General features: G+C 64.2%; 47 protein-coding genes. 25 read left to right on the forward strand and 22 right to left on the reverse strand.

What is annotated here, in order from left to right:
• The first annotated feature begins 305 nt into the window (after nucleotides 1–305).
• From LLH00_07585 to LLH00_07615, 7 genes are all read left to right on the forward strand, one after another.
• Nucleotides 306–839, forward strand: a complete 534-nt coding sequence (locus LLH00_07585) for a macro domain-containing protein (GenBank protein MCE5271129.1) — start codon at nucleotides 306–308, stop codon at nucleotides 837–839.
• 130 nt (nucleotides 840–969) lie between these two features.
• On the forward strand, nucleotides 970–1,641 hold the full coding sequence (locus LLH00_07590) for a response regulator transcription factor (GenBank protein MCE5271130.1): 672 nt from the start codon (nucleotides 970–972) through the stop codon (nucleotides 1,639–1,641).
• A 180-nt stretch (nucleotides 1,642–1,821) separates the two neighbouring features.
• Nucleotides 1,822–3,234 carry a type I glutamate--ammonia ligase gene (gene glnA, locus LLH00_07595; GenBank protein MCE5271131.1) on the forward strand — a complete coding sequence of 471 codons (1,413 nt, stop codon included), beginning with the start codon at nucleotides 1,822–1,824 and terminating at the stop codon, nucleotides 3,232–3,234.
• Nucleotides 3,235–3,411: 177 nt separating this feature from the next.
• Nucleotides 3,412–5,754 (forward strand): hypothetical protein, encoded by a 2,343-nt coding sequence (locus tag LLH00_07600; protein ID MCE5271132.1) that lies wholly within the window; start codon nucleotides 3,412–3,414, stop codon nucleotides 5,752–5,754.
• Nucleotides 5,755–5,757: 3 nt separating this feature from the next.
• Nucleotides 5,758–6,705 (forward strand): sugar phosphate isomerase/epimerase, encoded by a 948-nt coding sequence (locus LLH00_07605; protein MCE5271133.1) that lies wholly within the window; start codon nucleotides 5,758–5,760, stop codon nucleotides 6,703–6,705.
• Nucleotides 6,698–8,035 carry a glutamine synthetase family protein gene (locus tag LLH00_07610; GenBank protein MCE5271134.1) on the forward strand — a complete coding sequence of 446 codons (1,338 nt, stop codon included), beginning with the start codon at nucleotides 6,698–6,700 and terminating at the stop codon, nucleotides 8,033–8,035. The genes LLH00_07605 and LLH00_07610 overlap by 8 nt, the downstream gene beginning before the upstream one ends.
• 29 nt (nucleotides 8,036–8,064) lie before the next feature.
• On the forward strand, nucleotides 8,065–9,540 hold the full coding sequence (locus LLH00_07615) for a hypothetical protein (protein MCE5271135.1): 1,476 nt from the start codon (nucleotides 8,065–8,067) through the stop codon (nucleotides 9,538–9,540).
• Between the two features lie 55 nt (nucleotides 9,541–9,595).
• Here the strand turns inward: LLH00_07615 and LLH00_07620 are convergent, their stop codons facing one another.
• Together LLH00_07620 and LLH00_07625 are read right to left on the reverse strand one after the other, a co-directional pair.
• A complete protein-coding gene (locus LLH00_07620; GenBank protein ID MCE5271136.1) occupies nucleotides 9,596–10,804 on the reverse strand; it encodes an acetate kinase in 1,209 nt (402 codons plus the stop codon).
• A 74-nt stretch (nucleotides 10,805–10,878) separates the two neighbouring features.
• Nucleotides 10,879–11,760 (reverse strand): 3-hydroxybutyryl-CoA dehydrogenase, encoded by an 882-nt coding sequence (locus LLH00_07625; protein ID MCE5271137.1) that lies wholly within the window; start codon nucleotides 11,758–11,760, stop codon nucleotides 10,879–10,881.
• A 348-nt stretch (nucleotides 11,761–12,108) separates the two neighbouring features.
• Here LLH00_07625 and LLH00_07630 point away from each other — a divergent pair, with 348 nt between their 5' ends.
• Both LLH00_07630 and LLH00_07635 read left to right on the forward strand, forming a co-directional pair.
• Nucleotides 12,109–12,774, forward strand: coding sequence for a protein-L-isoaspartate(D-aspartate) O-methyltransferase (locus LLH00_07630; GenBank protein ID MCE5271138.1), 666 nt, complete (start codon nucleotides 12,109–12,111; stop codon nucleotides 12,772–12,774).
• Nucleotides 12,771–13,535 (forward strand): tetratricopeptide repeat protein, encoded by a 765-nt coding sequence (locus LLH00_07635; protein ID MCE5271139.1) that lies wholly within the window; start codon nucleotides 12,771–12,773, stop codon nucleotides 13,533–13,535. The genes LLH00_07630 and LLH00_07635 overlap by 4 nt, the downstream gene beginning before the upstream one ends.
• 11 nt (nucleotides 13,536–13,546) lie before the next feature.
• Here LLH00_07635 and LLH00_07640 read toward each other — a convergent pair whose 3' ends face one another.
• Together LLH00_07640 and LLH00_07645 are read right to left on the reverse strand one after the other, a co-directional pair.
• Nucleotides 13,547–13,834, reverse strand: coding sequence for a hypothetical protein (locus LLH00_07640; GenBank protein ID MCE5271140.1), 288 nt, complete (start codon nucleotides 13,832–13,834; stop codon nucleotides 13,547–13,549).
• Between the two features lie 24 nt (nucleotides 13,835–13,858).
• On the reverse strand, nucleotides 13,859–14,398 hold the full coding sequence (locus LLH00_07645) for an SPOR domain-containing protein (GenBank protein ID MCE5271141.1): 540 nt from the start codon (nucleotides 14,396–14,398) through the stop codon (nucleotides 13,859–13,861).
• Nucleotides 14,399–14,550: 152 nt separating this feature from the next.
• Between LLH00_07645 and uvrB the strand changes: the two genes are divergently transcribed.
• Both uvrB and LLH00_07655 read left to right on the forward strand, forming a co-directional pair.
• Nucleotides 14,551–16,599 carry an excinuclease ABC subunit UvrB gene (gene uvrB / locus LLH00_07650; GenBank protein ID MCE5271142.1) on the forward strand — a complete coding sequence of 683 codons (2,049 nt, stop codon included), beginning with the start codon at nucleotides 14,551–14,553 and terminating at the stop codon, nucleotides 16,597–16,599.
• Nucleotides 16,600–16,642: 43 nt separating this feature from the next.
• Complete coding sequence (locus LLH00_07655; GenBank protein ID MCE5271143.1) at nucleotides 16,643–17,383, forward strand: hypothetical protein; 741 nt, start codon at nucleotides 16,643–16,645, stop codon at nucleotides 17,381–17,383.
• A 628-nt stretch (nucleotides 17,384–18,011) separates the two neighbouring features.
• On the opposite strand, the gene LLH00_07660 is transcribed toward LLH00_07655, so the two are convergent.
• The 4 genes from LLH00_07660 to LLH00_07675 form a co-directional block, all read right to left on the reverse strand.
• Entirely contained in the window at nucleotides 18,012–18,320 is a 309-nt protein-coding gene (locus LLH00_07660; protein MCE5271144.1) for a 4Fe-4S dicluster domain-containing protein, read from the reverse strand.
• Nucleotides 18,317–19,630: an FAD-binding protein gene (locus LLH00_07665; protein ID MCE5271145.1), complete on the reverse strand. Its 1,314-nt coding sequence runs from the start codon at nucleotides 19,628–19,630 to the stop codon at nucleotides 18,317–18,319. The genes LLH00_07660 and LLH00_07665 overlap by 4 nt, the downstream gene beginning before the upstream one ends.
• 43 nt (nucleotides 19,631–19,673) lie before the next feature.
• On the reverse strand, nucleotides 19,674–20,660 hold the full coding sequence (locus tag LLH00_07670; protein MCE5271146.1) for an electron transfer flavoprotein subunit alpha/FixB family protein: 987 nt from the start codon (nucleotides 20,658–20,660) through the stop codon (nucleotides 19,674–19,676).
• A 65-nt stretch (nucleotides 20,661–20,725) separates the two neighbouring features.
• The gene (locus LLH00_07675) at nucleotides 20,726–21,475 is read right to left on the reverse strand and encodes an electron transfer flavoprotein subunit beta/FixA family protein (GenBank protein MCE5271147.1); all 750 of its coding nucleotides are present in this window, start codon (nucleotides 21,473–21,475) and stop codon (nucleotides 20,726–20,728) included.
• A 294-nt stretch (nucleotides 21,476–21,769) separates the two neighbouring features.
• Here LLH00_07675 and LLH00_07680 point away from each other — a divergent pair, with 294 nt between their 5' ends.
• Nucleotides 21,770–22,390 (forward strand): hypothetical protein, encoded by a 621-nt coding sequence (locus tag LLH00_07680; protein MCE5271148.1) that lies wholly within the window; start codon nucleotides 21,770–21,772, stop codon nucleotides 22,388–22,390.
• Between the two features lie 23 nt (nucleotides 22,391–22,413).
• Here LLH00_07680 and LLH00_07685 read toward each other — a convergent pair whose 3' ends face one another.
• Together LLH00_07685 and LLH00_07690 are read right to left on the reverse strand one after the other, a co-directional pair.
• A complete protein-coding gene (locus LLH00_07685) occupies nucleotides 22,414–23,427 on the reverse strand; it encodes an SIS domain-containing protein (protein ID MCE5271149.1) in 1,014 nt (337 codons plus the stop codon).
• A 5-nt stretch (nucleotides 23,428–23,432) separates the two neighbouring features.
• Nucleotides 23,433–24,836 carry a glycosyltransferase family 39 protein gene (locus LLH00_07690; GenBank protein MCE5271150.1) on the reverse strand — a complete coding sequence of 468 codons (1,404 nt, stop codon included), beginning with the start codon at nucleotides 24,834–24,836 and terminating at the stop codon, nucleotides 23,433–23,435.
• Between the two features lie 202 nt (nucleotides 24,837–25,038).
• On the opposite strand from LLH00_07690, the gene LLH00_07695 reads away from it, so the two are divergent.
• Complete coding sequence (locus tag LLH00_07695) at nucleotides 25,039–26,172, forward strand: hypothetical protein (protein MCE5271151.1); 1,134 nt, start codon at nucleotides 25,039–25,041, stop codon at nucleotides 26,170–26,172.
• Here LLH00_07695 and LLH00_07700 read toward each other — a convergent pair.
• Nucleotides 26,150–27,715, reverse strand: a complete 1,566-nt coding sequence (locus LLH00_07700) for a hypothetical protein (GenBank protein ID MCE5271152.1) — start codon at nucleotides 27,713–27,715, stop codon at nucleotides 26,150–26,152. The genes LLH00_07695 and LLH00_07700 overlap by 23 nt on opposite strands.
• Before the next feature lie 193 nt (nucleotides 27,716–27,908).
• Here LLH00_07700 and LLH00_07705 point away from each other — a divergent pair, with 193 nt between their 5' ends.
• The 8 genes from LLH00_07705 (at nucleotide 27,909) to LLH00_07740 (ending at nucleotide 40,378) form a co-directional block, all read left to right on the forward strand.
• Nucleotides 27,909–28,781 (forward strand): NAD(P)-dependent oxidoreductase, encoded by an 873-nt coding sequence (locus LLH00_07705; protein MCE5271153.1) that lies wholly within the window; start codon nucleotides 27,909–27,911, stop codon nucleotides 28,779–28,781.
• 109 nt (nucleotides 28,782–28,890) lie between these two features.
• The gene (locus LLH00_07710) at nucleotides 28,891–33,159 is read left to right on the forward strand and encodes a beta-galactosidase (protein MCE5271154.1); all 4,269 of its coding nucleotides are present in this window, start codon (nucleotides 28,891–28,893) and stop codon (nucleotides 33,157–33,159) included.
• A 109-nt stretch (nucleotides 33,160–33,268) separates the two neighbouring features.
• Entirely contained in the window at nucleotides 33,269–34,027 is a 759-nt protein-coding gene (locus LLH00_07715) for a class I SAM-dependent methyltransferase (protein ID MCE5271155.1), read from the forward strand.
• Nucleotides 34,028–34,165: 138 nt separating this feature from the next.
• Entirely contained in the window at nucleotides 34,166–35,281 is a 1,116-nt protein-coding gene (locus LLH00_07720) for an IMP cyclohydrolase (GenBank protein MCE5271156.1), read from the forward strand.
• A gap of 215 nt (nucleotides 35,282–35,496) precedes the next feature.
• The gene (locus tag LLH00_07725) at nucleotides 35,497–36,444 is read left to right on the forward strand and encodes a hypothetical protein (GenBank protein ID MCE5271157.1); all 948 of its coding nucleotides are present in this window, start codon (nucleotides 35,497–35,499) and stop codon (nucleotides 36,442–36,444) included.
• 2 nt (nucleotides 36,445–36,446) lie between these two features.
• Nucleotides 36,447–38,528 carry a PBP1A family penicillin-binding protein gene (locus tag LLH00_07730; protein ID MCE5271158.1) on the forward strand — a complete coding sequence of 694 codons (2,082 nt, stop codon included), beginning with the start codon at nucleotides 36,447–36,449 and terminating at the stop codon, nucleotides 38,526–38,528.
• A gap of 53 nt (nucleotides 38,529–38,581) precedes the next feature.
• On the forward strand, nucleotides 38,582–38,926 hold the full coding sequence (locus LLH00_07735) for a cupin domain-containing protein (GenBank protein ID MCE5271159.1): 345 nt from the start codon (nucleotides 38,582–38,584) through the stop codon (nucleotides 38,924–38,926).
• The gene (locus tag LLH00_07740) at nucleotides 38,927–40,378 is read left to right on the forward strand and encodes an SPOR domain-containing protein (GenBank protein MCE5271160.1); all 1,452 of its coding nucleotides are present in this window, start codon (nucleotides 38,927–38,929) and stop codon (nucleotides 40,376–40,378) included.
• A gap of 274 nt (nucleotides 40,379–40,652) precedes the next feature.
• Here the strand turns inward: LLH00_07740 and LLH00_07745 are convergent, their stop codons facing one another.
• The 4 genes from LLH00_07745 to galK form a co-directional block, all read right to left on the reverse strand.
• A complete protein-coding gene (locus tag LLH00_07745; GenBank protein ID MCE5271161.1) occupies nucleotides 40,653–40,877 on the reverse strand; it encodes a hypothetical protein in 225 nt (74 codons plus the stop codon).
• Between the two features lie 18 nt (nucleotides 40,878–40,895).
• The gene (locus tag LLH00_07750; protein ID MCE5271162.1) at nucleotides 40,896–42,584 is read right to left on the reverse strand and encodes a sodium:solute symporter family protein; all 1,689 of its coding nucleotides are present in this window, start codon (nucleotides 42,582–42,584) and stop codon (nucleotides 40,896–40,898) included.
• 87 nt (nucleotides 42,585–42,671) lie between these two features.
• Nucleotides 42,672–43,169, reverse strand: a complete 498-nt coding sequence (locus LLH00_07755) for a nitroreductase family protein (GenBank protein ID MCE5271163.1) — start codon at nucleotides 43,167–43,169, stop codon at nucleotides 42,672–42,674.
• A gap of 72 nt (nucleotides 43,170–43,241) precedes the next feature.
• Nucleotides 43,242–44,687 carry a galactokinase gene (gene galK, locus LLH00_07760; protein MCE5271164.1) on the reverse strand — a complete coding sequence of 482 codons (1,446 nt, stop codon included), beginning with the start codon at nucleotides 44,685–44,687 and terminating at the stop codon, nucleotides 43,242–43,244.
• Nucleotides 44,688–45,031: 344 nt separating this feature from the next.
• Here galK and LLH00_07765 point away from each other — a divergent pair, with 344 nt between their 5' ends.
• Nucleotides 45,032–45,523: an Rrf2 family transcriptional regulator gene (locus LLH00_07765; GenBank protein MCE5271165.1), complete on the forward strand. Its 492-nt coding sequence runs from the start codon at nucleotides 45,032–45,034 to the stop codon at nucleotides 45,521–45,523.
• 87 nt (nucleotides 45,524–45,610) lie between these two features.
• On the opposite strand, the gene LLH00_07770 is transcribed toward LLH00_07765, so the two are convergent.
• The 4 genes from LLH00_07770 to secD all read right to left on the reverse strand — a co-directional run bounded on the left by LLH00_07770 (nucleotide 45,611) and on the right by secD (nucleotide 51,707).
• The gene (locus LLH00_07770; protein MCE5271166.1) at nucleotides 45,611–47,830 is read right to left on the reverse strand and encodes an acetylxylan esterase; all 2,220 of its coding nucleotides are present in this window, start codon (nucleotides 47,828–47,830) and stop codon (nucleotides 45,611–45,613) included.
• Between the two features lie 110 nt (nucleotides 47,831–47,940).
• Nucleotides 47,941–48,540, reverse strand: coding sequence for a hypothetical protein (locus tag LLH00_07775; protein ID MCE5271167.1), 600 nt, complete (start codon nucleotides 48,538–48,540; stop codon nucleotides 47,941–47,943).
• 143 nt (nucleotides 48,541–48,683) lie between these two features.
• Nucleotides 48,684–49,769 (reverse strand): protein translocase subunit SecF, encoded by a 1,086-nt coding sequence (gene secF, locus LLH00_07780; protein ID MCE5271168.1) that lies wholly within the window; start codon nucleotides 49,767–49,769, stop codon nucleotides 48,684–48,686.
• Between the two features lie 54 nt (nucleotides 49,770–49,823).
• Complete coding sequence (gene secD, locus LLH00_07785) at nucleotides 49,824–51,707, reverse strand: protein translocase subunit SecD (GenBank protein ID MCE5271169.1); 1,884 nt, start codon at nucleotides 51,705–51,707, stop codon at nucleotides 49,824–49,826.
• A gap of 255 nt (nucleotides 51,708–51,962) precedes the next feature.
• Here secD and LLH00_07790 point away from each other — a divergent pair, with 255 nt between their 5' ends.
• From LLH00_07790 to LLH00_07800, 3 genes are all read left to right on the forward strand, one after another.
• A complete protein-coding gene (locus LLH00_07790) occupies nucleotides 51,963–52,964 on the forward strand; it encodes a hypothetical protein (protein ID MCE5271170.1) in 1,002 nt (333 codons plus the stop codon).
• Entirely contained in the window at nucleotides 52,964–54,067 is a 1,104-nt protein-coding gene (locus LLH00_07795) for a radical SAM protein (GenBank protein ID MCE5271171.1), read from the forward strand. Before LLH00_07790 ends, LLH00_07795 begins: the two co-directional genes overlap by 1 nt.
• 117 nt (nucleotides 54,068–54,184) lie before the next feature.
• Nucleotides 54,185–55,483 (forward strand): acetylxylan esterase, encoded by a 1,299-nt coding sequence (locus LLH00_07800; protein ID MCE5271172.1) that lies wholly within the window; start codon nucleotides 54,185–54,187, stop codon nucleotides 55,481–55,483.
• A gap of 110 nt (nucleotides 55,484–55,593) precedes the next feature.
• Here LLH00_07800 and LLH00_07805 read toward each other — a convergent pair whose 3' ends face one another.
• From LLH00_07805 to LLH00_07815, 3 genes are read right to left on the reverse strand one after another with little or no spacing between them, the layout of a single operon-like run.
• Complete coding sequence (locus LLH00_07805; protein ID MCE5271173.1) at nucleotides 55,594–56,367, reverse strand: DUF1828 domain-containing protein; 774 nt, start codon at nucleotides 56,365–56,367, stop codon at nucleotides 55,594–55,596.
• A complete protein-coding gene (locus LLH00_07810) occupies nucleotides 56,368–56,850 on the reverse strand; it encodes a hypothetical protein (protein MCE5271174.1) in 483 nt (160 codons plus the stop codon). It lies immediately after the preceding gene.
• A 56-nt stretch (nucleotides 56,851–56,906) separates the two neighbouring features.
• Complete coding sequence (locus LLH00_07815; GenBank protein ID MCE5271175.1) at nucleotides 56,907–57,248, reverse strand: PAS domain-containing protein; 342 nt, start codon at nucleotides 57,246–57,248, stop codon at nucleotides 56,907–56,909.
• Between the last annotated feature and the right edge of the window lie 4 nt (nucleotides 57,249–57,252).

The following is a 57,252-nucleotide window of genomic DNA, read 5'->3' on the forward strand; positions in this document are numbered from 1 at the left end:
ATTAAGACTCCGTAAACACTTAAGATTGACGCAGAGTCGCGGTTTGGACGAGTTCGCGGCCCCCGCTGGCTTTGCTGCTTTGGCCGAAACCAAAGCAGAAATGAGACGGTCAGCTTCAAACTGCAAGTTCCTAACCGGACAATGCTGGGCATGACCGAAAGGACGAAACAAATGCCGGGCGAGGATGTACCGACCCAGCGACATGTAACAAGCAAACATATTTTTGGACCCGGATTCTTTCGGTATATTATAGATATTCCAGAAGAAAAACTCACGCCACCCGAAAGCGGACAAAGGAGGTTGTCATGGAGCGCATCTTCGGTTCGACCGGGGTGAACCTTCTGCAGGCGGATATCACCACCCTGGAGGTGGACGCGATCGTGAACCCGGCCAACAGCGCGCTCGTGCTGGGCGGCGGCGTGGCCGGGGCGATCCGCCGCGCCGGGGGAGACAGCATCCAGCGCGAGTGCGACGCCCTGGGCGGAACGCCCGTGGGCACCGCGGTGATTACCGGCGGGGGGAATCTCAAGGCCCGCTACGTGATCCACGCCGTGGGTCCGCGCTGGGGCGAGGGCGAGGAGGACCGCAAGCTGGCCGCGGCCACCCGCAGCGCCCTGGAGCTCGCCGACAGCCGGGGCTTGGTCTCCATTGCCCTGCCCGCCATCTCAACCGGCATCTTCGGCTTTCCGCTGGAGCGGGCGGCGCGCCTGATGCTCCGCACCACTGCGGACTACCTGTCCACGCAGGGGGGGCATTCGCTGAGGGCGGTCACGTTCTGCCTTTTCGACAGCGCGGCGCTGGAAACCTTTGCCACGGCGCTGGATGAGCTGACAGTTTGAGCCGGGTTTGAAATATTTGTTTCGTGATCGGCGCCCGGGTGTTAGATTGGCAGTTTATGCATTGAGATTCCGAACCGGCCCGCCGGGACTGACAGCCGGTCCCGCCCATGCGCCCTTTACGGAGAGCTGAATGCACAGACTGATGCTGCTGGCCCCAGCCGGCGAGGATGAGCTGGCCGGCCGTCTGGCCGCCGAGCTGACAGAGCTGGACAACGAGGTCACCCGGCCCGAGGCCGGGGGCGGCCCCGGCCTGGACGGCATCGAGCTGGTGGATCTGTTCGTGCTGGCCGGACGCAAGCCCGAGGCGCTCGAAAAGCTGGCGCGCATGCTGGATGCCGACCGGGTGCTGACCGAGGTGCCGGTGCTGCTGGTCACGGATGAGCGCACGCTGGAGCGCCTGGACTACTGCCGCCTGGTGGATGAAATACTCCTGGTTCCCTACCGCAGCCCCGAGCTTGCCGCCCGCCTGCGCCTTCTGATGTGGCGTTTCCACAAGGTCGATCCCACCCAGGAGGTGCGCGCCGGGGCCCTGGTGCTGAACCTCTCCACCTACGAGGTCACCGAGAGCGGCCAGCCCGTGGACCTCACTTTCAAGGAATACGAGCTGTTGCGCTACCTGGCCACGCACAAGGGCCGGGTCTGCACCCGCCGTCACCTTCTGGCCCGGGTCTGGGGCGAGGACTATTACGGCGGCCCGCGCACGGTGGATGTCCACATCAGACGTATCCGCTCGAAGATAGAAGCCACGGGCAAATCCTACATCCAGACCGTCCGCTCGGTGGGCTACCGTTTTGTCGGCTGAGCGCAGCCCGGACCGGCAGTTAATAGTGATTTAATCGCTGCGAAACATTCCTGTAACAATTCAGCCTTATATTATTCGGACATAATCTTCAGAAGCCCGAGCGCGGGCTGTGGGGTGTTCCACCGGGAAAAAGCCCGGTGGTGGTCAAAAGGAACAACGATTCCAGAACGGGAGGACCCTGTGGGACCGAAAGAGGTTCTTGAGCTCATCAAGAAAGAGAACGTCAAGGTCGTCGATCTGCGCTTCATGGATTTCCCCGGAATGTGGCAGCATTTCTCGGTTCCGGTGAGCGAGCTGGATGAGAAGGTGTTCGAGGAGGGGCTGGGTTTCGACGGGTCCTCGATCCGCGGCTGGCAGGCGATCAACGAGAGCGACATGCTGGTCAAGCCCGAGGCCGACACCGCTTTCATCGATCCGTTCATGGAAGTGAAGACGATCAACCTGATCTGCAACATCTGCGATCCGGTGACCGGCGAGGACTACACCCGTGACCCGCGTAACATCGGCAAGAAAGCCGAGCGCTACATGCAGTCGCTGGGGCTGGCCGACACGGCGTTTTTCGGGCCGGAAGCCGAGTTCTTCATCTTCGACGACATCCGTTTCGACGCCAACAGCCACAGCGCCTACTACTACCTGGATTCGGTCGAGGGCATCTGGAACAGCGGCCGCGAGGAGAGCCCGAACCTGGGTTACAAGCCCCGCCACAAAGAGGGCTATTTCCCGGTCCCGCCCACCGATTCGCAGCAGGACCTGCGTTCCGAGATGATGATGACCATGATCGCCTCCGGCATGGACATCGAGTGCCAGCATCATGAGGTCGCCACCGCCGGCCAGGCCGAGATCGACATGCGTTTCGCCCCGCTGGTCAAGCAGGCCGACCACCTGATGCGCTTCAAGTACATCATCAAGAACGTGGCCCGCAAGCACAACAAGACCGTCACTTTCATGCCCAAGCCCATGTACGGTGACAATGGCTCCGGCATGCATGTGCACACCTCGCTGTGGAAGGGCGGCAAGCCCCTGTTCGCCGGCGACGGGTACGCGGGCATGAGCGAGATGGCGATGTACGCCATCGGCGGAGTGCTGAAGCACGCCGCCAGCCTGCTGGCGATCACCAACCCGACCACCAACAGCTACAAGCGTCTGGTGCCGGGCTACGAGGCCCCGGTCAACCTGGCCTACTCCAGCCGTAACCGCAGCGCCTCGGTCCGTATCCCGATGTACAGCCAGTCGCCCAAGGCCAAGCGCTTCGAGTTCCGTTGCCCGGACCCGAGCTGCAACCCGTACCTGGCCTTCTCGGCCATCCTGATGGCCGTGCTGGACGGTATCCAGAACAAGATCGACCCGGGCGACCCGATGGACAAGAACATCTACGACCTGCCGCCCGAGGAGCTGGCCAAGATCCCGACCACTCCGGGCTCGCTGGAAGAGGCCCTGAAGGCCCTGGAGAAGGATCACGACTACCTGCTCAAGGGCAGCGTGTTCACCGAGGACGTAATCGAGACCTGGATCGACTACAAGATGAAGAACGAGGTGAAGGCCATGGCCCTGCGGCCCCATCCGTACGAGTTCTTCCTGTATTACGATATCTGATCCGGTTTGCAAGGCTCAACGGAATGTCAGCCGCGGGCGCCCCTGAAGGGAAGCCCGCGGCTTTCCTTTTCCCGCATTTGGGTTGTAAAGGCGCGATCCGTCTGTTATTATCTGGGGGCAAGGATACTGTTCCCTCAGGAACGGACAGGCCACCACGCACCCGGACCGGGAGTTCCGATGAGCCAGGCCGCAGACAACGGCGGACAGATGGAGCGGCTTAAGGCGGGTCTTCTGCGCCTGGTCCCGGCCTCCGGAGCCGGGCTGATCGAGGACCACCTGGCGCGCCTGGACACGGAGTACCTGACCCGCTACGACCAGTCTCGAGTGGCCGAGCATATCGCCGCGGTGGCCGAACTGCGGCAGGGACGGCACTGCCGCCTGCTGCGCCACTGTCTGGAGGCGGGCGTCTGGGAAATCACGGCCGTGGCTTTCGACCACCAGGGGATTTTCTCGCTCATCGCCGGCTGCCTGGCCAGCCAGGGGTTGAGCATAGTCTCGGGCGAGGTCTGGACCTACGCCGAGAGCACCCGGGACGACAGCGCTGCCGCCGTGCCCTCGCGTTTCGACCTGCGCTTTTCGCGCCGGGTGCGCCGTCCGCAGCCCGCCGCCGACAGCCCCGAGGCGGCGTTCCTGCGGCGCAAGAAGATTGTCGACAACTTCACGGTGCACGTGCTGGGCGCCGAACCGGACTGGGACGAGCTGGAGCGCCGTCTGGACAGTCTGGCCGGGATGCTGCAGCAGGGCCAGGTCGAGCAGGCCCGCCGCGAGGTCAACGCCCGGGTGATTGAGTACCTGTCGCGCGCCAGCCACGAGGCGGAGCACAAGCTCCTGCCCGTGCGGGTCGAGCTGGACAACGAGTCCTCGGAGCGCTACACGGTGATGGACATCCGGGCGGACGACACCCCGGCGTTCCTCTACCTGTTCACCAACGCCCTGGCCATGCGCGGGGTGGATATCCGCAACATCCGTATCCGCACCCGCGGCGGCAAGGTGGAGGACCGCTTCTTCATCACCGACCGCCAGGGGGCGAAGATCACCGGGGAGCGGCGCACCGATCAGCTCCGGTTCATCGTCGCGCTGGTCAAGCAGTTCTCGCACCTGCTGGTGCGCAGCCCCGACCCGACCATGGCCCTGAACAACTTCGAACGCCTGGTCGAGCGCATCTACGCGGAGCAGGAGGCTCCGGGGGCGCAGGGCCTGAAGCTGCTGGATTTCAACGAGCAGACCGTGATGGAGGCCCTGGCCCGCCTGTTCGGCACGAGCAATTTTCTGTGGGAGGATTTTCTCCGTATCCAGTATGAGAACCTCCTGCCGGTGATCGCGGATTTGGAAGGACTGGAGAGCTACAAGGACAAAGCCACCATGTGGGCCGAGTGCGAGATGGCCCTGGTCGGCCAGACCAGCTACGAGGCGGCCGCGGATGCGCTCAACAGCTTCAAGGACCGCGAGATGTTCCGCATCGACATGCGGCACATCCTGGACAAGATCGACAGTTTCACCGAGTTCAGCCGTGAGCTGACCGACCTGGCCGAGGTGGTGATCGAGGCGGCCTACCGTATCTGCCACAGCGACTTGAGCCGCAGATACGGACATCCGGTATGCGAGGACGGCACACCCTGCCGTTTCGCCGTGTTCGCCCTGGGCAAGGCCGGAGGACGCGAGCTGGGCTACGCCTCGGACATCGAGCTGCTCTTCGTGCACTCCTGCAAGGGGCGCACCTCGGGCGCCGAGGCGATCTCCAACCGCGAGTACCACGAGAAGCTGGCCCAGCAGATCATCCGCACGATCCGCTCGAAGGAAAAAGGCATCTTCGAGCTGGACCTGCGGTTCCGCCCCTACGGCAACCAGGGGTCGCTCTCGAGCACCCTGCGCCAGGTGGAGGAATACTACAGCGACAGCGGCCCGGCCTGGGACTTCGAGCGCCAGTGCCTGGTTCGGCTGCGTTTCATCGCCGGCGACTCCGGCCTGGGCGACAGGGTGCTGGCCGTGCGCGACAGTTTTGTCTACAGCGGCCGAGCGCTGAATATCGAGGAGCTGTACCGGCTGCGCAACCGCCAGCTCGAGGAGTTCGTCGTCCCCGGGGCCTGGAACGCCAAGTTCAGCCGCGGCGGCCTGGTGGACATCGAATACCATGTGCAGCACCTGCAGGTGGAGCACGGGGCGGCCGACCAGTCGGTTCGGCTGACCGGCACCCGGGCCGCGCTCAAGGCCCTGCACGCGGGCGGTTATCTGGATGAGGCCACTTACCGGGCGTTGCGCGAGGCGCACCGTTTCCTGCGCCACCTGATCAACGCCCTGCGTATCCTGCGCGGGCACGCCCGCGACCTGGTGGTCCCGGCCGAGGGCAGCGAGGAATTCGCTTTCCTGGCCCGGCGCATGGGCTACCCCCTGGGCGGCGAGGACAAGCTGGCCCAGGATTTGGAAAAGCACCGCCAGGCGGTGCTGCGGGTGGTGGACTGGGATGAGAAAGTCCGCCGTTACCGTGAGGATAATTCCGGCACGGTTCAGACCGGAGAGTGAGAATTGTCAGGGAAAGCTGCACACGGGCGGGCCGCAGAGATTATCGATGAGGTGTTCGGCGGGCGGCGGCTGGTCTATTCCACGACCAGCTTCATCAAGAAGCCGCTGATCGAGGCGCTGGAGCGTATCGCCGCGGGCGGGTTCCGCAACGTGGAGGTCTGGGGCAACAACATGCACCTGGACCCGCGCAACCCGGACATCGTGATCGAAGAGGTGGAGCTCTGCCGGCGGCGGCTGGGCCTGGAGGTGGTCTCGGTGCACGCCCCGTTCACGGTGGGCGAGTTCGGCGACCCGCCGGCCGAGCGCATGCGCGCCTGGGAGGCCCTGGTCAAGGAATCGATGGACCAGGCCGAGTATCTGGGCGCGCACCATCTGGTGGTGCACCCGTTCACAGCCGGCCGGGACAGTTCGGACCGTGAGTACCGCGAGATGGTGGAGCGCACCCAGGAAAGCCTGCTGCGCCTGGCCGACCTGGCCGCCGAGCGCGAGTTCGTCCTGGGCCTGGAGAACATGCCGGCCCACCGCAACCGCCGCTACGGCCGGGAGGTGCGCGAGCTGTACGATTTCATCGCCGCCTCGGGACGAAGCAGTCTGAGATTGTGTATCGACACCGGCCACGTGATATTCAACAACAGCGATGCCGTGGCCGAGCTGGAGGCCTGCAGCGACCGGGTCAGCTCGGTCCACCTGAACGACAATGTCGCCAACATCCATCTCGACCTGCACCTGGTGCCCGGCACGGGCGGCCTCGACATGGCCCGCCTGGCCGAGGCGCTGCGCGCTCCGGCTTTCAGCGGGATGATCGTGCTGGAGCTGGACGGGCGGGGTCGGCCGAGCAGCATTTTCGAGGAGGCCTGCGCTTTCGCCCGGCGCTATTTCCTGGGCGGGGGCGCTCAGGCGGAGGATTCAACCAGCGGCAAGCCCGCATCCGGGGGAACAGAACATGCATGAGGACAGCCGGCAGTACGTCATGCGGGCGGCCCGCGAGCGCGGGGTCAAGTTCATCCGCCTGTGGTTCACCGACATGTTAGGCTACCTGAAAAGCTTCGCGATAACCGTGGAGGAGCTGGAGGACGCCCTGGAGAACGGCAAGGGCTTCGACGGGTCCTCGATCGAGGGCTTCACCCGGGCCGAGGAGAGCGACATGGTCGCCTGGCCCGACCCGGACACGTTCTGTCTGCTGCCTTGGAGAACCAGCGGGGACGGTATCTCGGTGGCGCGCATGTTCTGCGACATCGTCTGGCCGGACGGCACGCCCTACGAGTCCGATCCGCGGCGGGTCCTCAAGCGCAACCTCCAGCGCGCCAAGAAGATGGGTTACACCTACTATGTGGGGCCCGAGATTGAGTTCTTCTATTTCCGCAACAGCTCGCCCAAGCCCGAGACCCTGGACTGTGGCGGCTATTTCGACCTGACGCCCCTGGACGTGGCCAGCGATCTGCGCCGCGACACTGTGCTGACCCTCGAGAAAATGGGCATCCCCACCGAGTACAGCCACCACGAGCTGGCCCCCAGCCAGCACGAGATCGACCTGCGCTACGGCGACGCCCTGAGCATGGCCGACAGCACCATGACCTACCGTCTGGTGGTCAAGGAGGTGGCCCTGCGCAACGGAGTCTACGCCACGTTCATGCCCAAGCCCCTGCAGGACCAGGACGGCAGCGGGATGCACATCCACCAGTCGCTGTTCCAGGGCGAGCGCAACCTGTTCTACGACAAGAACGACCCCGACCTGCTCTCCGACCTGGCCAAGGCCTTCATCGCCGGGCTGCTGCACCACGCCCCCGAGATCGTGGCCGTGACCAACCAGTGGGTCAACTCCTACAAGCGCCTGGTGGCGGGCTACGACAGCCCGGTCAACGTGACCTGGGGTTTCCGCAACCGCTCCAGCCTGGTGCGGGTGCCGCGTTACAACCCACACATGAAGGAGTCGGTGCGGGTGGAGTTCCGCGCCCCGGACCCGAGTTGCAACCCCTACCTGGCCTTTTCGGTGATGCTGGCCGCCGGGCTGGAGGGGATCGAGAAGGGCTACGCGCTGCCCCCGGCGGTGGAGGAGGACCTGACCCGCCTGAGCCCGGAGGAGATAGTCTCCCGCGGCATCGACCGCCTGCCGGACAACCTGCTGGACGCCGTGCGCCTGCTGGAGAAAAGCGAGCTGGTGCGCAAGGCGCTGGGGGATGACCTGTTCGACAAGTTCGTCCAGAACAAGAAAATCGAGTGGCGAAACTATCATCAGCACATCAGCGAATACGAGATGGAGCGCTACCTGCCGCTGCTCTGAGCCGTCCGCCGGCCGGGAGGGTCCCCTGAATGGTTGAGCGTCCCGCCGCCGGGTCCTCACCCCGGCGCGCCCTGTCCGCGGTGCTGGAGGATGTCCTGGTCGAGCTCTGCCGCGCCGGCGGCGACACGGCTCCCCGTCCGACCAAGGACAGCCTGCTCGAGTATCTTAACTCGGGCCAGAAACGGCTGAACCTGATCCTGCTGCGCCGCCTGCCGCCCGAGCAGGTGAACCTCCTGCGCCGCAGCGCCGAGTTCCAGGCCCGTCTTCAGGACGCGCTGCGCCGCGAGGTGATCGCACTCAAGGCCCCGCTGTTGAACCCCACCCGTGTCCGCTCCCTGGCCGCCAGCGCCGCCCAGGCCAGCCTGGCCGAGGCGCGCCGCGACCCCGACCTCTGGGCCGCCCGCCTGCTGGCCCGTCTGCCGCTGCCAGTGGAGCCCCTTCCGCTGCTGGCCCTGCGCGACCTGGCCGAGCGCTGCCAGAGCGCCCTGGAGGCCCGCCTGCCCGAGCTGGACCGCCTCGAGGAGTTGGATGCCGCGTTCGGGTTCATCCAGCGCGAGCTGGAACGCACCCCGTCCCTGGAGCCGTTCCTGCGGCGCGCCCTGGCCCTGGCCGCGTCAGTCCGCGACCCGGGCGACCTGACCGCCTACCACCACCTGCTGGCCGTGCGCGTGCCCGACCTGCTGGAGCGCCTGGCTCCCTCGCCCGAGAAAGACCGCGCCCTGCTGGTCCTGCGCGAGGAGGCCGGCACGATGGACACGGCCGCGCTACGCCTCGAGTTCGCCCGCCGCGCCCTCCGTCTGGCCGACAGCCTGATGGACGCGACCAATGATTACGAGGACCTGCTGGAGCTGCGCTTTTTTTTCAGCCAGATCGGGGAGCGGGCCAACCGCAAGCTGCTGTCGAAGAAAACCGGCCGGGTGGTGCGAGAACTGGATTTCAAGACCCAGGGCTACCGGTTGCTGGCCAGCCTGGACACCGCTGAGCTGGAGGACGAGAGCCTGATCGAGGTGGTCCCGGTGGTGCTGGCCCACGCCGAGAGGTTCGTGCTGGGCGCGCCGCTGCGCTACCTGGACCTGCTCATGAAGTTCTACCTGAAGACTGCGGTGCCGCTGGTGCGCCGCCTGCGCGAGAACCAGGAACTCACGCCACGCTTCATCCAGAATTTCAAGCGCCAGGTGGGGCTGCTCAACCTGTACCGCGACCTGGAGCACCTGGCCGAGGTGTTCCAGCGCAAGATGGTCCTGGCGATCTGCAACCCGCGCATGCTTCAGGAGCACCCGGAGGCGATCCTCGGCCGCCTGACCCGTCTGCCGCCCGAGTTCTTCCCGCCGGCGGTGATGGCCGCCCTGAGACGCATGATCCGGGAGCGCGGCACCGAGAGCCGCTTCACCGCGGTGGATGTCCTGGCCCTGCTGGCGGTCTATCCGCCGCCGGAGAGCGAGGAGGAGACCGGACCGTCGAGACCCTCGCCCGCGGAAGGGAAAAAAGGGGCCGGAAAAAAATAAGGGGGTGCGGCTTCAACGCACCCCCTTTGCATTCGTCGCGTATTGCGGAACCGCTCTACTTTTCCATCTCGTTCACGATCCGCTCGGTGTCGCGGGCGATCACCAGCTCTTCGTTGGTCGGGATCACCATCACCTTGCCCCGCGTGCCCTCCGGGCTGATCAGCCGCTCGCCGCGCTCCGGTGCGTCGTTGAGTGCGTCGTCCACCTCCAGGCCCAGGAACCCCAGCCCCTCGCAGGAGAGCTTGCGGATCACCGGGCTGTTCTCTCCCACCCCGGCGGTGAACACCAGGGCGTCCACCCCGCCCATGGCCGCGGCGTAGGACCCGATGTACTTCTTCAGGCGGTAGCAGTAAACCTCGATCGCGGTGCGGGCCTGCTCGTTGCCTTTGTCCATCTCCGAGATCAGGTCGCGCATGTCACTGGAGATGCCCGAAAGGCCCTGCAGCCCGCTGTGTTTGTTCAGCAGGGTGTTGGCCTCGCTCAGGGTCAGCTCCTCGCGCCCCATTACGTGCAGGATGATCGAGGGGTCGATATCTCCGCAGCGGGTTCCCATGACCAGGCCCTCCAGCGGGGTGAGGCCCATCGAGGTGTCCACGCTCTTGCCCCCGTCAACCGCGGTGATGCTGCAGCCGTTGCCCAAGTGCGCGGTGATGATCTTGAGTTCGCTTTTCGGCTTGCCCAGCAGGTCGGCGGCCCGCCGCGCCACATAATAATGGCTGGTGCCGTGGAACCCGTAGCGCCGAATCTCGTAGCGGCGGTAGAGCACCAGGGGCAGGGGATAGAGGAACGCCTTGGCCGGCAGGGTGCTGTGGAAAGCGGTGTCGAAAACGGCCACCTGCGGAATGCCCGGCAGGTTGCGGAGCGAGGCATTGATGCCCCGGATGTTGTGCGGGTTGTGAAGGGGGGCCAGGTCGATGCACTGGCGTATCTTGCCCATCACCTCTTCGCTGATCAGCACGCTCTCGGTGAACTGCGTGCCGCCGTGCACCACCCGGTGTCCTACGGCGTCCACCTCGGACTTGTCCTTGATCACCCCGTGTTTCGGGTGCACCAGGTAGATCAGTATCTGCTCGATGGCCACCGTGTGGTCGAGGATTTCGGCCCCGAACTTGGCGCTGTAGCCGTCATGCCGGCTGATCGAGATCACCGCCCCGGACATGCCGATCCGGTCCACGCCGCCGCGTGCCAGGGAGACCCCGCTCTCGGTGTTGATAAGCTGGTATTTTACGCTGCTGCTGCCGCAATTGATGACTAAAATCAGCATTAATATTTGCTCCTGTGTTGGGTCCGAACACTTTACGCTCTATGTCTATCCGGTTCCGCCCGGGAGGGGACGGCTCAATCCTCTTTCTTTTCGTACTTGAAGAAACCCTCTCCCGAGGCGCGTCCGACCCGTCCGGCGCGCACCATTTTCTTCAGCAGCGGGCAGGGACGGAACTGGGGCTCGCCCAGCTCGTGAAAGAGGTTTTCCATCCGGCGCTGGATATCGTCCAGGCCCATTTGGTCGGCCAGGGCCAGGGGGCCCATCGGCATGTTGAACCCCAGCTTGATCGCCGTGTCGATGTCCTCGGCCGAGGCAATGCCCTCCATCAGCACGAACATGGCCTCGTTGATCATCGGCAGGATCACGCGGGTGGTGATGTAGCCCGGGTACTCGAACACCTCCACGCTGGTCTTGCCCAGACGGCGGGCGAACTCCTTGGCCAGCTCCACCGTGTGGCTGTCCGTGGCCATGCCGCGCACCAGCTCCACCACCGGGGTCTTGGGTACAGGCTCCAGGAAATGCATGCCTAAGACTTTTTTCTTGAGTGTGCTGGAGGAGGCGATTTCGGTCACGCTGAGAGTGCTGATGTGGATGATGTAGAGTTCGATCTTGGGGCAGTTGTTCTGGACTTTCAGGAGGTATTCCCGTTTTTCGTCCAGGGTGAGGCCCATCGCCTCTACCACCACCTTGCACTCGCCACCCTTGTCCATGTCCGTGGTGGTGCTTATCCGGGCCAGGATCGCGCGCTTGTCCGAGGCGGTCATGCCCCAGCGCTGGATTTCCCGGTCTATCGACTCCGAGATGCCGTTGATCGCGCGCTGGCAGTCCTCCTCGGTCGGGCCGTACAGCACCACCTCGATCCCGGCGGAGGATACGGTCTCGGCGATCTGCTGCGCTTTTTTCTTCGTCCCGATGATCCCGACTTTGTCGATTAAATACTTGCTGCCTTCATTCATCAAGGGGTCCTTTGTAATGTTATCGGCTTCTGTCGTTGCGCCGCCGCCGCCGTCCGGCTCTCACGCGGATGTGCTTCCGTATTCGGTAAGGCAGAGTGTTCTCGTTCGGCAGAATATAGATGCATCAGAGGCGGAAACTACCGGTTGGCACAACGTAATTAACCTAAATTAATGAGTTTAACGCACCCGGCTATAAGCTACATAGCCTCCGTACGAAAGTCAAGTAAGATCGGCCTGCCGCCTCCGGAGGCCCCTCATCCGGTCCTTGAGGCGGGAGTTGTTGCCCGCGGCAGGTCGCGGCCGCATATTGTAATAAAGGTCGGTGAATGGCCGGCCGGAAAGAGCGAGATGATAGATTTCAACCGTAGCGTACGCGACACCAGCCGCGCCGTCGAACGGCTGGCCATGGTCGAGACCCAGATCCGGGCCCGGGGCGTGCGGGACCGCAATGTCCTGCGCGCAATGGAGCGGGTGCCGCGGCACCAGTTCGTGCCGGCGGACCAGCAAGGCCAGGCCTACGGAGATTATCCGCTGCCGATCGGCCAGGGGCAGACCATCTCGCAGCCCTATATCGTCGCCCTGATGAGCGAACTGCTCGAAATCCGTCCCGGCTGCCGGGTCCTCGAGATCGGGACCGGCTCCGGCTACCAGGCGGCGGTCCTGGCCGAGATGGGGGCGCGGGTCTGGAGCCTGGAGATACTGCCCTCACTGGCCGCCACCGCCGACAGGCTGCTGCACCGCCTGGGCTACCGGAGTGTCGCCGTGCGCGCCGGGGACGGTTACGCCGGCTGGCCCGAGGAAGCCCCGTTCGACGGGATAATCCTCACCGCGGCCCCGGTCGAGGTCCCCGGGCCCCTGCTGGACCAGCTCGCCGAGGCCGGGCGGCTGGTGGTGCCGGAGGGACGGCACTTGCAGGAACTGGTGCTCTACACCCGTAAAGGCGGCAAGGTGGCCCGGCGGGAGATAATCCCGGTGCGTTTTGTCCCCATGACCGGGAGGGCGGAGAAGCCATGAGGTTGCCGTTCTTGCCGCCGCGCAGGCCGGGCCGTGAGCTGGGCCGGATGGAGCGTGCCCTGGCCGCGTTGCGGCTGGGTCTGCTCGGGGCGCTCGGACTGTACGGTCTGGGCTTTGTTTTTATGCTTGGGATATTCTGGCTTTACGGTGGGATGCTGGGACTGCCGGGGGTCTACCGCGCGGAGGGCGGGCTGCGGACCTGGGCCTGGGGGGCCGCCTTCCTGCTGCCGGCCCTGCCCCTGGCTCTCTGGCTCATCACCCAGGACACCCGCAACCGGGAGCGCCTGACCCGCACCTGGGACGCCTGGCGCTGGTTCGACGAGGGGGTGGACCTGATCGGCGGCGACTCCGCGTACGGCGCGCAGCAGGAGGAATGTTTCGCCCGCTCCGCCGCCCTCGACCCCTCCGACCCCTACGCCCGGAACAACCTGGGGGCCGTGCTCAGCCAGCAGGGGCGCCAGTTCGAGGCCATGGCCGAGTACCGCCGCGCCATCAAGGAACACCCCGACTACTGGAAAGCCTGGAGCAACCTGGGCGTGGCCCTGGCCCGCAGCGGCGAGCTGCGCAGCGCCGCCGGCTGCTACCGCAAGGCGCTGGGGCTCAACCCGCGCGACCCGGCCACCCACCTTAACCTCGGCTTGGCCCTGCTGCGCCTGGGCAACACGGTCCAGGCCCGCACCCACCTCCAGGAATTCCTGGTCCTCGACCCTTCCAGCCCCCGGCGCGACGAAATCTCGCGTTGCCTGGCAGGCCTGGGCTGACAACACCCGCCTCAGCTTCCGGCCGGATCATCCGCATTCTCCGAGCCGAGCAGCTCATCCAGCAGGCGCTCGGTCCGGCGGTCCGATATCTCACGGTCCAGGGTCTTCAGGTGGGCCTGCACGCGGTCCTCGAACTGCTCGCTCTGCAGGATTTTCTTTTCCTGGAGCTTTTCAGACAGGGCCATCGCCACCGCGGTCAGGCGCAGCACCTGGTTGCGCAGCTTTTTCTCACGCTCCTCAAGGACGGCCAGTTTCTGCTCGGCCTCTTCCAGCCGGTATTCCAGCTCTCTCGGGTCCATTTCTGTGCACCACCGTTCTTCAGGTTAAGGCTCTATCGCATTCACTGGTCGGTTTCTCTCCTGCAGCACGTACTCGTGGATCGCCCCCGCGGCCAGCAGGCTGTCGGCCAGGCCGCGCGCCGCGGCCTCATCCGGCAGGCCCGTTATCAGCACCCGGAACCAGACCTGCACCCCCACCGCGACCCGCTCCACTCCGGGACTGAGGCCGGTCCGGCGGCCCAGGGCCGCGGCTTCGGCCCGGGCGTCCGCCTCCAACCGGCGCGAGGAGACCTGGATCGCCCAGCGCCCTGCGGCCTCCAGCGTCCGCGCCGCCTGCGGTTCCGGCACGACCTCGTCCGGCAGGCTGTCGGGCCGGCCAGTCAGCAGTGTCAGGTTCCGCGGATCGGGTTTCGCCAGGTTCCCGCGCGCCAGGTCCGCCGCGCTGTCCGCGGCCCGCAGGTTGATCCGCGCCAGGCCCAGGCCCGCGCGCAGCCCGGACAGCTTCCCGTCCAGGCGGCCGCTCTGACGGACGTACCAGAGGCCCGCCGCGGCGCAGGCCAGGGTCAGTCCGGCCGCCAGAGTCATAAGCAGTCCGGCCTTTCCCAGTACAAATGGTTTTTCTCTTCTCTTCGTGTATATTATTATATGCACTCGTTTCTCCTTCAGACTGGATAAGCTTACCCCCCGGCGCGCTAAAAATCAAGCCCGATGCCGGGCGGGCAGGAGGTTGCACTCAAATGAGCGTGTTCCGCTTGGAAGCTCCCTATCCTCCGGCTGGAGACCAGCCCGCCGCGATCCGCGAGCTGGAGGCGGGTCTGAGCGACGGCCGCCGCTTCCAGACCCTGCTGGGGGTGACCGGTTCCGGCAAGACCTTCACTATCGCCAACGTCATCGCCGACTGGGGTCGGCCGGCCCTGGTGATCAGCCACAACAAGACCCTCGCCGCCCAGCTCTACGGCGAGCTGAAAGGCTTCTTCCCGCACAACGCGGTCGAGTATTTCATCAGCTATTACGACTACTACCAGCCCGAGGCCTACCTGCCGGCCACGGACACCTACATCGAGAAGGACAGCTCGATCAACGAGGACATCGACCGCATGCGCCTGGCGGCCACCAGCGCCCTGCTCTCCCGGCCGGATGTCATCATCGTGGCCAGCGTCTCCTCGATCTACGGCCTGGGCTCACCCGAGGACTATGCCCGCCTGCTCCTGTCGCTCAAGGTGGGCCAGGAGGCCGAGCGCGACGCCATCCTGCGTCACCTGGTCGACATCCACTACGAGCGCAATGATTTAGATTTCGCCCGCGGCCGCTTCCGGGTGCGCGGCGACGTCATCGAGGTCTTCCCGGCGTATGAAGAAACTGCCTTGCGCCTGGAGCTGTTCGGTGACCAGGTCGAGCGCATCAGCCGTATCGACCCGCTCACCGGAAACGTGCTGGGCACCCAGGACTACTGCGCCATCTACCCGGCCAAGCATTTCGTGATCGAGCGGCCCCAGCTCGAGGCCGCGGTGCGCAGCATCCAGGAGGAACTGCGCGGCCGCCTGGCCGAGCTGCGCTCCCAGGAGCGCCTGCTCGAGGCCCAGCGCCTGGAATCCCGCACCAACTACGACATCGAGATGATGCTCGAGGTGGGCTACTGCTCCGGCATCGAGAACTACTCCCGGCACCTGGCCGGCCGCGCCGCCGGCGAGCGCCCGGCCTGCCTGTTCGACTATTTCCCGGACGAGTTCCTGCTCGTGCTGGATGAGTCCCACGTCACCGTACCCCAGGTCGGCGCGATGTACGAGGGCGACTTCTCCCGCAAGAGCACCCTGGTCGAGCACGGCTTCCGCCTGCCCAGCGCCCTGGACAACCGGCCGATGAAGTTCCACGAGTTCGAGTCGGTCCTCGACCGCGTCATCTTCGTCTCCGCCACCCCGGCCGACTACGAGCTGGAAAAGTGCGGCGGTGAGGTGGTGGAGCAGATCATCCGGCCCACCGGCCTGGTCGACCCCGAGGTGGAGGTGCGGCCGGTCAAGGGTCAGGTGGATGACCTCCTGGAACAGGTCCGGCAGCGCGCCGACCGTTCCGAGCGCACCCTGGTCACCACCCTGACCAAGCGCATGGCCGAGGACCTCACGGAATACATGTCCCAGATGGGGGTGCGGGTGCGCTACATGCACTCCGACATCGAGGCCATCGAGCGCATCGAGATCCTGCGCGACCTGCGGCTGGGCAATTTCGACGTGCTGGTCGGGATCAACCTTCTGCGCGAGGGCCTCGACCTGCCCGAGGTCTCGCTGGTGGCCATCCTGGATGCCGACAAGGAGGGCTTCCTGCGCTCCGAGCGCTCGCTCATCCAGACCATGGGGCGCACCGCGCGCAACGTCAACGGCAAGGTCATCATGTACGCCGACCGGATGACCGGCTCCATGCAGCGGGCGATCGGCGAGACCACCCGGCGGCGCAAGCTGCAGCTGGCCTACAACGAGGCCCACGGCATCCAGCCCCAGACCATCCGCAAGAGCGTGGAGCAGGTGATGCTCTCCACCGCCGTGGCCGACCGCCGCCTGCGCGAGGCCCCGGCCCTGGCCGCGGATGGCGGCCGGCCCAGCTACGGCCGCGAGCTGGACCTGGAGACCCGGATCAGCATCCTGGAGAACGAGATGCGCGAGGCGGCCAAGGCCCTGGATTTCGAGCGCGCCGCCCTCCTGCGCGACCAGTTGATGGAGCACAGGGCACGCCTGGCCGGCAAGAGCGCCTCCGGCGGAAAGAAAAAGAAAACCGCCGCCTCCGGGCTGTGGTGAGGATTTTTGTGCGTTCCCTTTTGTTCTCTGAAAGGAGAATGATATGTTTTCAAGACGCACGAGAATATCAATCGCGCAGTTACTTAGATATTTACCATATGAAATCGTCTCGGATATAGCGGATAAGTACAACATAGATGTTTTTGGAGATGTTTTTTCAAAGATAAAAAATGCTGATTTTGAGTGTCTTATGCTTGTAGTACAGGAAACTGTGAATAAGAAAAACAGCTTACGTACAGAAGTGCAGCCACGTTATAAGTTTGATGAGCAATGGGCGGACCTTGAAAAATGCCTGATGCTTGACGGATATAGGTTTGAGAATGGTGACGTTGTTAGGTTTGACCCTGATTTGGGAGAAAGCGCTTTCTGTGAAGATGATCTATATAAAGAGATTGAGAATTCTGGATTGTCTGCCAATAGAGAAATAATACACTTGCTGGAGCAATCTGCTGATGATTTTCGAAAGGCGGATGCGGATTTAAATGGAGCACTTACTAACGCCAGAGTAGCTTTAGAAACCCTGGTTCGGGGTATTGCAAAACAAAATGGATGGATTGAACCTGAAGATAAAAATTCACTTTTTGGTCCCGCTCTTGGATTTTTAAGGATTAATAGTTTTCTTACCAAGCAGGAAGATGAGACCATTCACAGCGTTTATAAATTCGTATGTCCGGGTGCACATGTGCCTGTATTGTATAAGAGTGTTGAATTTGTTCGTCTCGGCCGCAGTCTTGTCGGATACATGATCTATTTTTTGTTAAGGACTTATCGAAACTGGCAGTAATCTCTGAGCGGCCCACCGGGCCGTCGTATTTGTCTTTGGGGGCCGCGCATGTCTGAGCCTCCCGCCAGGGCAGCGTGCAGTTGCCTGTAAAACGGTCTGGGTGTAAAATGCGTCAGAGTGCGGCGGCGATTCGCGGCAGCGCCGCCGCTGCACATTGCAGCGAAATCAAATCTTCGGGAACACCACTGTTTGAAAGAGAGTTGCGGCTGGGACGAGTTCGCGGCCCTCGCGCCCTTTGGTCCTTTCGGGCAAGACCGAAAGGACGAAAATATCTTTTTGGCACGGTGCACCGTGCCCCACCGAGGATCGAGGATGAAAGAGGAATCCCGGAATAACGACCGGCTGTGATTTTCCGTCGGGGTGAAGCTTGTGTTCGCCCGTTTGCTTTTTACCGGACTCGGCCGTAACACACCCCGCCCGCTGGCGCGGGCACCCCTCTCGAGAGGGGATTTGAACAGCCCATGCCCGAGGCTGCCTGCGTTGCCCGGAGAACGGCGCTTCGAATCCCCTCTAAAAAGAGGGGTGGCGGCGTAAGCCGACGGGGTGTGAAAGAATTCAGGCAAATAAAAAGGGACGAGCTTTCACCCGTCCCTCATTATTCTCAAAATATTTTGACGTTCGAACCGGCTCAGCCCATGGCATAGGTCACGCCGAAACCGCCCTGCGGGTTGTCCCACTTCACATAGGCGCGCGCCGCCACCTGGCAGGTCCCGCACTCCAGGCAGTTCTCGAAATTCACTATGCACTCGCCGCTTTCCTCGTTCTTCTCGTAGACCTTGGCCGGACAGACAAACAGCACCACCTTGTCCGGGTCGGCCTGGAACGCCGGCTGGTCAACACTGATATGGCTGGTCTTGGCGATCTTGCGCTTGACCAGGGCCAGCTTGTCCTCCAGCGATACAACCGGTGTGGGCTTGATCACATCGGCGCTCGTCATACCATCGCTCCCCGGGCCGCCCACAGGTCTTTAAGCAGGGGCAGCAGCTTCAGCCGCGCCCGGGCCTTGCGCACTATATCTTTGCGCACCTGCAGTTTCGGCGTCTCGTTAACCGTGAAATAGTCCCGCGCCAGCTCCAGCATCAGTTCCGGATACTCGTTCAGGAACTGCGGGCGGGCTTTCAGGAAATGAATCATGTTCCGGAAATGGAACATGTCCTTAAGAACGAACGAGGACTCCAGTTTGTTGCGGTAGGTGGAGAGGCTATCCTTCGAAAAGTCCCCCTTCGCCTTGGCCGCGATCACGGTCTCGCCGGCGAACACGCCGCTGGCCATGGCCAGGTTGGTCACCTCGTGGTAGATCGAGGAGTTGATCAGCCCGGCGGCGTCCCCCACCAGCAACAGACCGTCCCCGGCCATCTGCGGCAGTTCGTCGTAGCTCTCCTCGGCCAGCATGTGGGTCGAGTACTCCGCCACCGTGCCCCCGCGCACCAGGTTCTTCACCCGCGGGTGGGCCTTGAAGCTCTCCAGCAGGTCGTTGGGGTTGAGCTTGCGGGCCATGAAATCCTCAACCGTGCAGCCCACGCCCACGGAGATGCTGTCGCGGTTGGTGTAGATGAAACCCGAGCCCAGCATGCCCTGCACAGCCCCGCCGAAGAACTCGTAGGCCGCGCCCTGGTCGGCTTCCAGGTGGAAACGGTCCTCCACGGTCTCGCGGTTGAGCTGGATGATCTCCTTGACCGCCACCAGACGGTTGCCGGGCTTCATCTGACGGTGCAGCCCGCTCTTCTCGGCCAGAAGGCTGTTGGCGCCCTCGGCGCAGATCACCACGTCCGCCAGAAGCTCATCGTGCTCGCCGCCCTCGCCGCGGGCCAGGATGCCCACGATCTTGCCGTCGCGCCGCACAAAATCGTCCACCACCACCTCGGGGAAGATTTCGGCCCCGGCGGCCTCGGCCTGCTCGGCGAACCAGCGGTCGAAACGGCTGCGCAGCACGACGAACGAGTTGTTGAACGGCGGCTGGTCATAGGCGCCGCAGGTCAGGTCCAGGGCGACCTCGCTGTCCTGGTTCAGGAAACTGAAACGCCGCTCGATCACGTGACGCTCGACCGGGGCCTCTTTCCAGAATTCCGGGACCAGACGGTTGAGGATGGTGGTGAACAGTATCCCGCCGAACAGGTTCTTCGAGCCGGGGTACTCACCGCGTTCCAGGACCACCACGCTCAGGCCCGCGCGGGCCATGGTGATCGCGGCGCTGATCCCCGAGGGGCCCGCGCCGACCACTATTGCATCGTATTTGTCTTCGGACAAGCCGTTCCTCCGCTGTCAGGGGCGCCCCGAGGGGCCGCCCGGATCAGGCGTGTTTCTTCATTTCCTGGATCAGGACCGGGACCACCTCGAACGCGTCGCCCACGATCCCGTAGTTGGCCACCTTGAAAATCGGCGCGTCCGCGTCCTTGTTGATCGCCACGATCACCTTCGAGTCGATCATCCCGGCCAGGTGCTGCACCGCACCGCTGATACCGACCGCCACGTAGAGCGAGGGGCTGACGAACTTGCCGGTCTGGCCGACCTGGTCGCTGTGGGGACGCCAGCCGGAGTCCACCGCGGCGCGGCTGGCCCCGACACCGGCGCCCAGGGCGCCGGCCAGCTCCTCGAGCATCTTGAACCCGCCGCCCTCGCGCATGCCCCGTCCGCCCGAGACCACGATATTGGCCTCGGCCACGTCCGGGGTCTCGCTCTGCTTGCGCTCCAGGCCCGTGATCTTGAGGGCCCGGTCCTTGTCGGTCAGGGCAACGGCCAGAGGCTCCACTTTGGCCGCGCGGGAGCTGTCCGCCGGGCAGGCCCGGAACACGTTGGGCCGCAGGCAGAGGATGGCCGGGGAGGCAGCGAACGCCACCCGCATCTGTATCTTGCCGCCGTAGGCCGGACGCAGGGCGCTGACTTTCCCGCCCTCCAGCTCGGCCTGGATGCAGTCCGTGGCCGCCGGGGCGCCCAGACGGGCGCTCAGGCGCGGGGTGAGGTCACGGCCCAGGGCGCTGCCCGGGACCAGGACTGCGGATGCCCCGCAGGCCTCCACCGCGGCCTTGCCCGCCGCGGCGTACACGCCCGGCTGGTAGTACTGACAATCGGCCGCCTCAAGAAGAAACACGCGGTCCGCGCCGCAGGCGGCCAGCTTGGCGGGCAGCTCGCCCGCCGCGGCTGTCAGCAGAAGGGCGCTCACCTCGCCGCCGCCGGCCTTTTCCACCAGGGCGCGGGCCAGGCCCAGCGCCTCGCGGCTCGACTTCTTCAGCTCGCCGCCGTCCGCCTGTTCCGTTATCACCAGAACGTTGAAAGACATTTATCCTGCTCCTTGTTCGTTGTCTCGTTCGGACCGGGGCGCTCTTGCGCGGCCCCGGGCAGGGGTCAGATGACCTTGGCCTCTTCCTTCAGGCAGCGCACCAGCTCGGCCACAGTGGCCGATCCCTCGCCCAGCACACGACCGCGCTCGCGCTGCGGCGGATAGGCCAGGGCCTCGACAGTCAGCAGCGGCGCGGCCAGGGCCACCGGCTTCACCTCGAGCGGCTTTTTCTTGGCCGCCATGCGCCCTTTCAGCGAGGGATAGCGCGGCTCGTTCAGGCCTTTCTGGGTGCTGATCACCGCCGGCAGGCCGCACTCGAACAGCTCCATGCCGCCCTCGACCTCGCGGGCGCCCTTGACCGCGCCGGCGGAGACCTCCAGACGGCTCACCCCGGAGATGCCCGGCACGCCGATCAGCTCGGCCAAGGCCATTCCGACCTGGCCGTGCTCGTTGCCCACGCCCTGCTTGCCGAAAAACACGATGTCGAACTCGCCGCTGGCGATTTCGGCCGCCAGGGCGCGCGCCACCTGCAACGGGTCGTCCGTTGCGCGGTCGGCCTTGAGCAGTATTCCCTTGTCCGCGCCCATGGCCATCGCGGTGCGGATCGCGTTCTCGGCCGACTCATCGCCCAAGGTGACTACGGTCACCTCGCCGCCCAGTTTTTCCTGGGTGCGCAGGGCCTCCTCGACCGCGTACTCGTCGAACGGGTTCAGGATGAAATTGATCTGCCCGCTGTCGATCGAGTTGCCCTGTTCGCTGATCTGCACCCGGGCTTCCGTGTCCGGCACCTGTTTAATGCAGACTATTATGTTCACCTGCCCTCCCTCGTATGATTCAGGCCTGGCCCGGCGGCTGGGGTAAACCGCAGCGCCAGGATAGTTTATGCCGAAATTAATATATCCGTAAAATATACAATAATCTTACGATAAGACAAGATTTTCTCATCTGATCGATATACTGAACTTATACTACCGGGCATGTGCAACGGAAACACCACTCTGCGCCGATGGCGCGATATTTCTTGACAGCTCCGGCGTAAAAGCGCTACAATGGGAGACCCGGTTGTGCATAACTTAATATCTTACAACTGATTGCCCAATGGAGCCCTCTTGGCGGGAGTGGCTGACAGCCCTGGCGGCGGTTCAAATTTCCGGCGCAGCATCCTGGACGTGCGGGCGGCTTTCCACGACTGGTTCACCGGCCTCGTGCTGGAGGGCCGGGTCACGGACAAAGCTCGTCTGGAGCAGGACAAGCTCAAGATCACGGCCCGTCTGGTCAACCTGGTCGTGGCCGGGGGGATGCTGCTGTTCCGCGATGAGGATTCGGTGCACGGCGACAGTCCGCCCGCCGACCCGGACGCTGTGGACGAGGCCACCTTTTTCCGGCTGCTGCGCGGCACGATTGTCACCATGCTTAACGAGCTGAATGCTCCGGATGTCAACATCCTGAAAGTCAGCCTCTCCGAGCGGTTCCGCCAGCGTCTTCTGGAGGTGTTCTCGGCCGGGCGGGAGCGCGAGGGGCGCTTCCCGGTGAAAATCGTCCAGGACAACCATCCCGGACAGGGCGTGTATGTGGGGATCAACCTGCGCGACACCCGCAGCCTGGGCCAGGACATCAGCCGCATCGAGCGCGACCCCGACCTATGCGCCGAGATCGCCTCGCGCGCCCGCCCGGTCCGCCACACCGACCACGACCTGCACCGGATGTTTTCGCTCACTGAAAAAGCGTGATCAGTCCCGCTCCGCCCGTCAGGCTATTCCTTTGTCGTCACCTTGCTGATCGAGTGGAACACCCCCGCCTCGTAGCCGCGCAGGCGGGCGATGTTGTCCAGCAGGTGCGCCTGCACCATAGCCAGGGCGAGCGGGAACAAGTGCTCTTCTCCATGATACGGCACGCGCAGCTCGAACAGGTTGGGGCCGGCGGGCGTACTTTCGCAGTCGGTGAGCAGCAACACCCGGCTGCCCTTGGCGGCCAGCTCGGCGGCCAGACCCAGGCACAGGCTTTCGGTCCGTCCCCGCGCGGCCATCACAATGGCCTGGTGGCCCGGCCCGGCCACCTCGAACGGCCCGTGACGGAACGCCCCGGCGGCAAAGGCCGCGGCCTTGCAGCGCGCCCCCTCCATCAGGGTGAGCCCCAGCTGGCGCGCCGCGGCCAGGGACGGCCCCCGGGCGATCACGTGCAGGCAGTCGGCCGGCTGGATGAATTCCGCCGCCGCGCTCACCCGGCCCGGGTCGAGGCCCGGCTCCAGGCTGTCAGCCACCGTGTGCAGGCGCCCGGTCGCCCCGCCCGCCATCAGGTACAGAAGCCCCAGGGTGTTGAGGTAGGTCTGGTTGGTGATCGAGCGCTCGGGGTCGGCCAGCAGCGGCAGGCAGAGCCCGGCCGCGCGGGCCATGCTGCTGGTCTCGGAGTTGGTAAGCACCACCGTGCGCTCCCTGGGCAGGGCCAGGGTGACCTGCTTTGTCTCCACGGACTCGCCGCTCTGGGACAGCAGAACGAACAGTCCCTGCCTGGGGAAAGATTCGAGCTGGTAGTGCAGGAATTCCCCGGCGTCCAGGATCAGCGGGTGAGGCCCGGCCGCGGCCAGACGGTCGTGGACGAGCCAGGCGGCGTGCTCGCTGGTCCCCATGCCGATAAATGTCAGCTCCCGGCTGGAGCCGGCCAGGCCGTGCCAGGCCGCCAGACGCGCGGCGCCCACGGAACTGTAGAAATCGGCCAGGCGCCGCAGCGCCCGCGGCTGGGCGTTGACCTCATCGATGAAAACAGTCATGCGCTTCAGGTCTCCGGGACAGGTTGGTTGTTGGAGGTTGAATCGAGATCTAAAACTTTCGCGCGGGGCCGCTTTCGTCGGCTGCACCAGCCGGTCAGGTTGTAATAACCCACCGCTATCGGGATGAAGAAGATCGGAGTGAGCACATCGCGCTGGCGCAGCGCCGCGCCCTCGTTGCCGGTGAACAGCGCCATCGCCGAGGTGAAGATGGCCAGGAACAGAAGAAGGATGCCGGATTCACGTTTCCGGTAGCGCAACAGCCAGAGCGCTCCCGGCACGAAACAGAAAACCAGCAGGGCCAGCCAGAGGATTATCTGTGGAGCTATGACTATCTTGGACAGGTTGAGGTTGCGGGTCAGAATGGGGCTGGCCAGATAATAATAGATGGATTTTACATAAGTCTGGACCGTCTCCACGGCGGTCATCGGCCCGCCATCGCCGCCCTGGCCTAAATAGCTGAGGCGGTACGGGATCGCCACGTAATACGATCCCCCGGTGGAGATGAAGCCGTTCTGGTAGCCAATTATGCTCGCCTGTACCTGCCGGATGAGCTGCTCGATGCGCGACGGGCCAAGCTTGACCGCCAGGGCCATGCCCCCCGCTGCCAGAATGGAAACTCCCGGCCAGACCCGCCGCGGGATGAACAGCACACAGCCCAGCCCGACTGTACCCAGGGCCAGAAGGTGGGTCTGGGGTCGCATCTGACCCAGGGGCAGGCAGAGAGCCACTATAGGCAGAAGGCGCCACCAGTGGCGGCGGGCGATCATTTCCACGAAAAGGTAGAGGATGAAAGTCAGGCTCAGGGTGATGGTCGGCTCTTTCAGCAGGTTGATTGACCATAAGATCTGGCTGGGCATGAATATGGTCAGGCCCAGAGCCAGGCTCGCGATTTCCGTCCGGCCGGTCAGGCGCAGGGTGATCAGGAACACCAGCCAGCCCGACAGAACGCTCATCAGGACATTGGCCAGCATGGCCAGGAACGGGGAATAACCGAACAGGTAATGCAGCGCCCCGAAAAGCCAGTTGACCAGACTGTAGCCGTAAAAACCCGGCTGGAGGTGCGAGTTCTGGATCGGGCCAAAAGTGCCCAGAAAAGCCTGCTGAGCGTAATAGCTGACCATGAAGACCAGATTGCTGTCGCCGAAAAGTGTCACTACCCCTCCGGTGAAAGCGCTTTTTATCGCCAGGTACAGGATTACCGGAAGGCGGATGAAAAATCCGGCCAGAGCGAGACGCAGCGGCCAGGGCGAATCCAGTTGAGCGCACTTGTCCCGGACCAGACGGTACAGGAGGAAGCAGATCAGCACTCCGGCGGTCACGCCCGGCAGCAGTATCGCACCGGCGGCGAGGGCCGCGGCTGCCGTCAGAAGGGCTTTCTCAGGCTGATTGTATGGTTTCCAGGCAGGCACGGAGGGCCCCGGTGGTTGAAGAGTGCTTTTCGTTGGGGAGACAACTGTATCGGAACCGGCTTTGCCCACTGGCTTTGATTCATCCGCCGCCGCCGGTTCTGGCTCAATATAAGACAAGCCGCCGGTTGATTCCAGAATTACGCTATGCCGGATGGCAAGCCGTTCGCAATCTCTGTCTGTCCTGTTCCGGGTGTGAGTGGACATGAATGCAAGCCGGGAAAGGCTGAGAATCCTGCCCCTGGTCTCGGCCCAGGGAAAATACCCGCGCGGCTCCGACCCCTGGGTCCCGGCGCTGCGGCGCTCACTGTCCGGGCTCGACCCGGAGCGCACGGTTGTCCTTTCCAGCACCGGGCTGCCCGGCTGGGACCTGATAACTTTTCTGGCCGGGCGTCTGTGTCTGGCGGTCGAGCTGGTCCTTCCCGGCGCCGGCGAGCCGGAGGGGGTCAAGCCGGGGTTGGCCCTCGACTATGGACTGACGCCGGATAAGCTTACCGTATCGTTCTGCGGCTCGGGCGCTGGAAAGGCCGGCTGGATCGCCCGCGACCGTAGCCTTTTCGCTGCGGCCGACTGTCTGCTGCCGGTGTCGGTCCGTCCGGGGGGACGGCTGGAGGGGCTTGCGCGGGCGGCCGAGGCAGAGGGCAAAGAAATAAGGCGCGGCTTCGAGGCGCCTTGGAGCCCGCGCAACTGGAGGCCGCGCTACCGGCTCGACGGCTGCCCGCTCAATCCGGCGCTGCGCAACATTCTGAAAGGCCGCCTGACCCACTGGACGCACGCCTCGGCCGGGGCCTGGCCCGGCGAGCGTCCGGCGGACTTCCTGGCCGGCCTTCTGGCCCGCCCGGAGCACTACGTGCGGGATGCCGCGGCCACCCTGAGTCGTATCGCGGCCGAGATGCGCCTGCGCGGCTCCGGGCTGCACTTTCCCGCCCGGGAGCCGGGAGTGAGCCTCACCAGTCTGGAGCTGGAGGAGGTGCTGCCGCTGATGCGCTGGCGTCAACGCTACCTGCGCTACAGCCTGGAGCCTTTCGGGCTGGTGCTCGGGCGAGCCGCCGCCGTGGCTTGCGGGGCGAGGCCGGTGGAATACCTGGAGCGCGGACAATTGAGCCGCAACGCCGGGGAGAGGTTCTTCCAGCAGAGCCGTGGGGAGCGTACTCTCTGGAGCACGGAGCGGGAATGGCGACTGCGGGGCGATCTGGACCTTAACCTTTTCGCTCCCGGAGAGGTCCTCCTGCTGGCCGCCGACCCGCCCTCGGCGGCTGAGCTTCAAGCCGCTGCCGGGGGGAGGTTCGCCGTGGAGCCGGTTTTCACCGCCGGGGTCAGGGCGCGTCCGCGGGGTTGATTCCGGTGCTGTCCGGGGCCTGGGTCCCGAACGAATCCTGCGGTAAGCCCTGAAAGTCGGAAGCGTGGCGCACGCGGTAAAGCTTGTACTGGAACGGGAACCTCTGGGGCTCGTAGAGCGTGCTGTCCTCCGGGCTGAAACCCAGGCGTGTCATGAACCCGGGATCGATCACGTAATCCGCCTCGGATACTATCAGGCTGTCAATATCGAGCCCGCGGTACTGCAGCACGTGTGGTTCCACGCGGCCGGTAAGGTCCAGGACACGGCTGCCGGCGAGGAAACGGATCGCTCCAGGCTCGTAAGTCGCAACCACCGCCCCTGACGGCAGGTTCGTCCCGACCCATTTCGCCATGGAAACCGTACTGTAGAAGCACTGCGTGTTTAGCGACTGGTAAACTGCCTGGTAGAATATGACCGCGGACCCCTGAAGCACCACGACAGCCACCGTGGGCAGCACGGCCGCGGTGGCGGCCAGCAGCGCCGAGCGCCGTTGCAGCCGTTCCGAGATGTCGCGGATCATCAGCGCGGCCAGCACATAGACGAAAGCCAGGTCGAGCATGAAAAACCGGTCGGCCTCGCCTGTCTGTCTCGTCCCGGCGAGGCACAAGGCCAGGTGCAGTACGATGAACAGCGCCGGGACAGCCGCCGCCCTGAACCGGTGGACCAGCAGGGACCAGATCACCGGCAGCACGGCCCAGGGGAGAAAGTCGATCCAGCCGGGGGTCCCAGCCAGGCCGCCCAGCCCCTGGTACATCTGCTCCAGGCTTTGCGGTCCGCGCTGCACGGCCCAGTCGTACAGGAAAGTCAGGATTCCGGGACGTTCCGCCGCCGATCCGAGCATCGCCGCGGTGGGGTTGGGGAAAATAGTGCCGTTCTGGGAAATGCAGAACAGCATCCAGGGCAGCACCGGTACGGCGAAAGCGACCAGGGCCAGACGGAACGCGGAGCGGTCCTCCGGCGTGCCGCTGCGGCACTGGTTGCGTCTGCACCAGAGCGCCAGGCCTGCCAGGATCCAGCCGGCCGGCTGCGACAGCACGGCCAGGGCGGCGCAAAGCCCCAGCAGCGCGCCGGGCACCACGGGCTCCAGCACCAGCAGGGTGAGCGCCAGGCCGCTGAAAGCCAGGCTCAGCCCCCCCAGGCCCGAGGCCATGTTGAACCCCACTACGCCGCTGGAGAACCAGAACGCGGCCGCCACGAACGCCGCAGCCCTGACGCGCGGCACATCCCCGGCCAGGCGCAGGCTCAGCCGCCAGATCAGCCAGCCACAGCCGATAAAAAGAAACTTGCTCAGCACGGCGCTCGCCGCAAATGGGTCGAGGCTCAGGCGGCAGAACAGCGACAGCACCAGGGCGTAGAGCGGCGAATCGCTGCCCGCCGAGATCTCACCCGGATTGAAAGCGAAACGGAAAGAGTCGGCCATGTTGCCGGCCAGGACCAGATTGACGAACCCGGCGTCGAAAGGGAAAAGTTTCAGCAGGTGGAAACCTTCTGAGACGTAGAGGAACAGCAGGATCAGAAATCCAGGAGCGAGGGCTTTTTTCATTGTCACGCTTTCCGGTTCACGGTGGCGGCTGGCCGTGCTGTCTGCCTGGATACTTGCGATATATATAAAGGAGTGTTCAGGTTCTGTAAAGTGGCATGACAATGTCTCCGCCCCCTTGCGCCGGGGTGCGAATTTCGCCACCTTTCAGTTTTCGGCTGAGGTCTGAGGCTTTCGGTAAGCAAAGGAGAGGCAGATGAAAACAGGGTTCGCCGGTCTGGGGCTGATGGGCGCGTCGATGGCCGGCCATCTGGTGCGCGCCGGCCTGGAGGTGGCGGTGTACAACCGCACGCGTGAGAAAGCTCTGCCCCTGGAAAAGGCCGGGGCGGTTGTCTGCGACAGCCCGGCCGCGCTGGGCCGGCTCTGCGATGTGGTCATGCTCTGTGTGAGCGACACGCCGGATGTGCGCCAGGTGGTGCTGGGTGAGGATGGAGTGGCCTCAGGCATGGCCCCCGGCGGGCTGATTGTCGACCACTCTACGATCAGTCCCACGGCCAGCCGCGAGATCGCCGCCGAACTGGCCGCACGCGGGATCGGCTTTGTGGACGCCCCGGTGTCGGGCGGCACCAGCGGCGCGGCCGAGGGCACCCTGGTGACAATGATGGGCGGACGGGACTCTGACATCGCGCGCGCCCGCGAGGTGGTCCGGCATTACACCAGCCGCGCCGTGCATGTGGGCCCGGTCGGCCACGGCCAGTTGATGAAATGCTGCAATCAGGTGGTGACCGGCCTGCACGTGATCGCCCTGGCCGAGGGGTTCCGGTTCGCCCGCGGCCTGGGCCTGGATGAGAAAACCGCCTGGGAGACCCTGGACAGCGGCGCGGCCACCAGTTTCATCTGGCGCAAGTGGGGCGGACTGCTCAAAGAGGGCGACCTTCGCCCCGGGTTCAAGATCGGCCTGCACCTGAAAGACCTGCGCCTGGCCCTTCTGGAGTGCGAGCGCGCCGGGGTGGAGCTGCCCGGACTCAAGCTCACCGAGCATCAGTTCGAGAAAGCGGTCGAGATGGGATTGGGCGAGCTGGGGGACCAGGCCCTGGTGAAAATCCTCGAACCCGGGGGAAGAGCCTGAGCGTGGCTTTGCGGGTGTGGTCAGGATATTGTTCGGACACGTGAACGATATTAGTTTATCTCCGAGCGACTATCATACTCTGACCGCAAATCTCAACCAGAGGCGCACGATGTTATTCAAAGCCCCCCTAACCGGCCTGGGCCTGCTGCTTGTCCTGATCGCCTGCAGTTTCTCGCTCCTTAGCGCCCAGGATGAGTGGGGCCAGTTACAGGAGTTCGAGGACGGCGACCTGTCGCGCTGGAGCGTCACCGGCGGCGCGCTGGCCCTGGACAGTGTCTACGCCACCGAGCGCAAACACGACCTGCGGGTGGAGTTCCAGGCCGGGGGCGTGCTGAGTGTCGAGCTGGGCGGCCTCTGGCGCATGGAACAGATAATCCGCGAGAAAGCGGGCGATGAGGGAGGCGGCGGCTGGAAAATCCAGGAGGCGATCTTTGTCGACCTGTACAGTCCGGTCCCGCTCAGCCTGCGCCTCACTTTCCGCGACAGCCTGGGCGGCAGTTGGAGCACCCTGCGCACATTGAGCCAGGGCCTCAACCACGTTCAGTACCGGCGCGAGCAGCTGGCCGGGGTGGACTGGCTGGCCCTGCGGCGGGTGGAGTTCAGCCCCGCGGCCGCAGCCACGCTCTACCTGGACCACCTCCGCACCTGGGAGCACCAGCCCGAGCTGGACAGCCGCGGACGGATGGACATAGTCTACTCCGACTCGGTCCGGACTCCGCACGTGGCCTGGCAGCGGCCGGATGCGGCGGGCCCCTTGCGCGGGCTGTTCGTGCCGCGCGCTGGCAGCGGCCGGGTGATGGTGGAGTTGATGCAACGCTTCGAGCTGGAGCCGACCACTGTCACCTTCGAGCCGTCGCTGGGCCTGCACCGCTGGGCGTTCGGCGATTTCTACGGCACCCGCGCCCTCGAATACGACCATGTCACCGACAAGTTCAGTGTCTCCTACACCGCCCTGACCAGCGAGCTGGAGAGCCCCCGCCGGTTCGAGGTGATCGCCTTGCCCAACCTGCGCTCCTGGGCCGATACGCCGCCCGAGCTGCGTAAGGTCCTGCTCAAGCGCGTGGCCGAGGGCTGCGGCCTGGTTTTGTTCCAGCCCGTGGCCGGTGGGCCGGCCCCGGACCTGGAGGAGCTTTCGCCTCTGGCCGGACAGACCCGCCTGGAGCTGTACAGCCCGCGCGCCGCGGACCAGCCCGAGGAGCGTCCGGCCGGCCTCGCTCCCGGCGGCGGCGCCTGGAAAGCCGACGATCCCGCCCACTACATCACGCGCGGCATCCCGCTGGAGCTGATCCCGGCCGCGGACATCCACCACGTGCGCTACACCGCAAAGCCGGGAGCCAGAGTGCTGATCTCGGCGGCGGACGGCAGCCCGATCCTGGCCGTGGGCAGCTACGGCAAGGGTCGCGTGGCGGTGTTCGCCTGGGAGGACCAGGGCATGTTCCCCCGCGTGGACCGTCCCCTGGAAGACAAGAACGGCCTGCCGTACTGGGAGTATCTCTACGCCCTGACCGGACGCACCCTGCGCTGGGCCGCCGGGCGGGACGGCGCCGGGGGGTTCGGCGGCGTGGTCCTGGGAAAGGTGACAGGGGAGGGCCCGCTCGGGATTACCGGCGCCCTAACCTGCGCCCCCGGCGACAGCCTGCGCGTGGAAATCCGCGACCAGGAATACCGGGTGCTGGCCGAACGCAGGTTGCCCGCCTCCAGCGGCCCGCTGGAGCTGGCTTTCCCGGATCTGCCGTTCTGCACTCGGATGGTCGCCAACCTGTGGCTCACGCGCCGCGGCCGGGTGGTGGATTTCGCCTCCGCCGGGTGCAGCTTTTTCGGCTGGAACCGGATCGCATCCCTGGCCACCGGCCTGGACACCTACGAGCTGGGAGACACTGTCAGCGGGACAGTGCGCCTGGACCCGCACGGCCAACCCGCGCGGGTGGCCCTGGAGCTGAGCGACAACCGTGGCCGCACGCTGGCCGTGGACACGCTGAGCCTCGGTGCCGGGCAGCCTGGCACATTCTCTTTGCCGACCGCGCTCTGTCTGGCCCGCCGGGCCGTGGTCACCGCGCGGGTGCTGGACGGCAACGGCCGGGCCGTGCATTCGTCCCGCGCGGAGCTGTTCATCGACCGGCCCACGCCCTGGGATGACTACGAAGTGATGATGTACCGTTTCATGCCCCAGATCACGGCCGGGGAATGGCCGTTCCTGGACCGCTACATGGAGCGCCTGGGGGTGACCGCCTGGGCCGCCGTGCCGCCGGAGTTCGCTTTCCGCAGCAACCTGGAGCTTCAGGCCGAGACCCGTCTGGACACCGAGGAATCGCAGGACGGCGCGGGCGAGGTCCCCTACCGCGAGCAGAAAAAGAACTACGTAGCCACCCATGACAAGAAGTATCTCATCCGCCGGTACTGCCTGCACGACCCGTCCTACCTCAAGGAGCAGAAAGAGATCGTCCAGCGCCAGGTCAAGCAGTTCAAGCGGTTCAGCCCCTTGAGCTACTACTGCTACGAGGAGCCCTCGCTCACGCATTACGGCGATGCGTTCGACCTGTGTTTCGGCCCGCACACCCTGGCCGCGTTCCGCGACTGGCTGAAAGGGCAGTACGGCTCGCTGGCGGCGCTCAACGCCCAGTGGGGCGCCGCATTCACCTCCTGGGACGCCGTGACGCCGGATGACACCCCCGGAGCCCAGGCGCGCGGCAATTTCTCCAGTTGGTCCGACCACCGTATTTTCATGGAGAAGAGCTACGCCGACAACTACGCCTACGTCCGCCGCATGGTGCGCGAGATCGACCCCGAGGGCCGGGTGATGATGACCGGCACCCAGCGCACGGTGGCACAGAACGGCTACGACTACTACCTGCTCGACCAGACCATCGACCACACCCAGCCCTACGGCGAGCCGGAGCGCCACAAGGCGTTCATGCGCGCGGGGGGCAAGATCACCGGCTGCACGGGTTACGGCGTGTCGGGTGTCAAGCTGGACTACGAGCTCTGGGGCCGCCTGTTCGCCGGGCACACCGCCGGCAGCGCCATTTTCTGGCAGTTCTCGACCCTCGACCCCGACTACCGCCTCTGTAAGAGCGGGGCGGACATGCTGCGCATTTTCGGCGAGCTGCGCCACGGCGGAGTCGCGCGGCTGCTGACCACGGCGCACTGGACCCCCAGCGAGGTGGTGCTGTTCTGGTCCATGCCCGCGCTGCACGGAAGCTGGATCCAGGACGGCCGGATCGTGGAGCAGGACGGGGCCCCGAGCGCGGCGTTCGAGCGCTGGGAGTTCAACTACGAGAGCTGGCGCTGGCTGCTGGATGACCTGGGCGTGCCCTACCGCGCCATGAGCTGGCAGATGCTGGAGCAGGGCTGGTTGGAGAAATCCGGGGCCAGGGTGCTGGTCCTGCCCGCGACAATCGCCCTTTCGGAAAAGGGAACCGCCGCGGTGCGGAATTTCGTGCAGGCGGGCGGCGCGGTGATCGCGGATGCCCAGCCGGCGGTGATGGACGGCCATTGCAAGTGGCTGGAGAAGGGCGGCCTGGATGGGCTGTTTGGCCTGAGCGGACAGCGCGCCAGGCTGATCCCGACAGTGGGGGATTATACGGAGGTGCGCGGCGCTGTGCACGGGCTGGCCGTGGCGGACAGTGGAGTGCAGCCCGCGGGCGCGAGTCGGGCCGACTACGGTCCGGGTCTGCCGGGCGTGCTCAGGGGTTCGGTCGGGCAGGGGCGGACTTTCTTCCTCAACGCCTGGCTGGCCGGTTACGGACGGCTCCGTCAGACCGGCGGTGGGGCCGAGGTGCGCCAGGGCCTGGCCGCTCTGCTCAAGGATGCCGGATACAAACCGCTCATCGAGTTGCGGCCCTCCGCCGGCGGCGACCTCCAGGCCGTGCGCCTGACCTCCTACAACCTGGGCCAGGGCTACGTGCTGGGCCTGCTGAAGGACTACCGATCCGCCGACCCGCGCCAGGACCTCGACCTCACGCTGCCCGCGGCGGGCTACCAGTACGATGTCCGCGCCGGGCGCTACCTGGGCTTCGGCTCCGTGCTGCGCACGGACATCGCCCCGGGCGAGGTGCGGCTCGTGGCCAGCCTGCCCTACCGGGTGAGCGGCCTGGAGCTGAAAGGGCCGCAGACTGCGAGCCGCGGGCAGGCGGTGGAGTTCGGCGCGACCGTGCTGGCCGCGGAGGGAAAAGAGGCCGGGCCGCACGTGCTGGTGGCGCGCGTGTTCGACCCCTCGGGCGCGGCGGTGGACTACTACGGGAAGAACCTCAGTGCTCAGAACGGGCAGGCTTCTTTCAGCCTGCCTCTGGCGCTGAGCGATACGCCGGGGCGCTGGCGGGTGCGGGTGCGGGACGTGGTCAGCGGGGTGAGCGGCCAGTGGGCTTTCCAGGTGCAATGATTCGGAAACCGCCGTTTCTTTGAGACAGCCGGAGAATCGTGGAGCGTACCGTGCCGGGGCCGCGCGGAGTGTGCCGCCCCGCTGCGATGTGTCAGCCTGGAGGGGGATGATGGCGGATAAGGCGCAGGCCGAAGCGGTGAAACTTTCGCGGATCGAGCGGCGGGTGCTGGCCTTGCTGGAGGGCCTGCCGCCGGGAGGGCGCGCCCTGGAGCTGGCCCCGGGCCGCGGGGCGCTCTCGCGGGCGCTTTCGGCGCGGGGCTGGAACGTGACCGCGCTGGACTTCCATCCCGAGAATTTCGGGCCGCGGGACGGCGCACACATATTGCGCGGCGACCTCGACCGTCCCCTGCCGTTCCGGGAGGGATCGTTCGACCTTCTGGTCTGCTGCGAGGGGATCGAGCACCTGGAGCACCAGTACGCCTTCGCCCGCGAGCTGGCCCGCGTGCTGCGCCCCGGAGGCCGGCTCGCCCTGACCACGCCCAACATCTGCAACGCCGCCAGCCGTCTGCGGTTCGTTCTCACCGGGTTCTACAGCCTGTCGGTGCGCCCCTCCAGCGAGTTCAGCCGCAACCGTTTCATCGAGCATATCTACTGCCTCACTTTCTGGCAACTGAGGCATATCCTCCATACGACCGGATTGCAGATCGAGCGTGTGTCCACCGATCACATCCGGCGCAGCAGCCTGGCCCTGGCTCCGCTCTGGCCGCTCAGCCGCTGGTTCACCGGCGGCGCCCTGCGCAGCGAGGAAGAGCCGCGCCAGCGTGAGGCCAACCTGGAGATACTGCGCCAGATGCACACGGCGGCCCTGTTCTTCGGCCGCACGACCATTGTCCTGGCCCGGCGGGGGGAGTCGACATACGGAGCCTGAAACCGGCCTCGGGAAAAAAGATACGGCCCTCTCCCGTTTTTTTGTCATCCCCCGGCTTGACCCGCCGCACCGGGATGACTATCTTGGCATATCCTCACAAAACAAGCCATATTCTGTCCGCATAAATGGAGAGCCCCCATGAGCCAGAAAAGGTCCAGTATCTATTTCACCGCCAGCGGTAAAGTTTTCCCGGAAAAAGTCGATTTCCTGGGACAGGCCTACGAGAAGATCGAGGACTTACGCTACGGCACCAACCCGAACCAGGGCGCGGCTTTCTACCGCCCGGCGGGGGCCGGACTGCTGGTTCTGGGGAGCATGCAGATACTGAAGAGCGGCAAGGGCGGCCTGAGCCAGACCAATCTTGAGGACATGCACCACGCGCTGAACATAGTCAAGTATTTCGACCGTCCGGCCGTGGCGGTGATGAAGCACCTCAACCCCTCGGGCGCGGCGGTGCAGTTCCGCGGCGAGACGCAGGTGGAGGTCTACCGCAAGGCGCGGGATGCCGACAGCCGGGCGGCTTTCGGCTCGGTGGTGGCGTTCAACACCCAGGTCACAGCCGCCGCGGCCGAGGAGATCATGGGCACCGTGGTCGAGGCGGTGGTGGCCCCGGCTTACGAGAGCGCGGCCCTGGCGGCGTTCGAGGATTACCAGCGTTTCGGCCGCAACCGCCACATCCGCGTGGTCAAGGTGGACAACCTGGACAAGCTGCCGCGTTTCGAGGGCGACAACACCGAGGGGCATCTGGAGGTGAAGGTGTTCGGCGACGGCTCGCTGGTGCTGGCCGAGCCTTTCCTCAGCTCCATCCGCGGGCCGCAGGACCTCGTGCCGGCAGAGGCCGAGAACAGCGAAGGGCAGAAAATAGTCTGCGCTACCGCGCCGACCCCGGACCAGATGCAGGACCTGTTGTTCGGCTGGTACGTGAATTTCAACGTGCGCTCCAACGGGGTGATTATCGTGCGCGACGGCGTGACCCTGGCGGTGGGCACCGGCCAGCAGGATCGCGTGGGCGCGGTGGAGCAGGCCATCGAGAAAGCCGTCACCTACGCCGGGGCCGAGTCATTGCGCGGCTCGGCGATCTCCAGCGACGGGTTCTTCCCGTTCCGCGACTCCATCGACCGTCTGGCCGAGGCCGGTATCAGCTCGGTGATCCAGCCCGGCGGCAGCCTGCGCGACTGGGAGGTGGTCGAGGCCTGCAACGAGCACGGCATCGCGATGGTGTTCACCGGGGAGCGCTGTTTCTCGCACCATTGAGAACCTTGCCGTGGGGCCGGTGTAAGCCGGGAGGGCGGTGTGATGCCAATCCTTGGCGCACAACGGTTGAATCCTCATGGGCACGGCACTCCGTGCCCCTACACGCAGGCTGGCAAAAAGACTCACAACCTGGGATGAATATCCCTGAACGCAAGCCGACTAAGATGTCAATCTGAACAGGTGACGGCCAAATTGTAAAGGTCTAACGGATGCAAATGCTCGCAGCCTTGCGGGACAACCTCGGACGGATCGGCTTTTTCCTGCTGCTGGCCCTGGCCGGCGCGGCGGCGGTGGTCCTGGAGTTCCGCTACAGCTATGTCGAGGTGGCCATCGGCCGCTACCTGACCTGGCACAACGCCGAACGGACCGAGTTCGGCCAGGTCTGGGAGAACGTGACCGCCAGCGAGGATGTCCAGCAGCGGCTGGATGCCCTGGTGGTGAACCGACGCGAGCAGGAATCGCCCGACATCCGCGTGGATGACCTGGGCCAGTTGCTCGAGCTGGCCGCTGGGCGCGAGCGCCTGATCCTCACCCGCGAGCGTTTCCTGGACATCTATTCCCGCCTTCCTTATTACCAGAGCTCCATGCTTATCGAGCCGCTGCACCTGCTGGACATCAGCTCGCGGCTGGCCCAGTGGCAGCGCACGATGCTGACCCTGGAGCAGGGCGAGCTGAACGTGTTCCTGCTGGACGGCCAGAACGCGGTGCTCGAAAAAATCCTCCTCGCCCGCGAATATGTCGACTTTTTCCTGGACGGCCGCCGCACCCGCGGCCAGCCGCTGGAGGCCATACCCTCGCTCAACCAGCCGTTCTACCCGGCGGATGTGTTTTTCGACTCCATGCTCTACCTGAGCGCGGATGAGCGCGAGGGGATCCCGGTTACGGCTGGCGAGCTGCTGCAATGGCGTTACCGCTTGCAGCGCGTGGCCGTGGCCCGCGACTCCCTGGTGGGGGACCGCATGGAGATGGCTTTCGAGCTGGGCGGGGTGGAGAACCAGACTACGGTGCGCGTGCTGGGGCGAAGCCTTTCGGTCCTGCAGTTGGCCCAGCGCATGGATGAGCTTCTTTACCAGCGTTACCCGGACCGCCGTCCCGGCGCCGACACCCTGAGCGCGCCGGCGGTGCCCCCCGCGTCCGGCGAAACCCCGGAGTCGAACCCGTGAGGATGCTGCTCAAACTGGTCAAGGCCGCGTTCTACCTCGCGCTGATCCTGGCGGTGGCCGCTTTCGTGGCCGGGGTGGTGGTGGTGGTGAGCATGCGGGATGAGATACCCCAGCTTCCCGACCGTCTGGAAAAGCTGGTCCTCAACACCCGCACCGAGTTCTATTCCGGCTCGGGCAGCCTGATTTCCACGATCGGCGAGAAAAACCGCGTGCCCCTGGAGCGGATCAGCCCCAATTTCATCCAGGCCCTGCTGACCGCCGAGGATGACGAGTTCTACCTGCACCACGGCATCGACAAGAAAGGCATCCTGCGCGCCCTGCTGCAGAACCTGCGCGCCGGGCGGATCGAGGGGGGAGCCAGCACCCTGACCCAGCAGCTGGCCCGCAATTTCTTCTTCAGCCTGGAGCAGACCCATATCCGCAAGCTGAAAGAGATCCTGTTAGCCTGCCAGCTCGAATACATGTTCGACAAGAAAGAGATACTGGAGGCCTACTGCAATAACATGTATTTCGGCAGCGGAGCCTATGGCGTGGAGGCGGCCAGCCGGACCTATTTCGCCAGCCACGCCGACCAGCTCAGCCTGGGCCAGGCGAGCCTGCTGGTGGCGATCCTCAACGGCCCCAGCCTCTACAGCCCCTACCGTCACCCCGGGCGCGCCCGTACGCGCCAGCTCTGGATCCTTCAGCGCATGGTCGAGCTGGGTCTGCTCACACCCGAGGCGCGCCTGGCGGCCGAGAAAGAGGAAATCACCCTGCGCCGCTACACCGAGGGCGCCGAGCGCAGCAGCTATTTCCTGGACTACGTGCAGGACCGCATCCGCGAGCAGTTCGGCGAGGAGTTCCTGTACTACGGCGGGCTGAAAGTGTTCACCACCCTCGACCCGGCCCTGCAGTCGTCGGCGACCAGCGCGGTGCGCGGTGGCCTGCGCCGTCTGGACAGCATGCTCAGCCTTCCCGAATACGGGACGCGGGGCCAGTCCCCGGTTGATTACCCGCAGGGGGCGCTGGTGGCGGTGGAGACCGGCACCGGGGCGATCCTGGCTCTGGTGGGCGGGCGCGATTACTATGACAGCCAGTTCAACCGCGCCCTGCACCAGAACCGTCTGCCGGGAAGCTCGTTCAAGCCCTTCGTCTACTACACCGCCATGCGCGATCTGGGCCTCAGTCCGGCCTCCACCCTGGTCGACAGCGCGGTCACTTTCGTCCTGCCCAGCGGACAGACCTGGAGCCCGGGGAATTTCGAGCAGAATTTCCTCGGCCGGATGACCCTGAAAAAAGCGCTCACCCTGAGCCGTAACGTGATCTCGGCCGATCTGATCGAGATGGTGGGCCCCGACCGGGTGGTCGAGACCGCGCGCCAGTTCGGCATCCAGGCGCCGCTCACGCCCACGCCCGCGCTCAGCCTGGGCGCGAGCGGGGTGAGCCCGCTGGAGATGGCCGGGGCCTACGCCGTGCTGGCCAATGGTGGCATTTACCACGAGCCTTACGCGATCCGCCGGATCGAGGACTACCGCGGCAACGTGATATACGACCCGGTGCCGCGCGGAAGGGATGTGGCCAACCCGCAGGTGGTCTATCAACTGGTGGACATGATGCAGTCGGTCGTGGACCACGGCACCGGTCAGGTGCTGCGCCGCCTGGGGTTCATGCTCCCGGCCGCCGGCAAGACCGGAACCACCAGCGACTACCGCGACTCCTGGTTCGTCGGGTTCACCCCGGGACTGTCCTGCGCCGCCTGGGTGGGCTACGATGACAACCGCGAGATGCGTTTCACCCAGAACGGACGCCGCCTGGGCGTGACCGGCGCGCGCGGTGGAGCGCCGATCTGGGCGCTGTTCATGAACCAGGCCACCGCGGGCCGTCAGCGCCAGGAATTCCCGATCCCGCCGGGGATCGAGTTCCTGGAGGTCAACGCCTGGAGCGGCTTGCCAGCGGATGAGAGCACCGCGGCCGCGGACCGGATCACGGTCCCGCTGCTGCCGGAGCAGATAGAGGCTGTGCGCGGCGCGGCGGCTGGGGCTGATTCGGTCGGCACGGCCGACCAGACCGCCCCGCCGGCGGCGCTGGACACTCTGGAATTCTGAAACCGTCCGGGCGTGTTCCCGGGTTTTCTAACGCTTGACCCTGGGGGTGCAACATGAAAAGCGTGGACTACAGGACAGTGGAACTGGAGAAGTTCACCGGGGATGACTCGAAGGGGGCGGGCATCCGCTGGCTCGTGGCTGAAAAGGACGGGGCGCAGAATTTCGCCATGCGCATGATCGAGCTGGAACCGGAGGGATACACCCCCTGCCACAGTCATCCCAACGAACACGAGATTTTTGTCTGGAAGGGCCAGGGCGTGCTCGACCTGGAGGGCCGTCAGCACAAGCTGGAACCGGGAGTGGTGGCTTTCGTGCCGGGTGGGGTCAAGCATCAGTTCCGGAACACCGCCCCGACCTCCAAGCTGGAATTCATCTGTGTGATTCCGATAAGGAAATAGATGGTTCAGTTTTTAAAATACGTCGCAGTGCGCCTGTTTCTCGGCACGTTCGTGGCCCTGTTCGCCGTGTACCGCCTTCTGTCCTGGGTCCACGAGTCGATGTACGCCGGGCAGACACTGGATGACAGCAGCTTGCTCATCTGGTCTTATCTCGTGTTGTTGCTGGCGGTCTCGCTGGGCATGAGCCTGTGGGGACGGGTGCGTTTCCGCTGGCTGCTGGAGCGGGAGCTGGACCGCCTCAGCCGCCAGTACCACCCCAAGCTGCTGGAGCGGGCCTGGCGGCGGCTTAACTCGTTCCTGGCGAGCAGCTTTTTTTTCAACACCTCGCGCGAGCGGCTCACCCGCCTGGTCAACCGGCGGTTCGGCGATATCCTGCTCGGAATGCGGGCCGAGGACGAGCGGGCCCTGTCCATTTACGAGCTGGTGCTGGCCGCGGATCCGGACAACGAGGCCTATTTCGCGTTCCTGGTGCGGGCCTGGAGCCGACGGCCGCGGCTTTCGGAGCCGAGCCTGGTGTTCGTGCGCCGACGCTACCACGAGCGCCCGGATGACCGTCTGGTGGGCATCCTCTCCCGCGAGTACACCCTGCGCGGGGTGCTCAATTTCGAGAGCGAGCGGGTGCTGGAGCGCTGCCTGCAGGTCTACCCGGAGCACAGCCAGAAAGTGCTGGAGTTCGTGATCCCGCGCCTGGTCAGTTTCCAGCGCATGGATGACAACGCGGCCCGGTTCTACCTGGCCGCCCTGGGCCGGGGCTGGGGTGAGCGGGTGCGGCCGCTGCTCGAGACCCTGAACAGTCGCTATCGCGAGAAAAAGCGCGCGGACGGCCTGGCCCTGGATATCGGCCGGGCGCTCAAGGAGGGTGTCAGACCCGCCCCGGCGGAGACAGCCGGCGGGGCGGGATTCTTCGAGGCGCCGGTGCGGCCGGCCGCCGCGCGGGAGAGCGCCGAGTCGTTCGACCTGGTGTTCTCGCCCGGGGAATCGGCCGGGAAGGGCCCACGCCTTAAGCCCGGGAGCCTGGTCTACCAGCTGGCCCAGCGTCTGCTCGCGGGCGGGCGGGGCGCGGTGGGCGGCGGCCTGGGCCGTCGCCTGCGGCTGGTCCTGCTCCTGGCGCTGAGCCTTGTCCTGGTGTTCCTGCTCGTCTCCTCGGGTAAAAGGCTGATCGAGGCTTTCGGTCCGGCGAGTAAAACAGTGAAAGAAACACCGGCTGAAGGTGCTTTCAGCGTGCAGGCCGGGGCGTTCAAGGACAGCCTTTCGGCCGTGGCCCTGTGCGAGAAACTCAAATCCGGCGGGGTCCAGGCGCGGGTAAGCCCGGTCCAGGTGGGTAAGAGCCGTCTGTTCAGCGTGCAGGTTGGCGCGTTCGCCTCGGACTCGGCCGCCACGGCCGAGGCGCAGCGCCTGGTCTCCGTGGGCCTGCTGAGTGACTGGAAAGTGGTGGGCGCGGCCGGGCAGTGAGGCCGGCAGTAACTTAGACGTATAACAGAAGCGGGGACGTCGAGGTACGCAGGCGTCTCCGTTTTTTTGTGGTAGGAAAGTGCGCTGGGGGGGCGGGCCGGCAGCCTTTTTGCGTGACCCGCGGCCCGGGGGCGGGAACGTGTCCGGCGCGGGCAAAAAGGATGCCGGCCCGCCCCGCACGCTGCTGAGACTTCTGCCAACCTCCCTGAAAAAAGGACACGCCCCGCGTATCGAACGCAGGGCGTGTCCTTCAAGGCTTTAAATCAACTAAGGCTCAGTCCTCGTTTTTGACCGGGCGCCCCGGGCGCTGGGCGTACAGGAAAATCGCCCCGGTCACGATCAGCACAAGGCCCCAGTAGAAATCCAGGTGCAGCTCGGCGCAGGCCACCTGCGGCGGGTTGGAGAAATTGTAGATCCCCATGCCGGCTACCGCCAGCCCGTAGACAAAGATTATCAGTCCGCTTAAAAACCAGATCGTAATACGGCTCTTGCCTGCCATAGCGTCACTCCTGTGGGTTTACCAGAAGATGATGTTCAGAACGATAAAGATCGCGAAGCTGACCACGCCCCAGAACCGCGGCTGCTTGTAGAACGGGGCAGCTTTCTCTTTCGGTATGTCGGTCACGCCGTAGACCAGGTTCTTGAGCTGGGCGTCGGTCTTGGGCGTGGTGAACAGGCTGATTACAATCGTGGCGATAAAGTTAACCAGGAACGCCCAGACCGCCTGCCACATGTTGAGCGCCATGGTGCTGGCGTGCTCACTCAGAGTGACCACGCTCGGGTCGAGCCAGTTGAATTTGATGCCCAGGAAAATGCCGATCGAAGTGAGCATGCCCAGGAGCAACCCCCAGAACCCGGCTTTCTCGGTCGTTCGTTTCCAGAACATCCCCAATAGCACCGTGGCGAACAGCGGGGCGATGAAGAAGCTGAATAGGGCCTGCATGTAGTCCATGATACTGGAGAAACGCTTGACTATGTAGGTGGTGGCTATCGAGATCACCACGCCGACGATTGTGGACCAGCGGCCCAGGACCAGGAGGTGCTTGTCGCTGGCGTCTTTCTTGATGTAGCTGCGGTAGACATCGTAAGTCCAGACCGTGGCGAACGCCGAGACGTTGCCGGCCATGCCGCTCATGAACCCGGCCAGCAGGGCGATCAGGCCCAGGCCGATCATCCCGGGGCCGAAATAGCGTTTCATCAGCAGGGGCAGCACGGCGTTGTAGGTGGTGGAGGGATTGACCCCCGCGCCCTCGGGCACCAGGCCCGGGATGAGGGCGAAACCGATCAGGCCGGGCAGGATCACGATCAGCGGGATCGCCATCTTGAAGAACGAGCCGATGATCGTGGCGTTTTCGGCGCTGCGCAGGTTCTTGGTGGTCAGCACGCGCTGGACGACCAGGAAATCGGTGGTCCAGTAGCCCATGCTCAGTACGAAACACAGCCCGAACGCGATCCCCAGCCAGTGCATGCCCATCGGGTTGTCCAGCGGCGAGGCCATGGTGGACCAGATATGCAGACGGTCGAGCACCGGGGCGCCGGCCGGGGCCAGCTCGGCGGCGCGCTGGTTGACCATCGCCATCAGCTTGTCCCAGCCGCCCAGCTCGATCAGCCCGTAGATCGGGATCAGCAGCGCGCCGGCCCAGATCAGGAAGAACTGCACGATCTCGTTGAAAATGGCCGAGGTCAGCCCGGCCATGCCGCAGTAGAGGGCCACGGTGATCGCGGTGACCCAGACCGAGGTGTCGAAATCCCAGCCGAAGAAGTTCTCCAGGATCAGGCCCATGGCGTACATGTTGATCCCGCTGGCCAGCACGGTCATGATGACGAACGTGAAAGCGGACAGCCCGCGCGCTCCCTCACCGTAGCGCATCTGGAGGTAGCCCGGCACGGAGTGGGTCTTGCTGATATGGTAGAACGGCATCATGAACAGGCCGAGGAACAGGATGGCCGGGATGGCCCCGATCCAGTACCAGTGCACGGCCAGCATTCCGTACTGGTAGGTGGCGGCGCTCCAGCCCATCAGCTCCAGCGCACCCATGTTGGCCGCGATGAACGAGATGCCGGCGATCCAGGCGGTCTGGCTGCGGCCGGCCAGGAAGAAATCCTCGCCGGTCTTGGTGTAGCTTTTCAGGTAGTAGCCTACTCCTATTACGAAGAGGAAATAGAAAATGATGATGAAAAGATCAACTGCATGCAGTGTGAACATTCTTGCCGGGCCTTTCTGCCTCTGAGGGTTAACGGCTTGACGGAATAATCCGGCGCTGACTGTCTATTTTCAGGTCTCTGTCTTGCCTCAGAATTTTTCCCAGTGCAGCATCTCGGCCAGGGCGCGTCTCTGCTTGCGCGGGGGAAGGTCATCCGCGGCGTGGCCCACGGCCACCAGACTGATCAGCTTGCAGTCCGCGGGAGCGCCCACCAGTTCCTCGACTTTCCCGGCGTAATGCTTCTTGTCTCCGGCCACCCAGCAGGATCCCAGGCCCAGGGCCGTGGCGGCCAGAAGCATGTTCTGCGTGGCAGCGGCCCCGTCCTCCAGGTAATATTTGGTGTCCTTGCACAGCACCACGATACAGAGCGGGGCCTGCTCGATGAACTTGCCTGCGTCGCAGATACCGGCCAGTTTCTTGCGCTTTACCGGGTCGGTGACCAGGACGAATTCCCAGGGATCGACCCCGCGGCCCGAGGCGGCCAGCCGCCCGGCATCCACTATCGCCTCGGCCTGGCTGCGCTCGACCGGAGTGTCCTTGTAGCTTCTCACGCTTCTGCGTGTCTTCAACATTTCCATCGCGTCCATTCTGCCTGCCCTCCGGACATGAACAAACCACTCCACAAATGCATACGGGATTTGGATCTCTCACCCGGTCTCTCAGAATATCGACTGCGCCCCGCCCGAGGACCGCAGCGTGAGCAGCGGCGGGATATCGGTTTCCCGGTAGCGGCGGTAGGCCTCCGGGTAGGTCTGGATCGCGTCTTCGAAATAGCGCCGGCGCACCTCGTCCAGGAAACTTTCCAGACGGTCATCCGGCACCAGGCTCACCGTGCAGCCGCCGAACCCGGCCCCGGTGATACGGCTGCCAGCCGCCCCGGCCTCCAAGGCGATCGCCACCAGGTCATCGATCGCCGGGTGGCTCACCTCGTAGTTGTGGCGGCAGCTCAGGTAGGAGCCGTTCATGAACTCGCCCATCCGTCCACCGCCGCCCGAGCGGATATCGGCCAGCGCCTGGTCCACCCGCGCCGACTCGCTCACCACGTGACGGGTGCGGGCCAGGAGCTTGAAACCCTCCGCCGGCCCGGAAATGTGCTCACCGTTGACCGTGGTGCAGAACCGCTGGTTGAAATCATCCAGCGAGATGCCCAGCGCCTCCGCCAGCTCGGTCTTGGTGTAGCCGTGCCATTTCATGTGCTGCTTGCAGGCGGCCAGCATCCGGTCGCGGCCCAGGTGGAAATAGATGTCGCCCAGGCGGGGGTATTTGTGCGGGTCGAGCTCCAGGCGCTTGACCAGAAGGGCTGTGGCCATGCGGCAGACCGCATGGCGGGTGTTGTACTGCAAGCGGGCGTTCTGGCTCTTGGACGCCACCACCATCGAGTTGGCCACCACCACGGTGAAACCCTCGGGCAGGAACACCGGCTCGGCGCGCAGCGGGTAGAAATCGATCTTCAGCGCCTTGTCCCGCTCGGCCAGCAGCGAGGCGGCCTGGTCCATCCCGCCACCCTCGGTGCCCACGTACCATTCGGCATCCGCCAGGCGGTCGGCCAGCTCGCGGCGCTCTACCTGACGGCCTGCCGATTGCAACAGGGACAGAGCCGCCCCCACCACCAGGGCCGAACTGCTGGAAAGGCCCGCGCTCACCGGCACGGTGCCGTAGAAGCAGGCGTTCATCCCGCGCAGCCCGTCCGCTGACCCGAAATGGTCGATCAGCCCCTGGGCCGAGGCCTTCACGTAGTTACCCCAGTCGCCGGTCTCGAAATGCGGAATTTTCTTTTCGAGCTGGAACACCCGGTCCGGGAAATCCGGGTTGACCGCCTTGACCACCGCGTCCTGGCGCGGCGCGAATGCCACCAGCATGTCGTAGTCGATGGCCATCGGCAGCACGGGAAGTCCATTGTAGTCGGTGTGCTCCCCGATCAGGTTCACCCGGCCCGGAGCACGCAGCACCGACACCTCCGGCTCGTCCGGGAAACGCTCGGAGAAAGTCTCCAGAAGGTGGATCAGGCGGTCGGTCGTATCCAGCGAGTAAATCTTTTCAAGCTGGCTGTTCAAACGGCTGTCACGCCGCCGCAGCCCCTGAAGCAGTGTGTCGATAAGGATCATTTGCCCGTCCCCGAGAGTATAATTGTCACCACCCACGACAAGCTGGCATTTGTAATTTGCCAAACAGTAATTTTAAACCTGCGGCGCTCAGGCGCAAGTAAATAGGAGAATCGGAACACGGGTGGGACAATTCGTGTAATTCCTGAAAACCTTTTCTTGCGTGTAGCACATAAAAGTGAAATATTATTACCTCCCTTTTGATGCAACATGCAAATCGAATGACCGTTAGGTTATATGGTATCTTGCGGACCACGGCGCCCGGGTGCGTGCAACAATCCGCGCTCAATTGCCGGGAGCGGCAATTTGATGTCCCCCAATCCTGCAGGTAGCAGAGGAGAGGTCTGATGCATTTCAGCGCCCAGGAGGAATACGGTCTGCGCTGCGTGCTGCAGCTCGCCCGCCGTCACGGTGATGAGGCCCTGACCGCCCGGGAGATAAGCGAGAACGAATTAATCAGCCTCGATTACGTGCACAAGCTGCTCGGTATCCTTAAGCGCAAGGGCCTGATCGAGAGCACGCGTGGGATTAAGGGCGGGTTCCGCCTGAAAAAGCCGCCCGAGGAAATCACGGTCTGCCAGGTCCTGAAAATGCTTTCCAGCGAGATCAACGCGGACGGGCACTGTGCGAAGTTCGACCGTGAGAAGAGCCCCTGTCCGCGCGGCGGCGACTGCGAGATCAGGCTGTTCTGGGATATCGTGTTCCAGTTCTGCGAGGAATACGGCAAGCGGATCACCGTCCAGAACCTTATCGACCGCAAGGTGCCGAATGTGAGCACCGAGTTCAAACGCTGCTCCGAGAACCGGTGTGAGAGCTCTGCGCAGGCGGCGGGAAACTGAAAAAGCATTTTTTGTGCTAAAGGGAAAAAGAGAGGGGCCGACCGGAAGGTCGGCCCCTTTTCTGTTCTGGCGACCGCTGCTGAACTGTTATTTGCCGTTCAGCAGCGTGGCGCAGGCCTGGGCCAGCCGCACTCCGGCCGGTCGCTCGGCCACCGCGGGCATCCCGGCGGCTCCCAGCAGACGGTAGCAGGCGGCGGCCTGGGTGAAACCGGCGCGCGCGCTGTCCGGCGGCACCGGGTGGCCCATCGCATCGGCCGGGCCCACCAGCATCAGCGGACGCGGGGCCAGCGCCGCAGCCAGCAGCGGAAGGTCATACTCGCGGTAGACTCCAAGGACCACGTTGTCCAGTTGCTGACGGTGCAGGTGCGAGTTCAGCATCGACTCCCACGAAACCAGGCCGCCGTCCAGCACCACGGCCTCGATCCTCTCATCCAGCACCGCGGCGTGAAGCAGCGGAATGCAGCCCGAGCCGCGTCCCACCGCCACCACCCGCGCGGCCTTGGTCTTCTCCCAGCCGGTCAGCACATCCACCGCCCGGACCAGATCCAGGGCGCGCATGCCCACCAGCGGCTTTTTCACCTGCAGGCCCATCAGGGCGATCTGCCAGTCGCGCGCGAACCACTGGGCGAACGTGTCGTTGACCTCGATGTACCCCCGCGCCAGCTCACCCTTGCCGCGCACGTCCGGCGCCAGCACGATGTGCCCGGCGGCCACCAGGGCCGCGATCTCGCTGGCGGCGTCATAGGCCTTGTTCTCATCCGCGGCGTAGAGCACCGCCGGCCCCGTGGCCTCGCCCGAGGCCGGCCGGAACAGCAGGGCCGGGATCGTGATCCCCGGCTCGCTGCAGTAGGTGAGCATCTCCACTTTCATCCCGCCCTGGTCCAGGCTGCCGCGGTACTGGATATCCAGAGGGTTGTCGGCTTTCTGGAACGCGGTTGCCCGGCGCACCCGGGCCAGTATGTCCTCGCGGAAAGCCGGGAACGCCCCGGCCGTGGCGGGAATTACCGCCTTGTAGCGTACTGTGCGTGCATATTGGGCGTTGAGCTGGTCGATGGTGCGGCTGTCCGGGTAGCTGGTCATCACCTGGCCGGTGGGAGTCACCTGCAGGGTGCGGTCCAGCTCCACCGTGATCGGCGGCTCAGGGTCCGGCGCGTCCGGCCCGCCCTTGAAACGGTTGTTCAGGAAGCCGTACAGCTGCTCGCGCATCGGCTGCCAGTAGCCGTGGCCGCTGTCGTACTCCACCTTGCGCAGGTTGTCCCCGGCCCCCAGGATACCGTAGATGCGGCTGGCTTTCTCATAGGTGTGGCGCGCCCCGACGATGCTGAAGAAGTCCTGGATCGCCAGGTTCATCTGGTAGGGCCGCGGGGCGAACGGCAGGATGTAGTCCACGAAATCCAGGCCCGAGCCGACAAAGGGCAGCATGTTCTGCTCGGCGTCCTGCGGTCCCAGAGTGGTCCAGAGCTGCTCCCAGGAGTTCAGGTAGCAGTTGGGGATGCAGGCGGCCAGGCGGTCGTCCAGGGCGCCCAGGTAGGCGCTCTGCATCCCGCCACCCGAGTTGCCGGTCACGGCCACGCGCCTGGGGTCCACCTCGGGACGGCCTATCAGGTAGTCCAGGGCGCGTATCTCGTCCCAGACAAAGTAATTGGCCGCGTTGGAGCCGGTCAGCAGGCACTGGATGCCGGCCATGGTGTGCTCGGGCGTGGTGCCCTGGACCAGGCTTTCGCCCAGGTCCTGGTTCCAGTACATGAAACGCTCGCCCTGGCCCGGCGGGTCGAAGGTGAACACCACGTAACCCTTGCGCGCCAGTCCGATCCAGATGTGCTGGTAGGTCTCGCCGGCCTTGCCGTTGAGCGTGTGCCCGTTGACCCCCAGCACGGCCGGGAAAGGCTTGGCCCCCACCGTGGGAATGTAGAGGTTGCCGGTGACATAGAAGCCCGGGCGGCTCTGGAACAGCACGTTTTCCACCCGGTAGCCCTCGCGCTCGAACGAGCCGGTGGTGCGGGCCTTGAGCTCGGTGCGCTCCGGGAACGGCCCCAGGCAGTCCATGATCCGCTCGCGCACCAGGGCCTTGCGGGCGGCGATGTCCTCCGGGGTGACAAGGGCCTGTATCTCACGGTCCTGCTGCTCCAGGCAGCCCCGGGCGATGACGGTCAGATACTCGTAAAGCTGGCGGCACATCAGGTCGTCCTCGTACGGCATCTGCGAGCGGAAAACACGCAGCTCCTGGGCGGTCGCTGCTCCGTTAATCGCGAAAACCGTCAGGAGCGCGGCCAGAGCTGTCAGTGCGATGGATCGGGGGAATCTCATCCGGGCCTCCCTCTGCGAAAAGGGTTGGGGGTGGAATTGTGCTGCGGTGGAAAGCGAGTCGTTCCGGTCACGGCCAGCCGCGCAGGGCTGACCGGAGGGCGCTGGGCGGCTCAATACCCGGGGTAGCTGCCGGTCAGGGTGCGGCTGCCGGTCACGGTCAGCTCGAACTCCTCGATCCGTCCGGCCACGGCCACGTGACGGGCGCTTACCAGGCTGGGTTCCAGCACGAACTGGAAGCCGATGAAAAAATCTTCGCGCAGCAGGTAGGTGTTGAGCCTCTGGTCCTCGCCGCTCATATCGAACATGGCGGGGATGATCTTGCGCTCGGCGATCTGCACCGCCTGCGGATCGTTGAACACATCCACCAGCGGGCTGACGAAGATGCGCACCTCGACCGTGCCGGTGTAATTCTGCGGCTCCATTTGCATGCGCAGGTGCAGCACGGAGTGCGACAGCGAGGAGAAATCGTAGCCGCGCCGCACCAGGCTCATCTGGACAGGCTCGGTGCGGGTGGTGAACGAGAGGGTCCGGCTGGAGCCCAGGTCCTGGTTCAGCGGGATATCCTCCGGCACGGTGAACCCCACGCTCTGATAGTTGAGCAGGCTGGCATACAGGCTGCCGGCCAGGTTGACTATCTCGACCGCCTCTTTCTCCTTGCAGGAGACGAGCGGAAGCAGCAACAGGGGCAGGAGGGCGATTATTCTTTTCATTTTTCCCGGTCTCCTTCGCCGGCTGAATTAGGCGGGGGGCCGCACTTTATTCGAAAGCACAGCGGATAAAACAGCCCAGGGGCACGGCAACTCGCGCACCGTACCCCTGGGGAAAGACTGAACCGGACAACTCCTCAAGCCGCTCAGGCCTGGACTTTTTTACCCGCCAGCTCCTGTCCCTTGCCGAATTTCTCCTGCCAGTAGATCAGCACCGGGGCCGAGATGTAGATCGAGGAGTAGGTCCCCACGATGATGCCGATGGTCATGGCCAGGGCGAACGGGCGGATCACCTCGCCGCCGAAGAACAGCAGCACGATCACGGCCAGCAGCGTGGTGCCGGCCGTGATGATCGTGCGCGACAGGACATGGTTGACGCAGTTGTTGATGATGGTGTCCATCGGCAGGTGCTTGCGCTCCTTGGGATATTCCTCGCGCACCCGGTCGAACAGCACGATCGTGTCGTTGAGCGAGTAGCCCACGATGGTCAGAAGCGCGGCGATGATGGTAAGGTCCACCTCGACGTTCATCAGGGTCAGCAGCCCGAGCGTGAAAAACACGTCGTGGATCAGGGCCGCGATGGCCCCGACCGCATATTTGAAATTGAATTTAACGCAAATATATGCCATTACCGCCAGCGAGCCGGCCATCAGCAGCAGGGTCAGGATGTCGGAGCTGAGGACCGCCTTGGCTTGACTGATCGACAGCACGATCAGCCCGAAGACCAGCGTGCCCAGCACTCCCAGGAAACTTTCGGCCTCGAAACGGATCGAGATGTAGATGATGATGCCGATCCAGGAGAACAGCAGGGCCAGAAGGGCTTTCTCACGCAACTCGGTCCCGATCTTAGGCCCCACCAGGTCGTTCTGGTCCACGGTGTAGGTGTTGCCTTGGAAACGCTGGTCGAACTGCTGTTGGATCGGGGTCAGGTAGTCACGGGTGGTGTCGAGCACCTTCAGACGGACCAGCACGTGGCGCTTGTCGCCGAAATGGGTCACCTCGTACGACTTCTCGCCCGCGGCGGCCAGGGCCTGGCGTACTTCCTCGGCGCTGACCTCCTGCTGGAATGAGAACGTTATGGCCGCGCCTCCGGTGAAATCGATCCCGTAGCGCGGGCCGCCGCGAAGGGCCAGGATCAGCATGGTCAGCACGATCACGGTCAGCGAGGCCCAGAGGGCGATCTTACGGAAGCCGATGAAATCGAAATTCGGGTTCTTGACGAGTTCAAGCATTGTTAAGGGCTCCTTTTATCGGTATCCACCCGGCCGCCTGAAGCGGCCGGCCTGTTATATCGAAATCGACTTGACACTCTTGCGTGCGGTCCAGAGGTCGAAAATCACGCGGGTAAAATACACGGCGGTAAACATGTTCGCCGCCAGACCGATGCTCAGAGTGACCGAGAAGCCCTTGATCGGGCCGGTCCCGAACTGGAATAGCACGATCGCGGTGATGAAAGTGGTCAGGTTGGAGTCGAGGATAGTCGAGAAGGCCCGCTCGTAACCCGTATCGATCGCCGCCCGCATCGATTTGCCGGTGCGCAGTTCCTCGCGGATGCGCTCGAAGATCAGCACGTTGGCGTCCACCGCCATACCGATGGTCAGGATCAGGCCGGCGATGCCGGGCAGGGTGAGCGTGGCGTTGAACCCGGCCAGCACGGCCAGGATCATCACCATGTTGAACACCAGGGCCAGGTTGGCCACCATCCCGCTGAACCGGTAGTAGACCAGCATGAACAGGGCCACTATTATCAGGGCCACGATAGCCGAGAACTGGCCTTTCTGGATCGAGTCCGCGCCCAGCGAGGGACCCACGGTGCGGCTTTCGGCCAGGGTCAGCGGGGCGGGCAATGCGCCGGCGCGCAGCACGATCGACAGGTCGCGCGCCTTGTCCATGGTCGGCACGCCGGTGATCTGGGCATGGCCGTCCGGAATGCGTGAGATGATCCGCGGGGCGAACTTGACTATGTTGTCCAGCACGATGGCCAGGTCACGCTGCAGGAAACGCTCGGTTATCACCTCGAAACTGTCGGCGCCGGCGCTGGTCAGTGTCATCAGCACCAGCGGCTTGTTGGCTGTCTCGACATCGTTGCCGCTGCCCAGGGTGGCGCTGGCGTCCGCCAGGAACTGGCCGGTCATCTCGGGCTTTTTCTTCATCAAGAAGATACGCTTGTACTGGGTGCCGTCCGGCCCGACATAGTCGGTGGCGTCATCCCCCCACTCCACATCCAGGGTATCCGGCTCCGGGTCTTCGCCCGAACTCTTGTAGCGGGTGAAATCGATCGACCCGGCCACCTCGGCGTTCTGGACAGTCTGCCAGACCTGCGGCTTGGCCAGGTAGGCCTTGATCAGCGGGATGTTGTTGACCGGCACCAGGAGCTCGCCCTCGGGCTGCTGGCCGGCCCCGCGCATCGGGACCGAGGCGAACAAGTGGCTCACCGGGGCCTGGCGAGCATCTGCCGCGGCGGTCTCGCCGGGCAGGAGAGATTCGCTGCTCGTGTCCGCGGCCGCCGCCGAGCTGTCGGACTTGGCGGCCGTACTGTCGGGGGCCTGGGCGCTGGTGTCGGAGGAGGTGTTCTTGTTGAACAGGTCGCTCGGGTTGAAAGACTTGTCCTTCGCCTCCCCGACCGCAGGCTGAGCCTGACCGGCGGGGGTGCGGTCGGAGAGCACGTACAGATTGTTCTCGCGCACCACCTCATCCGCCTGGCGCAACACCTGGAGGAACTCGGCCTGGGGCTTGACCAGCTTGAATTCGAGGTAGGCGCTCTGCTGGACCAGGGCGCGGGCGCGGGAGGTGTCCACGATACCGGCCAGCTCCACCACGATCCGCTCATCCCCGGCTTTCTGGATCAGCGGCTCGCTCACGCCGAACTGGTCCACGCGGGTGCGGATGATTTCCAGGGCCCGGTCGATTGCGTCCTTGGCCTCGCTCCCGTTCATGTTGATCTTGCTTTTGTCCAGCTCCAGCACCATGTGCATGCCGCCCTGCAGGTCCAGCCCCAGCTTGATGCTGCGTTTCTCGAGATCCTCGAGGCGCTGTGGGTCGGACAGGGCCATCATCTCCTTTTTCTGCGGGGAGAGGCTGATCAGGTAGATAGTCGGGTACAGATAGTAAAGCGTGCCGATCAGGATAGCCAGGACCACGATCAGCCTGAAACGTATATTTTTAGTCATCAGCCAGTGCTCCCAAACAGGTCAACGGTGCTTGGATCGGATGGTTATCTATTAAGCCGGGGTTTTCCGGCGGCCAATTTTCGAGTCTGCTCCCGGAAGGAACGTTAAACTAAAAAGATAGAAATTCAGGCGGGTCTTGTCAATATAAAAAAGGCCCGTATATTAAGGCCATACGGCCTTATGGTTGCTCAATCTACCAACAATCGGACCATTCTGCAACAGGGAAGGCCGGGTTTGTCTGGGGAGGACAGGTCGATGGAGTATGACATTTACCGCGGGGCGCGCCTGGAGCGGCTGGCCCTCACGGCGATCGAGCGCGATGACCGGCGTTTCGAGCTGGCCTGGCCCGCGCGGCAGCAGCCGCCCCGGGACAGGGTGGGCCGTGCTACGGCGGAGGTTCCACTCTGGGTGCAGGAGATTGCCGGCGGCAGATACCGCCTGGTGCGGGGTTTCAGCCGGTTCGACAGCTTGCGCGAGCTGGGCGCCGAAAGTTTCCCGGCCCTGGTGTTCGCCGAGGACTGCCCATCCCTGGAGCTTTTCCGGGCCCGCCTGTCCGGCCGCAGCGAGGAGCTTTCCGCGGTGGAGGCGTCGCGCGCGCTGAAATCTCTGGAGGCGCTGGACGGAGCGGAACAATCCGTCCTGACCGGCTTTCTGCCCCTTCTCGGCCAGCCCGCCACGGAGGGAGCGTTTTCCTCGTTGCGCGCGCTCGCAAACCTTGAGGAGCCGCTGGCCCGCTGGTGTGCGTCCCAGAAAGCCCCCCTGCCCGAGTGCGTGGTCCTGGCCGGACTGCCCCGCGAGTCCCAGCGCGGGCTTTTGGTGCTGCTGCGCGCGCTCAACCCCGGCGGGAACCTGCTGCGGCGCTGGCTGGGTTTTTTGACAAGCATATCCCGACGGAGCGGACAGACGTTGGAGGACATCCTGGCCGACAGCCGCATCACCGATATTCTGCTGGACGCCCAGACTGCGCGCTCGGCCGGGCGCGAGCTGGTGAGCCGCCGTCTGACCGAGCTGCGCTACCCCGAGAGCACCGCTCTGCGGCAGCGTTTCGCCGAAACGGTCAAAAGCCTGGGCCTGCCCGAGGGGGTGAAAGTGGAGCCGCCCGAGGCGCTGGAGGGGGATAGGCTTCGGATAAGCTTCGAGCCGGGCACGACCGAGGCCTGGAGCGGGGCCGCCGCGGCCTTGGCCCGCGCGGCACAGGGACCGGCAGCCGGAGAGCTGTTCCGCCTGCTGGGCGCGCCCGAGCCGGAGAACCGTTGATGCCCCGGCATTTCGATACAGTGTACGTTCATCCCGAAATCTCCGCTCACCCGCGCACACGCAGGATCGTGGAGCGGGCCGGCGCGGCCCGGGTGATCGAGCTGCCTGTGGGTGCGGAGAGCCTGGAAAGCCTTCCGCCCGTGGAAAACCCCAAACGCAGCCTGGCCCTGTTGCCCTACCGCGGCGCGCGGGTGGAGGCCTGCCCCTGCTCCAAGGCCATGCGCTGCTGCCGCTACCGGGTGCTGCAGCTGGTGGAGGGCTGTCCCTTTGACTGCGCCTACTGCGTGCTGCAGGGCTACCTCAACCGTCCCGCCACCCTGGTCTACCCGGAACTGGAAAAGGCCCTGGAGGAATTGGAGCGGGACATGGCGGTCGAGCGGGGCCACCCATCCCGCTACGGCACCGGTGAGCTGGCCGACAGCCTGGCCCTGGAGGAGCTTACCGGTTTCGTACCGGAACTGATAAGCTTTTTCGCCGCGCACCCGGGGGCCTGGCTGGAGCTGAAGACCAAGAGCGCCCGGGTGACCGAACTGCTATCCGTGCCGTCTGTCCCGTCCAATGTGGTCGTGTCCTGGTCGGTCAACGCGCCGACTGTCTGCCGGGGGCTGGAGCACGGGGCCGCCGCGCTGGGGGCCCGGCTCGACGCGGCGCGCAAAGTTCTGGACGCCGGGTACAGACTGGGATTCCACTTCGACCCCCTGATACGCTTCCCGGACTGGGAGGACCAGTACCGGCAGACAGTCGAGCGTATCTACAGCTTCGCCCGTCCCGGGGATATCGCCTGGATCAGCCTGGGCGGCCTGCGCTATGCTCCCTGGCTGGCCCCGTGCCTGGAGGGGCGGGGTGGGGCCGCGGCGGGCCTTTTGGAGGGCGAGCTTTTCCCGGTGCCGCCGGACGGCAAGTACCGCTACCCGCAGCCGCTGCGGGTGCAGATGTACCGTCACCTGCACGACTGTATCCGGCGCTTCGACAACCGGGCGTTTGTCTACCTCTGCCTGGAGAGTGAAACTGTCTGGCGCTGGGCGCTGGGTGTGGAACTGGACCCGCGGGATGAGCTGGCCGTGGAGCGCCTGTTCCCAGCTCCGCCGGGCCGGAGGACCTGAGATGGAATCCCGCTCTTGCCCGGCGGACCGATCCGTGCGATAATGGAGTATTGCCTTGTTTATCCACAAAGAATAAATATACATATATTTTATGCTTCATGACCCGGAGGCGCGCCGATGAAAGCGGAATGCAGCTTTGTCCTGTTCTGGCTGATCCTGGCCCTGAGCCTTGTCCCCGCGGCCCTGTCCGCGCAGGAGGAGGAAAAGGCCAATTACGACGAGTCCAAGGTGCCAAAGTACACTCTGCCCGATCCACTGGTCTGCAACGACGGCGCCCCGGTGACAGACAAGGCGGCCTGGATCGAAAAGAGGCGGCCGGAAATTCTGGAGCTTTTCACCGAACAGGTCTACGGCCGTGCGCCCGGGCGGACCGAAAAAGTGAGCCGTACGCTTCTCGACAGCAGTCTCGCCCTGGGCGGCGCCGCCCTGCGCAAGCAGGTGGATATTACATTGGAGCAGGGGGGCCGCACGCTCACTGTCGGTGTGCTGATCTACCTGCCATCGAATGCCCCCGGCCCGGTCCCGGCGTTCCTGGGCCTCAATTTCGGCGGCAACCAGACCGTGAGCGATGATCCCGGCATTATCCTCAACACCAACTGGATGCGCCCCAGCCCGGACAAGGGCGTGGTGGACAACAAGGCCACCGAGGCCTCCCGCGGGACCGCGTCCTCGCGCTGGGACATCCCGGCCATACTTGCAAGCGGCTACGCCCTGGTCACCGCCTACTACGGCGATATCGACCCGGACTATCCCGACAGTTTCGCCAACGGCGCGCACGGCCTGTTCCAGAGCCCGCCGCCCGAGCCGCGCCCGGCGGATGCCTGGGGCAGCCTCGCGGCCTGGGCCTGGGGCCTCAGCCGGATCCTGGATTACCTGGAAACCGACAGCCAGATTGACAGCCGGCACGTGGTGGTGCTGGGCCACTCCCGTCTGGGCAAGACCGCGCTCTGGGCCGGAGCGACCGACCAGCGTTTTGCCGGGGTGATCTCGAACAACTCGGGCTGCGGCGGCGCGGCCCTTTCGCGGCGGGCGTTCGGCGAGACTGTGGAGATAATCAATACCAGCTTCCCGCACTGGTTCTGCGGCAATTTCAAGCAGTACAACGGCCACGAGGACAAGCTGCCCGTGGATCAGCACGAGCTGATCGCCCTGGTCGCCCCGCGTCCGGTCTATGTGGCCAGCGCCACCGAGGACCGCTGGGCCGACCCGCACGGCGAGTTCCTGGCCCTGAAGGCGGCGAGTCCGGTCTACAAGCTCCTGACCGGAGACAGCCTGGCCGCGGCGGACTGGCCCGCGCCGGACAGCCCGGTGCGCGGGCGGATGGCCTACCACCTTCGCACCGGCGGGCACGATGTCACCCCGTACGACTGGGCGCAGTATATCCGCTGGGCGGATGAGTATGTGAAGGGGAAGTGAGCGGGGGAAAGAAGCTACAAATTGCAGGATTGAACAAAATAATTATATAGGATGAGGTGGAAAGAGAGGGCGGGCCTCCTGGCCCGCCCTCTCTTTCGTGGGCATATATTTTACTTCGTTATCTCCTGCAGGTATCTTTCGATACGGTCACTGTTAGTTCCAAGACTTGAAAACTGTTTATCGCAAACATCGCTGAAACGAGCCAGCACCTTCCTGTTGATACATTCCTGATCCTCGAAAACGGCCATACTGCGAAACGGAAGTTGCCATTTTTCAAACTGGAGCATAGAAATAGTAGCATCTCGCGCTTTATCGTCACCTGGCACGGCAAATACAAAAAGCGGACGCTCCATACCATTAATTTTACAATCTACACTATACATACCCTGTGTATCGTGTATAGGATCGTGCCAATCGAAAACTCTGCGGCTCTCCGGAATTTTATTAGTCATAAACGCACGAAAATCTTCCATAAATGTTGATCGTACGCGTTCTTTTAAAAGATAGGAGATATCGGTGATTTTCAACAATGCCTGAGTGAAAGAATAAAGCGCATTACCATATTGATCTTCCTGAATGGCAAGTACTAATTCACCATCTCGATCTTCAACTTTAAATACGGATAATGCATTGCTGATGATCTTTTGCCTGGTTCCTTTTAGAATGTCTTTCTCATCAATATCATACGTGAGGTGCATATAGGTATGTCCTTCGTCAGACAAAATCCAACTCGCATTATCTCTTTTGAGAGTAATTGCCAGATGGTCTCCGTCTTCAAACATAAAAGGAGTGAATACTCTAAAACGAGCCTCACCCTCCTGCTCCAGGCGAATCTGCTCGCATACTCTATTGCGAAAATCTTGTCTAATTGTTTCGGTATTCATCTATACCTCCTCAAACAAATTCTTTTGAGGATTTCTTGGAAGGTCAAAATTGCAATCGACAAATAAACATTTTACTGCTGAAGTGAAGTCTGAATATCGTTGTGTTGGCTCAGCATAGGTATCTTCTCTCGCTCCTAATTCTTGATACCGTTCTGTTGCTGAATGGATATGATAATCATAGAATGTGTCGGACTCTATTCCATTTGTGTGCTCGTGACTTTTCCCGTTGTATCGTCTCAAACGAAATATCTGATTGCTACCTGCTGGACAATGCGCAAGAATGATTGAGAAATCAAGTGCGTTAAAACTGTTTTGCCTCAAGATAAGACGAAATTGATTCCCGTTCTCTCCAAAAAAATCAAATTCTTGTTCCTTGTGACCTCGCTTCTCGCGTAGCTTCATTTTATTTCGGTAATCACTCCCAAGGACTTTTTTTTCTGAAATCAATTCTGTAATCTCGGTATCAGAGTATTTTGCAGCCATTGTGATTTACTCCTCCAAGAATCACAGTATGTTTGGTTTAGAATTCTTGAGCCTTTTTACGGCACCAGGTCCGGGAAATAAGTGTAGCGCTCGTAATAGCCGAGCAGTTTCCCTTCGCCGTCCCGGATCGCGCGCATGTAGGTGCGCTGGCCGGGCTTTTCCGTGATCTGCACTTCCTCCGCCTCGCCCGCGGCCAGGCGCACCAGAATCCCATCCATTATCCGGCGCGACTTCTCGTTGTGGCAGTCGAACAGGCTCGTACCCTCCAGCTCGTGCCCACCCTTGAAGAAGTCCTTGGCCGCCCGGTTGAGCAGAAGCACCTTGTGGTCCGTGCCGGTGATCACCACCGGGTCCGGGTGGCTGTCGAAAAACGCTTCCAGCAGGCCAAGCCTGTCCATCCCG

Source organism: bacterium (genome assembly GCA_021372515.1).
Lineage (GTDB): Bacteria > Gemmatimonadota > Glassbacteria > GWA2-58-10 > GWA2-58-10 > JAJFUG01.

What these genes read in the sequence shown, in the direction of transcription:
- LLH00_07790 (MCE5271170.1), top strand. Translation starts at nt 51,963, where the DNA reads ATGGAGTATGACATTTACCGCGGGGCGCGCCTGGAGCGGCTGGCCCTC.
- LLH00_07755 (MCE5271163.1), bottom strand. Translation starts at nt 43,169, where the DNA reads ATGGACGCGATGGAAATGTTGAAGACACGCAGAAGCGTGAGAAGCTAC.
- LLH00_07670 (MCE5271146.1), bottom strand. Translation starts at nt 20,660, where the DNA reads ATGTCTTTCAACGTTCTGGTGATAACGGAACAGGCGGACGGCGGCGAG.
- LLH00_07585 (MCE5271129.1), top strand. Translation starts at nt 306, where the DNA reads ATGGAGCGCATCTTCGGTTCGACCGGGGTGAACCTTCTGCAGGCGGAT.
- LLH00_07750 (MCE5271162.1), bottom strand. Translation starts at nt 42,584, where the DNA reads ATGTTCACACTGCATGCAGTTGATCTTTTCATCATCATTTTCTATTTC.
- LLH00_07640 (MCE5271140.1), bottom strand. Translation starts at nt 13,834, where the DNA reads ATGGACCCGAGAGAGCTGGAATACCGGCTGGAAGAGGCCGAGCAGAAA.
- LLH00_07600 (MCE5271132.1), top strand. Translation starts at nt 3,412, where the DNA reads ATGAGCCAGGCCGCAGACAACGGCGGACAGATGGAGCGGCTTAAGGCG.
- uvrB (MCE5271142.1), top strand. Translation starts at nt 14,551, where the DNA reads ATGAGCGTGTTCCGCTTGGAAGCTCCCTATCCTCCGGCTGGAGACCAG.
- secD (MCE5271169.1), bottom strand. Translation starts at nt 51,707, where the DNA reads ATGACTAAAAATATACGTTTCAGGCTGATCGTGGTCCTGGCTATCCTG.
- LLH00_07795 (MCE5271171.1), top strand. Translation starts at nt 52,964, where the DNA reads ATGCCCCGGCATTTCGATACAGTGTACGTTCATCCCGAAATCTCCGCT.
- LLH00_07655 (MCE5271143.1), top strand. Translation starts at nt 16,643, where the DNA reads ATGTTTTCAAGACGCACGAGAATATCAATCGCGCAGTTACTTAGATAT.
- LLH00_07635 (MCE5271139.1), top strand. Translation starts at nt 12,771, where the DNA reads ATGAGGTTGCCGTTCTTGCCGCCGCGCAGGCCGGGCCGTGAGCTGGGC.
- LLH00_07590 (MCE5271130.1), top strand. Translation starts at nt 970, where the DNA reads ATGCACAGACTGATGCTGCTGGCCCCAGCCGGCGAGGATGAGCTGGCC.
- LLH00_07700 (MCE5271152.1), bottom strand. Translation starts at nt 27,715, where the DNA reads ATGAAAAAAGCCCTCGCTCCTGGATTTCTGATCCTGCTGTTCCTCTAC.
- LLH00_07810 (MCE5271174.1), bottom strand. Translation starts at nt 56,850, where the DNA reads ATGGCTGCAAAATACTCTGATACCGAGATTACAGAATTGATTTCAGAA.
- secF (MCE5271168.1), bottom strand. Translation starts at nt 49,769, where the DNA reads ATGCTTGAACTCGTCAAGAACCCGAATTTCGATTTCATCGGCTTCCGT.
- LLH00_07645 (MCE5271141.1), bottom strand. Translation starts at nt 14,398, where the DNA reads ATGACTCTGGCGGCCGGACTGACCCTGGCCTGCGCCGCGGCGGGCCTC.
- LLH00_07800 (MCE5271172.1), top strand. Translation starts at nt 54,185, where the DNA reads ATGAAAGCGGAATGCAGCTTTGTCCTGTTCTGGCTGATCCTGGCCCTG.
- LLH00_07615 (MCE5271135.1), top strand. Translation starts at nt 8,065, where the DNA reads ATGGTTGAGCGTCCCGCCGCCGGGTCCTCACCCCGGCGCGCCCTGTCC.
- LLH00_07715 (MCE5271155.1), top strand. Translation starts at nt 33,269, where the DNA reads ATGGCGGATAAGGCGCAGGCCGAAGCGGTGAAACTTTCGCGGATCGAG.
- LLH00_07660 (MCE5271144.1), bottom strand. Translation starts at nt 18,320, where the DNA reads ATGACGAGCGCCGATGTGATCAAGCCCACACCGGTTGTATCGCTGGAG.
- LLH00_07620 (MCE5271136.1), bottom strand. Translation starts at nt 10,804, where the DNA reads ATGCTGATTTTAGTCATCAATTGCGGCAGCAGCAGCGTAAAATACCAG.
- LLH00_07625 (MCE5271137.1), bottom strand. Translation starts at nt 11,760, where the DNA reads ATGAATGAAGGCAGCAAGTATTTAATCGACAAAGTCGGGATCATCGGG.
- LLH00_07815 (MCE5271175.1), bottom strand. Translation starts at nt 57,248, where the DNA reads ATGGACAGGCTTGGCCTGCTGGAAGCGTTTTTCGACAGCCACCCGGAC.
- LLH00_07805 (MCE5271173.1), bottom strand. Translation starts at nt 56,367, where the DNA reads ATGAATACCGAAACAATTAGACAAGATTTTCGCAATAGAGTATGCGAG.
- LLH00_07735 (MCE5271159.1), top strand. Translation starts at nt 38,582, where the DNA reads ATGAAAAGCGTGGACTACAGGACAGTGGAACTGGAGAAGTTCACCGGG.
- LLH00_07705 (MCE5271153.1), top strand. Translation starts at nt 27,909, where the DNA reads ATGAAAACAGGGTTCGCCGGTCTGGGGCTGATGGGCGCGTCGATGGCC.
- LLH00_07685 (MCE5271149.1), bottom strand. Translation starts at nt 23,427, where the DNA reads ATGACTGTTTTCATCGATGAGGTCAACGCCCAGCCGCGGGCGCTGCGG.
- LLH00_07695 (MCE5271151.1), top strand. Translation starts at nt 25,039, where the DNA reads ATGAATGCAAGCCGGGAAAGGCTGAGAATCCTGCCCCTGGTCTCGGCC.
- LLH00_07765 (MCE5271165.1), top strand. Translation starts at nt 45,032, where the DNA reads ATGCATTTCAGCGCCCAGGAGGAATACGGTCTGCGCTGCGTGCTGCAG.
- LLH00_07775 (MCE5271167.1), bottom strand. Translation starts at nt 48,540, where the DNA reads ATGAAAAGAATAATCGCCCTCCTGCCCCTGTTGCTGCTTCCGCTCGTC.
- LLH00_07710 (MCE5271154.1), top strand. Translation starts at nt 28,891, where the DNA reads ATGTTATTCAAAGCCCCCCTAACCGGCCTGGGCCTGCTGCTTGTCCTG.
- LLH00_07730 (MCE5271158.1), top strand. Translation starts at nt 36,447, where the DNA reads ATGCTGCTCAAACTGGTCAAGGCCGCGTTCTACCTCGCGCTGATCCTG.
- LLH00_07740 (MCE5271160.1), top strand. Translation starts at nt 38,927, where the DNA reads ATGGTTCAGTTTTTAAAATACGTCGCAGTGCGCCTGTTTCTCGGCACG.
- LLH00_07770 (MCE5271166.1), bottom strand. Translation starts at nt 47,830, where the DNA reads ATGAGATTCCCCCGATCCATCGCACTGACAGCTCTGGCCGCGCTCCTG.
- LLH00_07630 (MCE5271138.1), top strand. Translation starts at nt 12,109, where the DNA reads ATGATAGATTTCAACCGTAGCGTACGCGACACCAGCCGCGCCGTCGAA.
- galK (MCE5271164.1), bottom strand. Translation starts at nt 44,687, where the DNA reads ATGATCCTTATCGACACACTGCTTCAGGGGCTGCGGCGGCGTGACAGC.
- LLH00_07610 (MCE5271134.1), top strand. Translation starts at nt 6,698, where the DNA reads ATGCATGAGGACAGCCGGCAGTACGTCATGCGGGCGGCCCGCGAGCGC.
- LLH00_07745 (MCE5271161.1), bottom strand. Translation starts at nt 40,877, where the DNA reads ATGGCAGGCAAGAGCCGTATTACGATCTGGTTTTTAAGCGGACTGATA.
- LLH00_07725 (MCE5271157.1), top strand. Translation starts at nt 35,497, where the DNA reads ATGCTCGCAGCCTTGCGGGACAACCTCGGACGGATCGGCTTTTTCCTG.
- LLH00_07720 (MCE5271156.1), top strand. Translation starts at nt 34,166, where the DNA reads ATGAGCCAGAAAAGGTCCAGTATCTATTTCACCGCCAGCGGTAAAGTT.